We start from the raw sequence: 54040 nt of genomic DNA on the forward strand, positions 1-54040 counted from the left end.
TCCTGCGGAACCCATGCCGCTCCTCGGCCAGCCCCAGCGCGCCCAAGGCCACCGCGGCCTGGGCGAAGCGGGTGGGCGGCAGGGCCAGGTAGAAGACGGCATCGCCCTCGAGGCCCCGCAGGCCTTTAAGTCCCTCCGGGCTGAGGTCGGCCGCCTGGTAGCGCGTGCGCCTGCGGAGTTCGGCCCAGGCCTGGAAGTCGGCGCCGGGGAGGGTACGCAAGAAGGCCTCCAGCCGGTCCAGGGCCTCCTCGCCGCCCCAGGGCTCCCTGCCCAGGCCGATGACCTCGAGGTCCCTCACCTCTCCCCGGGCCAGGAGGCGGAGGAGGGCAGGCACGAGGAGCCTCCGGGTAAGGTCTCCGGTAAACCCCAGGACCACCAGTTTCATGGCTTCACCGGCTCCACCTTCTTGACCTCCTCCAGCACCCGGGAGGTGTACACCCCCAGGTCCTGGGGCGGGGGAAGGTGCTCTTTAAGGATGAAGTCGGGGCGGGGCTGGCTGTCCACGAAGGCGGCGATGTCCCGGGCCTCTTCCGGGGACAGGTTGGGGTTGCCCAGGGGCATGGCCCCGTGGATGAACGCCGCCAGCTTCTTCCAGTTGGCCATGCCCGCCCCGGCGTTGTAGGAGCGGGGGCCCCAGAGGGGAGGCCCCGCCTGGCCCTCCCCGTTGGCCCCGTGGCAGACGGCGCACCTCTGGACGTAAAGGGCCTTGCCCCGGCCGGGGTCCGCCTGGGCCCAGTCCACGGCCAGGGGTTTTCGGACACCCCCATGGGCCCGGCGTGGGGCGGCCCCCACCAGGAGGGAATCTGGCCGGGCAGGATACCGGCCAGAGGCCGGCTCAGACACGGCGGGAAGCGGTATTCCCCGGGCGGGACGCGGGGGTTCCTGCTGGGGTGCCGGGGTTCCGGGAGCGCGGAAGTCAACGCCTGGTCGCATGGGTCCACCTCCTCCTACGTTTATCCTTTCCAAGGAGCCTTAAGCCATCCTGAAACGATGCCTCAGACCCTAGGGCGTTCCGCCACCGCCTTCGCTGGCGGTATCCTGCCCGGAGGCGGCCTCCGCGAGAAACCCGGCCAGGGTTTCCCGCACCCGCTCCAACGGGGGCGGGTAGGCGCGCAGGCCGTCCGCCGGGTGCTCGGCCCTCCAGACCCCTTCGTCCACCAGGCGCTCCAAGGCTGCCAGGAGGCCCGCCAGGCGTAAGGCGAGGAAGCGCTCGGGGTGGAAGGACCAGGAACCCAGATGCGAGCGGGCGGCTTCTTCCGCCTCCTCCAGGGCCTGGACCTCCACCCCTAGCCTGCGCCCCACCTCCAGGAGCTCCAATAGGGCGGTGAGGAGGGGCACCTCCTTGGGCGGCTCCCCGGGGGCCCAACGCCGGAGGAGGTTCAGGGTGGCCCGTAGCTCCGACCGTAGCCCCGAAAGGTGGAACTCCAACACCTGCCGGTCCTGCTGGCACTTGAAAAGCTCGTAGCGGAGGACGGCGTTCTCCTTTAGGGCAGGGCCGGCCTCCCGGGCGAGCTGGGCGTTCTTCTCCCGGAGCAGGGCCACCTCCCCCTCGAGGCGGGCCACCGCCTCCCGCAAGGAGGCCAGCTCGGCCTCGCGCACCTCCTGGCTTGGGGCGGGCCTTCTTCGGAAGAGCGGCACGCTAAGCCACCCCCTTCCGAAGGAGGAAGGCCAGGGAGGCCAGGGCCAGGGCCTCGGCGGCGAGCGTCCCCCAGGCGGCGTGGGCGGGGGAGAGGGTGTAGAGGTAGCCCATGAGAAGGCTCCCCAGGAGCCAAGCGGTGCCGAAGACCCCGTCGAATAGCCCGTAGGCCCAGGCGGAACCTTGGGAGAGGTGGCCTACTCCGGCCCGCACCACGCTCTCCTGGAGGCCTAAGGCCCCGCCCCAGAGGGCGGCCCCCAGGGCCCAGGGTAGGGGAGAGGTTCCCAGGAGGACCAGGGAGCTCCCCCACCCCGCCAGGAAGGGCACCAGGAGGAGGACCCGGAAGCGCAGCCGGTCGAAGGCCAGGCCCCCCAGGAAGGCCAAGAGGGCATCGGCCCCCATGGCCAGGGCAAAGAGAAGGGCGATGCCCGCCGGAGGGGCGCCCGCCCGCTCCAGGTGGAAGGCCAGGATCTGGAAGTGGACAAAGCCCAAGGCGAAGAGGCCGGCGAAGAGCAGGTAGAGGGGGAAAGCGCGCGGTAGCGGCGTTTTCCCCGCCCCCCTGGCGGCCTCGGGCTCGAGGCCTCGGGCCCGGGTAAGGAGCCCCAGGGCAAGGAGGGCGGGGACCGCCAACACGGCGAAGCCCAAGCGGTAGCCCCCCTGGGCCACGGCCAGGGCCACCACCAGGGGGCCGAGAACGGCCCCGACCTGGTCCATGAGCTCGTGAAGGCCAAAGGCCCTGCCCATGCCCACTTCAGCCCCGGCCCGGGCCAGAAGGGCATCGCGCACCGGGGTCCTCAGGCCCTTGCCGAGCCTTTCCAGGAAGAGGAGGAGGCTTGCCCCGTAGGGACTCCCCGCCAGGGCCAGGGCGGGGAGGGCCAGGAGGTTCAGGGCGTAGCCCAGGTAGAGGAGGGGCCAGGCCAGGTGCCTCTCTCCCAGGCGGCCCGAGAGGAGGCGGACGGCGTACCCGAAAAACTCGCCCAGGCCCGAGACCGCCCCCACCCAGAGGCTCGAGGCCCCCAAAGCCCCAAGGAAGGCTCCCGAGACGCTCCGCCCCCCCTCGTAGGTGAGGTCGGCGAGGAGGCTCACCAGCCCCATGGCCACCACGAAGCGCCAGGCGAGGCTCACGTCTTCTCTCATGGAACCTCCTCCCCAATGATCCACCCGAGGAGGTCCCGGGCGTAGGCCGTGGGTTCGGGGAGCCCCGGGAGAAGGCGGTAGGTGCGCCTCCCGTCGGGCAGCCGTTCCGCCCGGAGAAAGAGGACGTGGGGATCGTCCGCAAAGGCCGCGGCCAGGGAGTAGAAGTGGGTGACGAGGACCACCCGTACCCCCCGCTCGGCCAGGGCCCGCACCACCTGGGCCCCGAGCTCCGACCCCTCCGGCTCGCTGGTAGCGGCGAAGCTCTCGTTGAAGAGGAAAAGGGGCCGCGCCGTGAGGTGGTCCACCAGGCCGCTGAGCCTCCTGAGTTCCTCCTCCAACTTCCCCGCCGCAAGCTCCCGGTCCTCCTCGCGCTTGAAATGGGTGAATATCCCGTCTACGAGGCCGCTCTCAAAGGCCTCGGCCCCCACGAAAAGCCCGGCCTGCATCAGGATCTGGGCGAGGCCGAGGCTACGCAGGAACGTGGTCTTGCCCCCCCGGTTGGCCCCGGTGATGACGAGGGGGTTCTTGCCGTGGGCCTCGAGGTCGTTGCCCACCGCCCCCCCTTGCCGGAGGGCCAACCCCACGTCGTAGAGGCCCTTAAAGGCCAGGCGCAGGCCTTCCCCGGGGGTGGGGAAGGAAAGGGGCAAGCCCAAGGCCTTCAGCCTCGAGGCCAGGCGGGAAGCGCCCAGGAGGAAGCCCGCCTCCGCCCTAAGGGCCTCGAAGAAGCGGGCCACCTCCTCCACCGCGGTGGCCAGGGCCTTGGCGGCCTCCCAAGCCCCTCGCTCCCGGAGTTCCCTCAGGATCCTGGCCCCGGACTCGTCCCGGGGGTGGAGGGTGAGGACGTAGGCCTTGGGCGGGCGCCCCAGGGACCAGGGGCGCCAAGGGGCCTCCGGGGGAAGCAGGGCATATCCCTGGCCGCGCCCCTCCGGGCCGAGGCTTGCCGCCATGGTGACCCCCCGGGGAAAGCGCAGGGCGGCAAGGTGCTCCTCGGCGCGGCGGAAAAAGCCGGGGGTCAGGACGGAGGCCAGGCGGGCCCGGAGGTCCAGAAAGGGGGAACGGGCGAGGGGGGTCCGCTCCAGGACCTCCAGGAGCTCCTTGAGGCCCCGGAGGAGGACCTCCATCCCCTTGACGGCCCCGTAGAGGTCGATGCGGTCCCGCCGGTAAAGGCTGTAGGCCTCGCGCCGCTTGGTGCGCAGGGTTTCCTCGCTCAGGCGGTAGAGGGTTTCCGCTAGGCCCGGTTGCTGCAACACCTCCCGCACCGCCTCTTGGCGGTAAAGGATGGTGGCGGGGTTCGAGGAGAGGCCCTGGGCCAGGACCTTGCGGGCCACCTCCATAAGGTAGGCGTCCCCCCCGGCCATGGCCTCGAGGACCGTCCCCAGGCCCAGGTCGTGCTCCACCTCCTCCCAGGCAAAGGGAAGGGGACGGCTCAGGTCCAGGTCTTGCTCCGGGTGGAGGAGACCCACCCTCATCCCCCACCCCCCAGGCGCGCCTTCAGGAGGGCATAGGTGAGGCCGTGCTTCTCCGCCAGGGCCAGGGCGTAGGCCTTGCCGTCCGGGGGCCTTTCCCGGATGCGGAAGGTGCGGCGGGCGGGGTCCAAGGGGTCCACCTCCGCCACCAGGCTCCGCGTGCCCGGGAGGCGGGCGAGCTCGTCCAGAAAGGTGACCACCACCGCCAGGCTCCCCCGGGCCAGGATCCGCTTCAGGATGAAGTGACCCAGGAGCCGGGCATCCTCCAGGGGGGCGGAGGCGAAAGGCTCGTTCAGAAGAAGGAGAGAGCGCTCCGTGGCCTGATCCATGGCGTTCTTGAGCCTCAGAAGGTCCTCCTCCAGCTTGCTCTTGAGCTCCTCGGGGTTCTCCCGGACCTCGAAGTGGGTCAGGATCCGGTCCGGTAAGGGGAGACGGGCCCGTTTTCCCGGAACGGGAAGGCCCAAGGCGGCCAGGTGGTGGGCCTGTCCCACCATCCGGGCGAAGGTGGTCTTCCCCCCTTGGTTGGGTCCCGTGACCACCAGGACGCGCGTCCCATCAAAGCGGAAGCCGTTGGGTACGGGAAGCGTACCCTGGGCCACCGCCTTGGCGGCCAGGGCCAGGTCCGCCCCCTCCTCCAGGAAGAAGGGAGGGGTTTCCGCCACCTCGGGGTAGGTGAAGGGGAGGCCCGCCTCCCACAAAGGAGCGATGAAGTCCAGGTAGGCCAGGAAGAAGCGGGCTTCCCACTCCAGCCGGGCGAGGACCGGGTCCACAAAGCCCTGGTGCTGGCGGGAGAAGGCCTCGAGGCGGCCGAAGGCCCCGGGGAAAAGGAGGGCGAGGTGGTCCAGGATCCATTCCTCCACATGGTTCAACCACGGCCCCGGGGGCGGGGAGGAGGGCTCCCAGGTGGGCGTCCCCTCCCCAAAGAAGGGGCGGAAGGTCTCCTGGACCCGCTCGCCGTAGTCGGCCTCTCCCCGGTAGGCCCTCAAGAGGAGGCGCCCCTCGCGTATCTGGAGGGTGTATCGCAGGGCGAGGAGGACCGAGCGGGTGGCCTCGAGGTCCTCCTGGAACCGGCGGAAGGCCGGACCCTGCCGGTAGGCCTCCAGATAGGCCCGGTAGCTCCCAAGCCCCAGGGAACGCGGGAAGTGCCGGCGAAGTTCCTTGTCCAGCGCCGTTACCGCCTCCAGGTAAACCCCGGCCGCCTGCAGGAAGTGCAGGCGCGCCTGCCAGGGATGGCGGGCCTTCTCCCCCAGGCCGAGCCAGGCCCGCACCGCCTCCATGGCCCGGAAGTAGCCCCGGAAGGCGCGGCCCAGCCCCTCTTTCTCCAACTCCCGGGCCACCTGCTGCCGGTGGACCACTCCCCCCTTGGCCGGAAGAGGGGTGCGGAAAAGGGCCTCCAGACCCATGCCCGGGTGCGCCGCGAAGATGTCCCGTTCTAACTGGGAGAGGAGGAGATCCCGGAAGTAACCCGGAACATCCCCAGGGGACGGGATTTCATGGCCGAGCAAGGTCGGGGAAAGCGCCTCGCGCTGCTCCACGCCACCTCCAAACAAAGGACTCCTACCGGGGATCCGGTAGGAGTCATCAGCCCCATGGGCGGTTCAGGCGGACTCCATCGCCTCTAAGGCAAAGCTAGCACGGGCTCTCACCCTTCGTCAAGGTCGGGAGGCTCCCTCCGGTTCACCGCTCCCTCCCTCGGCCGTAGGGCATGGGGATGTACTGAACGCTCGGGCGGCGCATCTGGGCCTGGGGGTAGAGCTCCATGAGCTGGTACACCTCCTTGGGCATCGCTGTGGCTATGGGGAGGCCCAGACCCCTGGCCGCCTCCACGGTGATCGGGTAGTCGTGGGTCCATGTGCCTTGGGAGAGGAGCCTGGCGGTGGTGCGGGCTCGGTCAGGGTCCAGGTGCTTGGAAAGCAGTTTCTCCGCCACCTCTTCCACCTGCTTCATGGCCTTCGCGGCCATGTCCGCCCGGATAAGGGTGGCGTCCTCGATCTTGTCCACGGGCTTGGTCTGGAGCAGGGCCAGGAGGCTTGCCGCCGGGTACTCGCCGATCTGGGGATCAATGGGGCCCAAGACCGCGTTCTCGTCCATGACGATCTCGTCGGCGGCTAAGGCGATGAGGGTGCCCCCCGACATGGCGTAGTGGGGGACGAAGACGGTCACCTTGGCGGGGTGCTTGAGGAGGGCCAGGGCGATCTGCTCCGCCGCCAGGACCAGGCCCCCCGGGGTGTGCAGGATGAGGTCAATGGGCACCTGGGGGTCGGTGAGGCGGATGGCCCTCAAGACCTCCTCCGAGTCGTCCACGTCGATGTAGCGCACCACGGGGATCCCCAGGAGGTTGATGGCCTCCTGCCGGTGGATGAGGGTGATGACCCGGCTTCCCCGCTTGCGCTCCAGGCTTAGGAGGACGCGGGTGCGGGCGGCCTCCAAGGCCTGGCGCTGCAGGTAAGGGCTTAGGAAGGTGAAGATGAGGAAGAGCCAGAAGAGGCCGCTCAGGATCTCGCCCGGGGTCACGGCTGTCCCCTCGCAGGCACCACCCGCACCTCAAAGGTTCTCCCCGCCCGCCACACCTTGAGGACCACCGCTTCCCCGGGCTTGAGGTTGGCGATAAGGTTGGCGAGGTCCGGAGGGGTCGCCAGGGGGTTGCCGTTGGCCTCGAGGAGGACGTCCCCGTCCACCCCGACCTCCACGGCCTGCCCCGTGGGACCGGTCAGGGTGACAAAATGGGTGGCCCCCCGGAGCCCGGCCTTGGCGGCGGGGGAACCCGGGTCTACCTTGACCACCATCAGGCCCTCCGGGGGCAGGTTGTACTGCTGCAGTAGCTCAGGAGGCAACGCCCCCAGGGGAAGGACCTGGACCCCGATGCGGGGCCTTCTGGCCAGGACCTCGGCCTGGCTCACCTCCTTGCCCGCCCGCATGGCGGGGAGCCACTCCTTTACCAGGTTGCTGGGGATGGCAAACCCGATGCCCGAGTACTGCGGAGCCCCCACCTGGCCTGAGGGGGAGAGGATGGCGGTATTCACCCCGATGACCTCGCCGCGAGAGTCCAAAAGGGGGCCCCCGGAGTTGCCGGGGTTGATGGGGGCGTCCGCCTGGATGAGCTTGGGCACCAAGGGGTCCACCGCCCCCGGGTTCTGGCGCAAGGCGGAGACCACCCCCGTGGTCACGGTAAACTCCAGGCCGAAGGGGTTGCCGATGGCGATGGCCTTCTGCCCCACCAGCACCCGGTCCGAGTCCCCAAGGGTGAGCACGGCGGGGGGCTTGGCCCTAACTTGGAGCAGGGCCAGGTCCAGGCCCGGTACCGCACCCACCACCTTGGCTGGGTAGCGTTTGGGGTCCCCGTAGAGGCGCACGCGCACCTCCCTGGCCCCCTGGACCACGTGGTAGTTGGTGAGGATGTGCCCTTCCTGATCGATGAAGAACCCCGAGCCCGTCCCCACCCGAGGGGGCTGGAGGAAGGGCTCGAGGAAGGGGGCGAACTGCGGGGGCACATCAGGGGGAAGGGCCTGCCCGGGAATGAGGCTTTCCACCAGGACCACGCCGGGACCGTACTTGGCCGCGATGGCCACGGTGTTGGCCTCGTCGGGCAGGAGGCCCTGGGGTGGGGGAGGGGTTGGCCCGGCCCCCTGCCCCTGGCCATCCGCCCGGTCCAGGCCCCACCACACCAGGACCCCCGCCATCAGGGCCACGGTGAGCATCCCTAGGAAACCGCTCTTCCAACGCACCGCTTACCTCCTTTGCCCCCCAGGAGCAGGCTCCACGGGCCGGTAAACCCCTAGGGAGCGGGCACGGTGATGAGCCACCCTACCCCGGCTCCCGCCAGGGGGTGGGCCAGGCGGCCGGTCTGGTGCCTGGTGCCCAGGTGGAAAATCTGAATCGTGGGCTTGACGGGGTTGGGGGTTACCTGGGGCGGGTTGGTGAAGCTAACGTCCCAGTAGCCCGCCTTTTCGGTGATCTCCGAGCCGTAGTAGCTGAAGTGCAGGGGCTTGGCAAAGCTGAGGATCCGCTGGCCCGTCACCAGGTCGGTCACCCGCAGGGCGAAGGCGTAGATCACCTTCTGCCCCTTGGGCGCATAGCCCTGCCAAGTGGCCGGGTTCCCCACCAGGAGCTCCAACCGCACGGGATCCTTGCCGAAGGCCTGGTTGGGGACCGTGAGGACCACGCTCCCCAAACCCAGGCGAAGGTAGTCCCAGGGGTTGAGGATAACAGACGCCGCCACCTCGGGGAACCCGTACTGGGCCGGGTCGGGGACGGAAACCGGTTGCGCCAAGGCCAGGCTTGCCCCTAACGCCGCGAGCAGCATGTGCTTTCGCATAGTCCTTCTCACCTCCACCTGCATCCTTGCTCCCATACCTGAACGCTTACTGAAGCCCGTTATCACCCAGCTCAGAAACCTTCCCTGTGGGTTCCGCCACCGGGATTCCCCCTCATCCCCAAAGCGCAGGGGCTTCAGGTGGGCCTCAGGCACCGGGGCTAGGGTGGAGGCCATGAGGGGGCTGGGTTTCGTTGGTTTTTTTTCGCTGGTGGGCCTGCTGGCCTGGGCAAAGGGGCCCTTGGACAAGGGCCTGGTCATCGCCGACGCGGGCAATCACCGCCTGGTGGAACTCTCTGGGGAGGGACGCCTGGTCCGGGTGGTCTCCCTTCCCGCTCCTTTCCGTTACACCGACGACGTGTTCCTGGGCTCCGGGGGTAAGGTGGCCTACATCACGGACCCCGAGGTGGATGCCGTGGCCGCGGTCACCTACCCTGAGGGCCGCCTCCTCTGGCGCTACGGCCGGCCCGGAAGCCCGGGCCGGAGCGTGGGCCAGCTGGACAACCCGGATGACCTGGTGCCCTTGCCCTTCGGGCTTTTGGCCTTGGCGGACATTCGCAACTGCCGCGTCCTCCTTCTCACCCAGGCGGGCAGGCTCGCCCGCGTTCTGGGCAAGACCGGGGTCTGCCGCAACGCCCAGGGTTTCTTCAACAAGCCGAACGGGGCCTTCCCCCTGGGGCAGGACCGGCTGCTGGTGACGGAGATCGTGGGCCGCGATGTGGCCATCGTGGACCTAAAGGGACGGCGTTTGCGAACCCTTCCCTTACCCGCGCGGTATCCCTCCGATGCCAACCTCACCCCGTGGGGTACCCTCCTGGTGGCCGACTGGTCCTTCCCGGGAGCCGTCTACGAGCTAGACCTTCAGGGTCGCACCCTATGGCGCTACGCCCCCACGGATCCCGAAGGCCGCCTAGACCATCCCTCGGTGGCCGTGGGCCTCGCCAACGGCCTGGTGGTGCTGACCGATGACCGTCGCCACCGGGTCTTGGTGGTGGACCGCAGGGGCAGTCGGGTGGTGTTCCAGTACGGTAGGACCGACACCCCGGGAACGGGCCCCGGGCTCCTGCGTTTCCCGGATGGGCTCGATCCCCTCCGTTAGAATGGGCTCATGCTTTGGCTGGCCCTCGCCCTCGCCCCCCTTCCCTACGTGGAGGGGCCTGGACCCTCCCGGCCCCTGCCCCACGAGGCCTTGCCTGCCCTCCACCTTCCCCTCCCCGAGGTGGTGCGGGCCGAATACCTTTCCAACGGGCATCTGGAGGTGGCCCACGTGATCCTCCAGGTCCCCAAGGGGACCCCGCCCTCCGGTCTCCTTCACCTGGCCCAGCAGGCCTTGGGCCTGGCCTTTAAGGCGCGCCCCGGCCTGGACGAGGTGGATCTCTCCCTCTACCCAAGCCCCTATCAGGGGCCCTCCGGTTTTCCCTTGTTTACCGCTAGCGTGCCTCGGGAAAGGGCGCAGGCCTTCTTGGGGTTAAAGGTCCCCACCGGGTACGATCGGCTCTGGCTGAACCCCGGCCTCCTGCCCCAGCGCCCCCTGGACCTGATCCTCGAGGATCGGCCGCGCCTCGAGGGGCCCGAGCCCTTCCGGGCCAAGGAAAAGGCGGAACAGGTTCTTTCGAGCCGGGTGGGGCGCCGGGGTGGGGTCATCTACCACGGCAGCCCTAACCGGCCCTACGCCGCCCTCACCTTTGACGATGCCCCCCATCCCTTGTTCACCCCCCTCCTCCTGGACACCCTGCGGCGCCAAGGCCTGCGGGCCACTTTCTTTGTCATCGGGAGGAATGCGGAAGCGTATCCCTACTTCGTGGCGGATTTGGTGGCGGCAGGCCACGAGCTGGGTAACCACACCTACCACCACGTGCGCCTCCCCGGCCTCCCCGAGGAGGCCATCCGCGCGGAGCTGGAGAGGTGCAACCAGGTGCTGGAAGGCCTTACCGGCAAGCCCCCCCGCTATTTCCGCCCGCCTGGGGGCCGGTATGACCCCACCGTCTTGCGGGTGACCAGGGAGCTGGGGCTCACCACGGTATTCTGGACGGATGACCCCGGGGACTACGCGGGCTTAGCCCCCCGGGTGTTGGAAGCCCGCCTCCAGGCCCACCTCCGCCCCGGGGGGATCGTCCTTTTGCACGACAACGTACGGACCACCCTCGAGGTCCTTCCCGCCTTCGCCCGCCTGGCCCAAGGCCAGGGCCTGGTCCTGGGCCCCCTCTCCTCCCTCCCCCTGGCCTGGCGATGAGAAACCCGGCCCTGGACGGCTTTCGGGGGCTGACCGTCTTCCTCATGCTCCTGGTCAACAACCTCCCCCCAGGCGCTCCGGCGTGGATGGGCCACGGGCCCTTCGGCCACAGCTATTACCTGGCGGACTGGGTCTTCCCCTGGTTCCTCCTGGCCATGGGGGCCGCGATCCCTTTCAGCCGGAAGGCCTTTCTCAAGCGGGGCTTGCCCCCCTGGCGGTACGAGGTGCGGGTGCTCCGGCGCGCCCTCCTCCTCTTCCTGCTGGGCCTGGGCCTCACCAGCCTGCAGGCGGGACACCCCGTGTTCGCGCTGGACGTGCTCCAGCTCCTGGCCCTAGCCTACCTGGTAGGGGCCTGGTTCTACGACCTCCCACCCCTGCGCCGCCTACTCCTCGGCTTCCTGCTCCTCCTGGGCTACGGGGCGGCGCTTCTTTTGGTCCCGGTCCCCGGGGTGGGGGCCGGGGTATTTCGGGAAGAGGCCAACCTCCCCTTGCACCTCAACCGCACCTACCTGGCGCCCCTGGGCCTCCGGGGCCTGCTCTCCGCTGTGCCCACCGGGGGGTTCGTCCTGCTCAGCACCTTCCTGGGGGAGGCCCTGGGGGAGGGAAGGCGGGTCGCGACCCTGGTCCTCGGGCTTTCGGCCCTTCTTCTCGGCCTTGGGGGGAGCCCGCTTCTGCCCCCCGACAAGACGTACTGGACCCCCACCTACCTCCTCCTGGCCCTGGGCCTGGGGGCCTTGCTCCTCCTCGCCCTGGAGAAGCTACCCCCCTGGAGCTTCTGGCCCCTCCGCCCCTTTGGGGTTAACCCCCTTCTCGCTTACGTCCTGCCCATCGCCTTTAAGCTCACCCTTTTCCGGGACCTCCTACCGGAGGCGTCCTCCGCCCTTAGCCTAAGGTTTGGACCCCTGTGGGGGGAGTGGACGTGTACGGCGCTGTATATTCTCGGATGGTGGTTCGTCCTTTACTGGTTCTACCGCTTTGGCTGGGTCTTGCGGCTTTAGCCTTTCCCCTCAGAAGCGAGGCCTTCCGCGTCCTGGTGGCCGATTCCTATAGGGAGGTTTCCGGAGCGCCCGCCTTCCTTCCTTGGCTGGAGGAGGCCTATGCGCGGGTGTTCGGGGAGCCCCTGGACCGGGCGCTCCAGCGGCAGAAGGCCCGAGGCAATCCCCTGGAAGCTGCCCGGTGGGCCTTTGTCTTGGTGAAGCGCCTCCTGCCCCGCTTCAGCCTCGAGGAAGGCTACGAGTTCGCCTACGCCGCCCTCAAGGGGGAGCGCCAGTGCCTGCTCCAGGCGGTCCTGGTCCAGGGCCTTCTCCAGGAAGCAGGCTTTTCCGCAGGGGTCTTCATGGTCTGGAGGAACCCGGAGGGCAAGGAGAGCAACCTGGGGCACGCGGTGGCGGTCCTGCGCCTAAGGGGGCGGGACTACCTGGTGGACCCCTCGGAGCCCATCCCCTTCCCCCGCCACCAGGGGCTCTTCGTGGAAACGGCCGAGGGGTACCGTTTCGTGGTTCCGGTCTACGCCAGGGACGGCAGCATCGTGGGCTACCGCTTCCAGGGTCGGTCTCTTAGGCCAGAGGAGGTCCGGCCCCTTTCCTTTGCCTTCCTGCGCTCCCAGTTCTACTACTACCGGGGGGAGCAGGCGAGGGGAGGGGTTTTCGCCAAGCCCCCGACGCCCACGGGCCTTAAGCGCTCCCTGACCATGCTGGAAAGGGCTACGGCTTTAGACCCCAAGAACCCCCTTGCCCGCTACGTCCTTGGCCTTACCAAGCGCAAGCTCCGCCAGGGGGGCAGGGCGGACCTGGAGGCCGCATACCATCTCTACCAAGCCTACGGCCACGTTCCCGAGGGACCGGCGCGGGCCCTCCGAACCCCTTAGGCAGGGCGGGCGGGGACAAGGGGGGTTGGCTGGGCCGATCAGCCCGCACAGGGTGATGCTTGTCACGTCGCTCCCATGAAGGTCGGCCCTACCCGTCAGGCCTTGGGGGGGCTAAAAAGAGGCCATGGACGCGTTGGCGGAGCTTAGGGAGGTGAGGAAGCGCTTTGGCCGCACCGAGGCCTTGCGGGGCCTCAGCCTGGACCTGCTCCCTGGGGAAACCCCGGCGCTTTTGGGTCCCAACGGGGCGGGCAAGAGCACGGCCATCGGACTGCTGGTGGGCCTTTTCCCCCCGGACGCAGGTGAGGTCCGCCTTTTCGGTCACAACCCGAGGGACTGGCGGACACGGAACGCCTTGGGGGTCACACCCCAGGAAAGCGGGCCAGCATGGATTTCTTCGTTTTTCTCTTTGTTGGAGGACGCCTAAGCCGTATTTAGGTGCCCTACCGCGGCGGAAGCTCCGGTATCCTAAGGGCGCGTTCAGAAAACGCGTCGCAGATCATGCCATCCGGCCCCTGGCCACTCCCCCCGTCACCGCCGCCTCGCCTCCAGGAAGGCGGGCAGGAGGGAGATGAGGACCACCAGAACCACCACCAGGAAGAGGTAGCGGTCCAGGCCCGGCAGGGCCCGCCCAAGGAAATAGCCCAGGAGGGTCACCCCCTGGGTCCAAAGAAGCGTGCCCAGGAGGGACAGGGGGAGGAAGCGGGCGTAGGGGTAGGCGAAGGCCCCCGCCACGAAGGGCATGCCCGTGCGCACCACAGGGACCAGGGGCGCAAGGAGCAGGGCGAGGGCGCCCCGGCGCCTGAGGAAGGCCTCTGCCTTCTCCCAGTGCTCCGGGCGCATCCGAGCCTTGAGCCCCCTTCCCAGCCTCCGCCCCCAGAGGTAGCCCACCTGGTGCCCCAGGAAGGAGCCCAGGAAGAGGAGGGCGAGGCTTGGCCCCAGGGCGAGCTTACCGGCGGCCACGAAGAGGCCCACCGTGACGAGGAAGCTGTCCCCGGGCAGGAAGAAGCCGAAGAGGAGGCCCGTTTCCGCAAAGGGAAGGGCGAGGAGGCTGGGATAGGAGAGGGCTTCCAAGAGGGACTTGGCATCCAGCAACGTGGCCACGGTGTCCAGCCTACCGCAAGGGCCCGGCTCCCCCAAGCCTTCCCGCCGGGGAGGCGGGCCGCGGAGAGGCCCAGGGCCACAGCCTGCGGGCGCCCTTCCTGCCGGACGCAAGGTCTTCGGGCGGAACGAGGAGGAGGGTTTGGGGGAGGCGGCCCGTGGCCTCCTGCGCCAGGGGACCCAGGGGAAGGACCACAAGGCCAGGCGCCAGGCGGCGGACGTAGGCCTCGAGGGCGGCGAGGCGCTCCGCGGGTCCCAAGGGCCCCAGGACCTTGACCTTGGCCCGGTGGGCGTGGGCGAGCTGCAAGAGGTTCTCCGGGGCTCCCTCCGTCAGGAGGTAAAGGGCCTCCCCCAGGTGGTCGGCTACCCGGGCCGCGCGCAGGAAAACCTGCTCCGAGTCGCCATAGACCAGAACGGGCCCAAGGGGGGCGGGCGGCTCGGCGGCGAGCCCGCTTACCTCCGCGAGGGCGAGCTCCCTCAGGGCCCTCAGGTTCTCCTGCGTGAAAAACCCCTTCAGGGCCTCCTCCGCCTTTTCCGGCGGGTAGACCTTGCCCTCCGCCAGCCGCGCCCTGAGGGCCTCGGGGGGCAGGTCCACCAGCACCACCTCGTCGGCCTCCGCCACCACCCAGTCGGGAACCGTTTCCCGTACCCGGATTCCCGTGACCCGCTCCACCAGGTGGGCCAGGGTTTCCAGGTGTTGCACGTTCAGCGTGGTGTGGACCGCGATCCCCGCGCGGGTTAGGGTCAGGACATCCTGGTAGCGCTTTGCGTGGAGGAGGCCAGGGGGGTTGGTGTGGGCGAGCTCGTCCACCAGGGCCACCTGGGGGTGCCTTTGGAGCAGGGCCATTAAGTCCAGCTCCAGGAGGGTTACCCCTTTGTAGACCACGGGCTTGCGGGGCAGGACCTCGAGGCCCTCCAGGAGGGCTTCGGTTTCCTTCCGGCCGTGGGTTTCCACCAGGCCCACCACCACGTCCACCCCCTTGGCTTTGAGTTCGTGGGCCTCCTGAAGCATGGCGTAGGTCTTTCCCACCCCCGGGGCCATGCCCAAAAACACCTTGAGGCGGCCCGGTCCCTTGCCCTCCCGGGGGGCGCTTTGCGGGGAGCGCCGGCGCCTAGGGGAGGTTTCGGGCACCAGGTGGACCTCCACCCCTTGCCGCTCCAGGCGGCGGAGCAGGGCCTTGAGCTGGGTGGGAGGCGGCCAGGGGCGGCTCCCCCCATGGCCGGTCAACAGGGCCTGGGCCCGCACGGCCCGTAGGGCCTCCAGGGTTACGGGGATGAGGGGTCCTGAGCGCACGAGGAAGGTCCCTCCCCGTTCGGCCACGTAGGCTTCCATGCGGGCCCTCCGCTCCTCCTCCAGGGGCGGCGCGGCGCCGAGGAGGGGCTGGGGCCTTGGGTGGAGGACGTAGAACATCCCCCCAAGGCGCCGGGCCCGGAGGGCGGCGTAGTCCACCAGGCGGCGGAACCAGTAGTAGTCCTCCGGCACCAGGACCAGGAGGCGCTCGAGGCCGGGCTCGAGGGAACGGGCCACCCGCCTCAGGGCCATCTCCCTGAGGGCCTTCAGCGTGGGCAGGGAGAGGAGGGGGCTGTGGAGGCCGCGGTAGGCGGGTAGCCCCCTGAGCCTCTCCAGGAGGTCTTCCGGGGGTAGGTCCACCACCACCACCTCGTCCGCCTGCTCCAGGAGGCTGTCGGGGACCCGCTCCTCCACGGGGTGGCGGAGGTAGGCCTCCGCAGCCCCCGCCAGGGACTCCAGGTGGTAGGCGTTTAAGGTGGTGATCACGCTGATCCCGGCCTCCAGAAGTTTGGTTACCTCCTCATGGCGCTTGGGGTGGCCCGGAGGGTTGCGGCGGGCCAGCTCGTCCACCAAGACGGTGCTGGGACGGCGGGCCAGGAGGGCCTCCAGGTCCATGAGCTCGTAGACCCCCTGGCGCTTCGGGGGGATGAGGGGAAGGCCCCCGGCCAGCCGCTCCAGGAGGGGGCGGTCCTTGGGCTCGAGCCAGCCTATGGCCACGTCCACCCCGCGGCGCTTGAGCTCCTGGAGCTCGAGGAGCGCCCGGTGGGTCTTGCCCACCCCGATGGCGTAGCCCAGGTAGACCTTGAGCCGCCCCGGACCGAGGAGGAGCCGGAGGGCTTCAAGGCTCAAGGCCCCTCCCCCTGGAGCCGGTCCAACTCCAGGTTCAGCAACACCACGTGGACCCGGGGCTCCCCGAGAAGGCCAAACTGCCTGCCCTCCAGGTGGCGCCGGACCAAGTCCAGGACCGCCTCCTCGGAAAGCCCCCGGGCCTGGGCCACCCGGCGGGCCTGGAGGCGGGCGTTCTCCGGCGAGATGTAGGGCTCGAGGCCCGAGGCCGAGGCCGTGACCGCATCCATGGGGACGGGGAAACCCTCCGGCAGGCCGTTTTCCGCCCGGTAGGCGCGGGCCCGGGCCGCCACCGCCTGGGCGAACTCCGGGTTTCCCGGGGCCAGGTTGGAGGCCCCGGAGGCCATGGGGTTGTAGGGGAAGCCCCCCGTGGCGGAGGGCCTGGGGTGGAAGTAGCGGGGCGAGCTAAAGGCCTGGCCGAGGAGGGCGCTTCCCACCACCTCCCCTCCCCGGCGGAGGAGGCTTCCCTCCGCCTTCCAGGAGAAGAGGAGGTGGGCGAGGCCCGTGGCCAGGAGGGGGTAGAGGAGGCCTGTGACCAAGGTGAGGGCCAGGAAGAGCCTGAGGGCAACCATGCTTACCTCCCGAGAAGGCCCAAGGCCAAGTCTATGAGCTTGATCCCCAGAAAGGGGACGAGAAGCCCGCCGAGCCCGTACACCAGGAGGTTGTAGCGGAAAAGCTCCCCGGCGGGCCGGGGGCGGTAGGCCACGCCCTTGAGGGCCAGGGGGACCAGGGCGGGAATCACGAGGGCGTTGAAGATGACGGCGGAAAGGATGGCGCTTTCCGGGGTCCTTAGCCCCATGAGGTTGAGGCGGCCGAGCTCGGGGTAGAGGGGGCTTAGGGCGGCGGGCAGGATGGCAAAGTACTTGGCGAGGTCGTTGGCGATGGAAAAGGTGGTGAGGGCCCCCCGGGTGATCAGGAGCTGCTTGCCCACCTCCACCACCTCCAGGAGTTTGGTGGGGTTGGAGTCCAGGTCGATCATGTTGGCGGCCTCCCGCGCTACCTGGGTGCCCGCGTTCATGGCCAGGCCCACGTCTGCCTGGGCCAGGGCGGGGGCATCGTTGGTCCCGTCTCCGGCCATGGCCACCCGGTGGCCCTCGGCCTGGAGCCTCTGGATGAGCCTGAGCTTGGCCTCGGGGGTGGCCTGGGCCAGGAAGTCGTCCACCCCCGCCTCCTCGGCGATGGCCTTGGCGGTGAGGGGATTGTCCCCGGTGACCATGACGGTGCGGATTCCCATCCGCCTCAGGGCGGCGAAGCGCTCCCGGATTCCCCCCTTGAGTACGTCCTTGAGGTGGATGGCCCCTAGGATCCTCCCATTTTCCGCCACCAGGAGGGGGGTGCCCCCGGCGCGGGCGATGGCCTCCACCGCCTTGGCCAGGGGTTCGGGGACGGGTCCCGCCAGCCTGGCGATGGCCTCCACCGCCCCCTTCCGCAGGCTCAGGTTCCCGAGGTCCACCCCCGAGACCCGGGTCTCGGCGGAAAAGGGCACTACCCGGGCCCCCTCGGGCAAGGGCTCCCGCAGGCCGTAGCGGGTCTTGGCGTACACCACCACGCTCCGCCCCTCCGGGGTTTCGTCCGCCAGGGAGGCCATGTAGGCGGCCCAGGCCAGGCGGCTTTCCTCCACCCCTGGGGCGGGGATGAAGGCCACCGCCTGGCGGTTCCCCAGGGTGATGGTCCCCGTCTTGTCCAAGAGGAGGACGTCCACGTCCCCCGCCGCCTCCACCGCCCGGCCGGAGAGGGCCACCACGTTGCGCCGAAGGAGGCGGTCCATGCCGGCGATCCCGATGGCGGGCAGGAGGCCGCCGATGGTGGTGGGGGCCAAGCACACGAAGAGGGCCACCAGCACGGCCAGGTCCGGCCGCCCGCCTGCATAGTTGGTGAAGAAGGGCAGGCTGAGGACCACGGCCAGGAAGATCAGGGTCAAGGCGGCGAGGAGGAGGCTTAGGGCGATCTCGTTGGGGGTCTTCCGCCGCCTGGCCCCCTCCACCAGGGCGATCATCCGGTCCAGGAAGCTCTCCCCGGGCCTGGCCGTGACCCGGATCACCAGCCAGTCGGAGAGGATCCGGGTCCCGGCGGTGACCCCGCTCCGGTCCCCCCCTGCCTCCCGGATCACCGGGGCGCTTTCCCCGGTGACGGCGCTCTCGTCCACGGAGGCGATGCCAAGGACAGCCTCCCCGTCCGCAGGGATATAGTCCCCCGCCTGCACCAAGACCAGGTCCCCAGGGCGTAGGGCGCTGGCGGGCACCGCCTCAAAGGGGGCCTGGGGGTCTGGGGCCTTCAGCCGCTTGGCCACCAGCTCCTGCCGCATCCGCCGCAAGGCCAGGGCCTGGGCCTTACCCCGGCCCTCGGCCAGGGCCTCCGCCAGGGCGGCGAAGAGAAGGGTGAGCCAAAGCCAGAGGTCCACGGCCCAGGTGAAGGCCTGGGGCCGGAGGAGGGCCTCGAGGAGAAGGAGGGCCGCCCCCGCCTCCACCGTGAGCATCACCGGGTTGCGGAGGAGGTAGCGGGGGGAGAGCTTGGCGAGGGCGGAGAGGAGGAGGTCCTTCGGGGTGAGGTAGGCGGCCCGCCGCACCCTCACCACCCCCCGTAGAGCCTGAGGTGGTCCGCCAGGGGGCCGAGGGCCAGGGCGGGGAAGAAGTTCAGGGCCCCGAAGAACAGGACCACGAGGAAGAGCCAGAGGCCGAAGAGGAGGCCGTGGGTGGGGAGGGTTCCCGCGCTCTTAGCCACCCTTCTCCCCTCCGCCAGGGCCTCCGCCAAGAAGAGGACCGGGACGATCACCCAAAAGCGGCCCAGGAGCATGACAAGCCCCCCCAGGTAGGCGTAGGCGGGGTTTGGGGCGAGGCCCGCGAAGGCGCTCCCGTTGTTGTTGGCCATGGAGGCGAAGGCGTAGAGGATCTCGCTGAAGCCGTGGGGCCCGGGGTTGCCCACCTGGGAGGCCCCGTAGGCCGCCCCCCAGGCGGTGGAGCCCAGGACGAGGAGGGGCGTCACCAAGAGCCCGAAGGCCGCAAGTTTGGTCTCCCGCGGGCCCACCTTCTTGCCCAGGTACTCCGGCGTCCGCCCCACCATGAGCCCGGCGAGGAAGACGGCCAAGAGGGCGTAGAGGAGAAGGCCGTAAAGCCCGGAGCCCACGCCCCCGGGGCTCACCTCCCCCAGCATCATGAGGAAGAGGGCGAGGCCTCCGCCCAAGGGGCTCAGGCTGTCGTGGGCCGCATCCACCGCCCCAGTGGAGGTGCCGGTGGTGGCGGCGGCGAAGATGGCGGTGCGGGCGAGGCCAAAACGGAGCTCCTTCCCCTCCAGCTGGCCCGGGCTCTGGTCCACGCCCACCAGGTGGGGGTTGGGCCGGGCCTCGAGGGCGTAGATCCCCAGGGTGGCTGGCACCCAGAAGGCCAAGGCCACCCCGAGGAGGACCAGGCCCTGGCGCATGTCCCCCACCGTCCGGCCGAAGGCGAAGAAGAGGGCGGTGGGGATCAGGGTCTCGGCCAGGATCTCCAGGAGGTCGGCGAGGGGAGTGGGCCCCTCAAAGGGGTGGGCGGTGTTGGCCCCATAGAACCCTCCCCCGTTGGTGCCCAGGTGCTTGATGGCCACCTGGGAGGCCACGGGGCCTAAGGGGATCGTGACCTCCTGTCGGGGGAGGGAGGGGTCCAGGAGGTTCGCCCGCACGGGTGGGCTCAGCGTCTGGGGCACCCCCTGGCTCACCAGGAGGAGGCTTAGGACCAGGGCCAGGGGCAGGAGGAGGTAGAGGGTGGTCCGGATGAGGTCGGCGTAGGCGTTTCCTAAGCTTCGGGTGCCGCTCCGCACCAGGCCCCGCATCAGGGCGAAGGCCACCGCAATCCCCGTGGCGGCGGAGAGGAAGTTCTGCACGGCGAGCCCCAGCATCTGGGCCAGGTAGCCCAAGGTGTTCTCCCCGCCGTAGAACTGCCAGTTGGTGTTGGTCACGTAACTCGCCGCGGTGTTGAAGGCGAGATCGGGGGGCATCCCCGGGAAGCCCAGGGGGTTCAGGGGCAGGGCCTTCTGCCCCCGGAGGAGGAGGTAGAGGAAGAGGAGGCCGATGCCGTTGAAGAGGAGGAGGGCCTTGCCGTAGCCCCGGGCGTCCATCTCCTCCTGGGGGTCCACCCCGCCCAGGCGGTAGAGGAGCCTTTCCAAGGGCCCAAGGAGGGGGGTGAGAAAGCTCCTTTCCCCCGCCCAGAGCCGGTGAACGTGGAGGCCCAGGGGGTAGGCCAGGGCGAGGAGCAGGCCGAAGAAGAGGGCGATCTGCAGGAAGCCTTCAGGGTTCATGAGAGTTCCTCCGGAAAGAAGAGGACCGCGAGCAAATAGGCCACCAGGGCCAGGCCGAGGACGAAGGCCAGCGCTTCCATGGCCATCACCGCACCCTTCCCAGAAGCTCCAGAAGCCCTAAGCTCAAAAGCAGGGCCAAGGCCATGAGGAGGAGGGCCAGAAGGTCGCCCACGGCGCTTCACCTCCGCGGGCATTGTGATGCCGGGGCCTCGAGAGCCGCAACCCCCCGGATGGCGGGGGCCCCCGCCATCTGGCGGGTTGCGGGGAGGGAAGCTATACTCTAGGGGGTGCCGCGGAAGGAACCGGGCTGGGTGCGTCCCCTAACCCTCGTCCTCCTCCTTCTCGCCTTCCTTCTGGACGTGGCCACGCCGCAGGCCCTGGTGGCGGCCATCCTCTTCGGGGTTCCCATCGCCCTTTCCGGGATGGCCTTCTCCCCCGGGTTCACCTGGGCTACCGTGGCCTTGGCCCTCTTGGGCAACCTGGTGGCAGGCCTCCTCAACGCCCGGGCCGAGGGCGACCTGAGCCTTCTTTCGGTGGCCAATCGCGCCCTCGCGGGCCTTTCCATGGCCCTGGTGGGCTACCTGACCCTGGCCCTCCTCCAACGGGCCGAGGCCCAGGGCCGGGCGGAGCATGCCTTAAGGCGGGCCGAGGCCCTGGCCCGGGTCTACCGGGCCCTGGACCTGGACCCCCAGGAGCCCGAGGAGGCCCTCTTGAAGGCCGCGGAAGGGCTTGCCCACCTCTTCGGCGCCAAGGAGGCGAGCCTTTGGAAGAAGGCCCCCGGGGGGCCCGGCTTGGTGGGGGCCTGGGGGCCGGTTCCCCTGGGGGTTCCCGGGCGGGTGGTGCGGGCCTGGGAACGGGAGACCCCGGGGCCTGTAGGGGAGGGGGCTTTCGCCCTACCCCTGGGCCGCTACCTCCTGCTCCTGGAGGGGATGGGTCCAGAAGGGGAGGCCCGGCTCGAGGAGCTCGCCCTGGAGGTTCAGGAGCGGCTAAAGGCCCTCTTGGAGAAGGCCCGGCACGTGGCCGCCCTGAAGGAGCTGGCCTACTCCCTTTCCCACGACCTCAGGACCCCCCTCACGGCCAACCTCCTCAACCTGCGCCTGGCCCTCCAGGGAGCCTACGGGCCCCTGAACGAGGCCTTCCGGCAGGCCCTGGCCAACGGCGTGGCCGCCAACGAGGCGCTTTTGCGCCTGGCGGACAACCTCCTAGAACTCGCCCGCTTTGCCCTCTCGGGGAAGGAGCCCGCGCCCGTGCCCTTAAAGGCCCTGGCCGAGGAGGTGGCCGAGGCCCTGGGCCCCCTGTTCGCCGCCCGGGGCCTGGAGTGCAGGGTAGAGGGGGAGGAGGCCTGGGTTCTGGGCCAAAGGGATGCCTTAGCCCGCGCGGTGCAGCACCTTTTGGAAAACGCCCTGGAACATGCTCCCCCCGGCTCCCGGGTGCGCGTGCGCCTCGAGGCCTGGAGCGGGGTGGTGCGCCTTGGCGTGGAGGACGAGGGGCCGGGGGTTGCCGAGGCCCTTCTTCCCCACCTGTTCCACCGCCCCGTGCGGGAGGGGCGTGGGGGCCTCGGCCTCTACCTCACCCGGAGGATCCTCGAGGCCCACGGCGGCCGGGTGGGCTACGAGCGCCGGGAGGGCCGCACGGTTTTTTACGTGGAGCTGGAGGAGGTACGCCATGCCCGTCCGCGTGTACCTGGTTGAGGACCACCCCTTCACCCGGGACGGCCTGCGCGCCGCCTTAAGGGCCGAGCCGGACATCGAAGTGGTGGGGGAAGCGGGAAGCGCCGAGGCCGCGCTGGAGGAAGTGGGGCGCCTCCGGCCCGACGTGGTGGTCATGGACCTGGGGCTTCCGGGCCTGGACGGGGTGGAGGCCACCCGCCGCCTCAAGGCCCTCCTCCCCGGGGTCCGCGTGGTGGTCCTGACCGTCCACCGCCAAGAAGGGGTGGTGCGGGCGGCCCTGGCCTCGGGGGCGGAGGCCTACTGCCTGAAAACCGGGGATCCCAAGGGGTTCCTCCTCGCCGTGCGGGCCGCCGCCTTGGGCTCCGCCTACCTGGATCCCCCGGTAGCCCGGCTCATCCTCGGGGAGATCACCCCTCCGGAGGCCACCCTCCTCACCGAGCGGGAGCGGGAGGTCCTACGGCTCATCGCCCGCGGGCTTTCCAACAAGGAGATCGCTAAGGCCTTGGGGATCAGCCCTAGCACGGTCAAGGGTCATGTGGAAAGCCTCCTGGCCAAGCTCGGGGCCAGCGACCGCACCGAGGCCGCGGTCAAGGCTTTGAGGGGTCGGCTCATCTAGGGGTTCCGGCAGTCCGGGCGGACGTTCAGGCGGAGCGCGGAGGGGGTAGGCCCTACACCAAGGGGATGGGGGCCGGGCCCGGCCCCAGGATGGAGGCGGGCTCAAGCCCCAGGAAGCGGAGGGCGGCAGCGTAGACGGCGCGGAGGTCCAGCTGGAAGCGGAGGTCGCCCTCGTCTAGGTCCTCGAGGTCCGGCTCAGAACCCAAAACCCCGCCCTTCACCGGCCCCAGGGCGAACATCAGCCCCCCTTTGCCGTGGTCGGTGCCGTAGGAGGCGTTCTCCTGGACCCGCCGCCCGAACTCGGAGAAGCCCAGGACCAGAACCTCCCGCTCCCTTCCCAGGTAGCGCATTTCCTGGTAGAAGGCGGCAAGCCCCTGAGCGAGGAGGCCGAGGAGCTCCTCATGCCGCCTAGGTTGGTCGGCATGGGTGTCAAAGCTTCCCAGGGAGACGTAAAAGACCCGGGTGGGTAGCTCGGCGGCGATCATGCGGGCCACGTCGGCCAGGGCCCTCCCGAAGGGGTGGTTTGGGTAGCCCACCCGGTTTTTCACCCCCCGGGCCCGCCCCACCTGGGCCAGGGTGGCCTTGAGCCGGAGGAAGGCCTGGCGCACCTCCTCCGCCTCCCCCTGCCTGGGGCGGAGGAGGGCCTCCTCCCAACGGGTTCGCAAGGGTCTGGGGAGCCGGAGTTCGAAGCCCTCCAGGCCCTCCACGCTGGGGGCCAGGGCCTGGCTGCCGGTGAGGGCCAAGGGGGTGCTGGCCCCAAGGTAGGTTTCGCACAGGGGGTCTGCTCCCTGGTCCAGAAGCCGCCCAAGCCAGCCCGAGGAGGCCTTCCGCTCGGGGTCCGCGGTGTGCCAGACCGCCATGGAGACGAAGTGGCTCCGGCTGGGGTTCGGGTAACCCACCTGGGGGATGAGGGCCAAGGCCCCCGCCTCGTAGAGAGGCATGAGGGGCCTGAGGGCGGGGTGGAGGCCCAGGCGCCCGTTCAGGTCCAGGACCTCCTGCGCGGACACCGCAAGCCTTGGCCTCAGGCGGTAATAGAGCGCCTGCCGGTAGGGCACCAGGGTGTTGAGCTGGTCGTTTCCCCCGGAAAGCTGGACTACCACCAGGATCTTCTCCCCGGCCCCTGCCGCCAGGGCAGTGCGCCAGAAGAGGGTTGGGGCCTGGCTCAGGGCAAGACCTAAGAGGCCGCCTTTGACGAACTCGCGCCGATCCACGCTTACCTCCTAAAGAAGCTGGGCCTCGGGACGGACGAGGGCCTCGAGGCCTTCCCCTTCCGCAAAGACGAAGAGGTCCACGGGCCCCTTCAGGCCCGCCGCCAGATTTAGCCGGACGAGGAGGGCGGTGTCCCCGAGCCAGGCCCTGCCGCCCTCCCAGCCCTTGACGCTTGGCGGGTTGAAAGGGGCCTGCCCCATGGCGGGAAGGGCCCGGATCCAGGCCCGAGGCACCTCCCGAAGGGAGGCGGCGTAGGCCAGACCCACCACGTACTCCACGGGGGCCTTCACCAAACGGCCCCGCGCCCGGTAGAAGGCTTCCTGCTGGAAGAGGTAGGCGAGGGCCTCTCGGAAGCCCATCCCCTTGAGGATCCGCGCCACTTCGGCTTCGAGGTCGGGCTCGGGGTCGGGGGACAGGTAGAAGGCGAGGAGCTTGCGGGCGAGGCGCCTATAGGTGGCGGGGTGGTCGGCCAGGATCTCGAGGACATCCTCCCCGCTCTCCACCTCCCTCCCCAGGAAGCGCTTCTTGCCCGGGTCGTGCCAGGCCGGGCGGAAGAGGAAGCGGGGCTTCCCTTCCTTGAGGGCCTTCTCGTCCACGGAGTAGCCGGTAAAGGCACGGGCGGCGGCCATCACGTCCTCCTCCCCGTACTGCCCCACCCCCAGGGTGAAGAGCTCCAAAAGTTCCCGGGCCCAGTTCTCGTTGGGGTGCTCCTTGCGGCTTTGGGCGTTGTCCAGGTAGAGGAGCATGGCGGGGTTGCGGGCCACGGCGAAGAGGAGGTCCCGGAAGGAGCCATAGGCCAGGGCGCGGAAGGTCTGGTTCTGCAGCGCCATGGCCTGGGGGGAGCGCACCTTCATCAGCTCGCTGGTGAAGTGGCCGTGGAGGAAAAGGACGAGCCTTTCCACAGCCGGGGTGGGGGTGGCGAGCCAGTGGTTGAGCCACCAGGCGGTGAGGGGTTCCCAGGCCTCCCCGGGTTTCTCCGGCAGGGCGGGGTCGGGAGGGAGGACGGGCGGTGCGAGAAGCCGCTCCACCGCCCCCTTGAGCCCGAGGTCGGCCAAGGCCTCTGCCTCCTCTTTCCGGCCCCGGGCGGCGGCCCGGCGCAGGAGGTGGGCGGCCTCGAGGGGGGTGAACTCCATGCACGCCTCCTTGCCCGAGGAACCTAACACCTCGGGCTAAAGGGAGCCAGGGGCGTTTTCTTAAGCGAAGCTTAAGGACCCCTGGGCTCATTTGTTCGGTGGGTACGGGCGCACGGGGCGACAGGACAACTCACCCCGGCGTCCCTCGGTTCCTGAACCTGGACTGGAGCACCACCCCGGCGAACAGCACCGCGGCCAGGAGACCGCCGTACAGGAAGGACCGGTCGGCGTAGCGGCTCCCCAGCCAGCCGGCCAGGGGGTAAGTCAACGCCCACCACAGGTGGCTCCAGGCGAAGTGCGCCCCGTAGACCCGTCCCTGAAACGCTTCAGGGGTGCGGTCGGCGATGAGCGTTTGGGTCGGCAGGTTAACCCAGTTCTGGCCGGCTCCGGCCAGGGCCCACAGGAGCGCCAAGGGGATAAACGGGACGAAGTTAGCGGGCAGGACCGCCAAGGTGGAAACAAGCGCCCCCAGCTGCACGAAGGTGGTACGCGGCAGGCGGCCTTCCAGGGCACCTACCGCCAAGGCCGCCAGCGTGGCCCCGACGCCGAAGGCCGCCATTACCCAGCCGTACTCGAGGTCGCCCAACCCAAGCTGCCCCCGCACCAGCCCCACCGTGCCCACCAGAATCAGCGCCCCCGATGCCGCCGCCACCAGCTCCAGCAGCAGCGCATAGCGCATGGGGGCGTCCTGCCACAACCGGAGCGTCCCGTCCAGAACATCGCGTAGCGTGGGGCCTTGTGCACTTGAGGATCCATCTACCCGCAGCCTCACCGGCAGGGTCAGGATGAGGAGGGCTGAAAGCAAAAAGGTGGCCGCGTCCAAGAAGAAGAGGCTCCGTGCCCCGATCCACCCGGCGATGGCACCCGCCAGCCCGGGGCCCAGCACCCCCAACACCTCGTAGGTGGCTCCGGAAAGCGCGATGGCCTGAGCGTACTCCTTCTGCCGTGTCACCTGAGGCAAGGCTGCCTGGTACGCGGGGGTGAAAAAGGCGGTGAGCGCGTTAAGGACGAACATCAGCACGTAGATCTGCCAGACCTCGCTTACCAGGGGCATCAACCCGATGACCACCATTCGCCCCAGGTCGGCAGCCACCATCAGGGCCTTGCGGTCCATCCGGTCGGCCAAGGCGCCCGCCAAGGGCGAGAGGGCCACAAAGGCCGTAACCCGCAGCGTGAGCGCCCCAGCCAGAATCGCCGCCGACCGTGCCCCGGCCACCTCAAAGGCCAGGAGGGCCAAACCCACCCAGGTAAAGGCATCGCCCAACAGGCTGGTGGTCTGCGCGGCGTAGAGCCGGGCGAAGAGGGGGTTGCGCAGGCTCCGGAAGGGGAGGAGGACCGTCACCGCAAACCCCCGTGTTCAGGAAGCCCCAGCCGCTGGTGCTCGGCGTGGGCGAAGGCCTGGATCAGCAGGTCGGCGATGTGGCTTTTAAGGCGGTAGAACACCTTGGTCCCTTCGCGGCGGGCCGTCACCACCTCGGCTGCCCGCAGCGCTGCGAGGTGCCGGGAAACGGTGCTCTGGGGCAGGCCGAGACGCTCCACCAGGCGACCCACGCTCTGTTCCCCTTCGATCATGCCCAGGGCAATGCGCAAGCGGGTGGTCTCGGCCAAGGCCCGGAAGGTCTTCAGGACCTGCTCAAAGTCTCGCTGGGGAGGTGGGTAGGAGACGTGGTGGCGCTCCATGCCGTGATTATATCCTTTTATGCGGATAAACGGTTGAGTGATTGCGAGGCCTTGCGCCCATATAAACCTTCGTTCGCGAAAGGTACATTTCGCGCATGTATAATGGGCCCGTGCGCCCCGGCCACCCCCTGCCCGTTGTCTGGAAAACCATCGGCATTAAACGGCCCGATAAGGCCCTGGAAGCCCTGGGCCCTTACGCGGAGTACCTGCTCCTGGAGCGGGGCTACTCCCCCCGGGGGGTCCGCCGCTACCTTCAGGACCTGGCCTTCTGGTTCCGCTTCCTCGAGGCCCGCGCCCTCCCCGCAGGCCCCGAGGCGGTGCGGGCCCTCCTCTTGGAGGAGCGCTGGGCCCCGCGGCGGGTCCAGGGCTTCTTGGCCGCCCTGAGGAGCTACTACCGCTACCTGAGGGAGGTGAAGGGCCTGGAGGCGGAAGACCCCACCGAGGGCATCGGCCGCCCCAAGGCGGGAAGGAGGCTTCCCCTGCACCCGAGCCCGGAGGAGCTCAGGCGGTTCCTCGAGGCCTTCCAAGGGGAAAAGGAGGCGAGGCTCCTCACCGCCTTAGCCCGCTTCCTCTACGGCACGGGCCTAAGGATCTCCGAGGCCCTCTCCCTTAAGGGCCGCAACCTGGTCCTGGAAGGCGGCCTCCCCGTGGCGGTGCGGGTGGTGGGCAAGGGCAACAAGGAGCGCCTGGTGCCCCTTTCCCAGACCGCCCGGGAGGTGCTCCGGGAACTGGGGCCTGGGCAGGGGAATGTGCCTATTTTCACTTTCGCGGGAAGCAGGCGCAAGGGGCACGTGCCCTCCGCCCGCTGGGTGGAGGCCAAGTTCCGCGAGGCCGCCTTTAGGGCGGGCTTGGACCCCAGGCGCTTCACCCCCCACAAGCTCCGCCACGCCTACGCCACTCTCCTCGTGGAGCGGGGCGTGGAGCTGGACGCGGTGAAGGACCTCCTGGGGCACGAGTCCATCGCCACCACCCAGATCTACCTCCACGCCTCGAGGGAGCGCCTCAAGGAGGCGGCCCTGAAGCTTCCCGAGCTCTAAAGGGCCGTGGCCCCCCCGTCCACGGGGAGAACGGCCCCGGTGACGTAGTCGGAGGCGGGGCTCGCCAGGAAGAGCACCGCCCCGCCAAGCTCCCCGGGCCTCCCCGGGCGGCCCAGGGGCAGGGTGGCCTTGAGGAGGGGCTCAGCCTGGGGCAGAACCTTCTCCGTCATCCGCGTGGGGAAAAACCCTGGGGCGAGGGCGTTCACCCGGATCCCCCACCTGCCCCACTTCACCGCCAGATCCCGGGTGAGGGCGACAAGCCCCCCCTTGGAGGCGGAGTAGCCCACGGCGTCCAGGACCTCAGGGTATTCCCCTTTAAGCCCGGCCACGGAGGCGATGTGGACGATCTTGCCGTAGCCCCGTTCCTTCATCCTCCGGGCCGCTATCCGGCTCGCCAGGAAGGCCCCCACCAGGTTCACCTCCAGGACCTCCCGCACCTTCTCCACGGGCATCTCCAGGCTGGGAGCCCCCCAGCTGATCCCGGCGGCGTTCACCAGGATCGTGAGGGGGCCAAGCTTTCCCTCCACTTCCTCGGCCACCTCCTCCAGCCGGGCCTCGTCCCGCACGTCCCTCTCCAGGTAGAGGGCGTCTTCCCCTAAGGCCTTGCGGGCCTCCTCAAAGAAACTCGCCCGCCGGGCCAACACCGCCACCTTCGCCCCCGCCTCCTTGAGGGCTAAAGCGGCCTCGAGGCCAAGCCCCCGGGACCCTCCCGTCACCAGGGCCGCCTTGCCGTCCAAGCGAAACCTTTCCAGGAACATCAGGCACCCCCGTAGAAGTCCTTGTACCTTTCCCGCAAGGCCCGCTTGAGGAACTTGCCCGCGCTCGTCCTCGGGATCTCCTCCACGAAGAGGTAGGCGTCGGGAAGCTGCCACTTGGCGAAGCCCGCCTGGAGGAGGTGGGTGCTCAACTCCTCCGGGGTGGGCCTCTCCTCCCTGGGCACCACCACCGCCAGGGGCCTCTCCTGCCACCTGGGGTGGGGGATGGCCACCACCGCCGCCTCCCTCACCTTGGGGTGGCCCATGAGGGCGTTTTCCAGGTCCACGCTGGAGATCCACTCCCCGCCCGACTTGATGAGGTCCTTGAGCCGGTCCTTGATCTCTATGTACCCCTCCTGGTCCCAGACGGCGATGTCCCCGGTGCGGAAGAAGCCGTCCGGGGTGAGGGCGGCCTGGCTCGCCTCCTCGTTCTTGTAATAGCCCCCGGTGATCCAGGGGCCTTTGAGCTGCACCTCCCCCAGGGTCCTCCCGTCCTTGGGCACGGGGCGGCCCGCCTCGTCCGCCACCCTTAGGCGCACCAGGGGAATGGGAAGGCCCGTCTTGGCCTTGAGGGCAAGCCTCTCTCCCTCGGGGAGGGACTCGAGGTGGCTTTTGACGAAGTTCTGCACCACCACGGGGGAGGTCTCGGTGAGCCCATAGCCCTGGCGCACCTCTATGCCCATGCGCTCAAACCGGGCGATGAGGCTCCTCGGGGCCGCCGCGCCCCCCACCACCAGGCGCCTCAGGGTCTTCAGGCGGTGGCCCGTGCCCTCCAGGTGGTCCGCCAGGGCGAGCCACACCGTGGGCACCCCGGCGGTGAAGGTGACCCCTTCACCGTCAAAAAGCTCCACTAAGGAGGCCGGGTCCAGCCTGGGCCCGGGCAGGACCTGCTTGGCCCCCACCAGGGTGGCGGCGTAGGGCAGGCACCAGGCGTTCACGTGGAACATGGGCACCACGGGGAGGACCACGTCCTTCTCGGAAAGGGCGGTGCCGTCAAAGAGGCTCGCCGCCAGGGTGTGGAGGACCAGGGCCCGGTGGCTGTAGACCACCCCCTTGGGAAGCCCCGTGGTCCCGGTGGTGTAGGCCATGCCGCAGGCGGCCCTTTCCGGCACCCGCACGGGGTCCATCTCCTCCCCCAGGACCTCCTCGTAGGCCAGGTAGCCCTCGGGGGCCTTCTCGTCCATGACCACGAAGTGGCGCACCGTCTTGAGCTCGCCCCGGATGGCCTCCACCAGGGGGAGGAGGTTCGGGTCAAAGAGGAGCACCTTGTCCTCGGCGTGGTTCAGGATATAGGCGATCTCCTTGGGGGCAAGGCGGGGGTTAGCCGTGTGCAAGACCGCCCCCATGCCGGGCACGGCGAAGTAGGCCTCCAGGTGGCGGAAGTGGTTGAAGCCCAGGGTGGCGACCCTATCCCCCTCCCCTACCCCGAGGGCCCTAAGCCCCCCCATGAGCCTCCTAGCCCTTTGGTGCACCTCGGCGTAGGTGGTGCGGTGGATCTCTCCGGTGTGGAGGCGGGAGACCACCTCCTTCTTCCCAAAAAGCTCCGCGGCCCTTTCCAAAAGGTCCCAAAGGTTAAGCTCCTCGTCCATCATGGTGCTCGGGAACATGGGCACCCCCTAGGGATTAGACCGAGTATAACGCTCTTAGCCCACCCGGTAGAAGACCCCCTTGGCGAAGGCCACCCGCTTCCCCTCCAGGAAGACCTCCCCGGCGGCGTGGAGGAGGCGGCGCCCGGGGTTGACCACCCCTTCCCGCACGGGCCTCGGGTAGCTCACGGAAAGCTCAACGGGGTGGCCTTAAGCGGGCCTCCGCCGGACCATGGTCACGAACTCCCCTTCCTGCACCACCTCGCCCCGCTGGTTGTAGACCCTCACCCGTTGCACCAGGACCCCCCGGTCGGGTTTGGAGGTCTCCCGCTTCTCCAGGATCTCGCTCTCCCCCCGGACCGTGTCCCCGATGAGGACGGGCTTCAGGAACTTGTAGCTCCGGATCTCCATCCAGGCGATCACCGTGCCCTCGAAGTGGCCCGAGCGCTGCCGGAGCCCGGTGAGCATGGAAAGGACCAGAAGCCCGTGGGCGATGCGCTGGCCGAAGGGGGTGGACTTGGCGAACTCCGCGTCGGTGTGGATGGGGTTGTAGTCCCCGGAGACCCCGGCGAAGTTCACCACGTCCGCCTCGGTCACCGTGCGGGCCGGGGTGGTGAAGCGCTGGCCCACCTCAAAGTCCTCAAAGTACATGGGCATGGCCTACCTCCTGCTTCCGGGGGCGCCCCCTACTTAACCAACCGGTCGGTAGGCTCACCATACCCCTTCCCCGCCCCGCCGTCAAGGGAAGGGAGCCGGGGCACTTGTCCCTTCCCTCGAGGTATGCTATGCTAACGAACGACCGTTAGCCATGGAACGCCGGGACGAGATCCTCCACGTGGCAGGCCAGCTCTTCAGCCAGCGGGGCTACCACGCCACCAGCATGCGGGAGCTCGCCAAGCACCTGAACCTCCAGGGGGGGAGCCTCTACGCCCACATCCAGTCCAAGGAGGAACTCCTCCTGGAGGTGGTGCGCCAGGCGGCAAGGCGTTTCCAGGAGGTGCTGGAAGCCCTTCCCCCCGGGGACCCGGTGGAGCGGGTCAGGGCCTGGGTCAAGGGCCACCTCCGGGTCATCGCGGAAGAGCTTCCCCGGGCCACGGTCTTCTTCCACGAGTGGAAGCACCTCTCCCCCCCCTACCTGGAGGAGGCCAAGGCCCTGAGGCGCCGCTACGAGGAGGGGGTGGGGCGGCTCATCGGGGAGGGGGTGGAAAAGGGGGTCTTCCAGGTGGAAAGCGTGCGGCTCAGCACCCTCTTTATCCTTTCCGCCCTCAACTGGACCTACCAGTGGTACCGGCCGGACGGCCCCCTTTCCCTGGAAGAACTTTCGGAACAGTACGCGGGCCTGGTCCTCAAGGCCCTCGGCGTACGGGAAGGAGGCAGGGATGGTAAAGCTTAGGATCGGCTACCCCGAGGACCCCGATTACGGGGAGAGGCTTGCGGAGTTTGAGGCGAGGATCGCCCGGGGGGAAAAGATCGAGCCCGGGGACTGGATGCCCGCCGAGTACCGGCGCCAGCTCATCCGCATGATCTCCCAGCACGCCCACAGCGAGTGGGTGGGCATGCTCCCCGAAGGCGCCTGGATCCCCCGGGCCCCCTCCCTTAGGCGCAAGCTCATCCTCCTGGCCAAGGTCCAGGACGAGGCGGGCCACGGCCAGTACCTCTACCACGCCGCCGAGACCCTGGGGGTCACCCGGGAGGAGATGGTGGAGGCCCTGCTTTCGGGGAGGGCCAAGTACTCCAACATCTTCAACTACCCCACCCTCACCTGGGCCGACGTGGGCATCATCGGCTGGCTGGTGGACGGCATGGCCATCAAGAACCAGACCATGCTGGCCCAGTGCTCCTACGGGCCTTACTCCCGGGCCATGGTGCGCATCTGCGCCGAGGAGACCTTCCACCACAAGCAGGGGAAGGAGGCGGTGCTCCTCTACGCCAAGGGCTCCCCGAGGCAAAGGCAGATGGTCCAGGACGCCCTGAACCGCTGGTGGTGGCCCACCCTGATGATGGCGGGGCCCCACGACACCGACTCCCCCCACACCCCCCTCCTCCTCCGCTGGGGCATCAAGACCAAGACCAACGACCAGATCCGCCAGGAGTTCCTGAACGAACACGTGCCCGAGCTCCTGGAGGCGGGGCTCTCCATCCCCGACCCCCACCTCCGTTACGACGAGAAGACGGGGAACTGGATCCACGGCCCCATCCCCTGGGACGAGTTCTGGAAGGTGATCCAGGGGGAGGGCCCCATGAACCGGCACCGCCTCGAGGCCAGGAGGCGGGCCCACGAGGAGGGGCGCTGGGTGCGGGAGGCCATGGAGGCCTACGCCCGGAGGCAAACCGCCCAGGCGGCGGACTAGGGAGGCCCTATGTGGGGAACGGAGTGGCCCCGGTTTGAGGTGATCAAGCAGGACACGGAAAGGAGCGTGCCCCAGATGGTGGGCTCGGTCCACGCCACGGACCCCGAGCACGCCCTGCTCCTCGCCCGGCACGTCTTCGTGCGGAGGCCCTCGGCTTACGCCCTCTTCGTGGCCCCGGCGGAGGCCTTCTTCCACGTGACCCAGGAGGGCCTGAGGGATCCCAGGGCCCTGGATGCTTTCCCGTCAGGGAAAGAGCTTGAGGGCCCCCTAGGGGAGGAGGAGGCCTACTGGGTCTTCGCCAAGCGGAGCCACCGCCGGAGCATGGTCTACGGGGACCTGGTGGGGCGCTTCCCGGGGAAGAGCCCCCAGGAGGCGGTGAAGGAGGCCCTTCTCCAGGCCCAAGGGGTGGCCTTCTGGGCCGTGCCGGAGAGGCTTCTCGTGGGCACCGAGCCCAAGGAGGAGGTGGTGGAGAGCTGGTTTGCCCCCGCCCGGGAGAAGACCTACCGCCTGCAGAGCTACTACGGCCTGATCAGCGCCAAGGAGGTGGGCGATGAGGCTTGACCCGTACCTCAAGGAGGCCCTGGTGGCCAAGCTCACGGCCCTGGCGGACGACGAGGTGGTGCTGGCCCAGCGCCTAGGCGAGTGGGTGGCCCACGCCCCCATCCTCGAGGAGGACATCGCCATCGCCAACCTGGCCCAGGACGAGCTGGGCCACGCCAAGCTCTACCTGGAGCTTAGGGGGGAGCTGGACGGGTCCGACCCCGACCAGGTGGTCTACTTCCGGGACCCCTTGGCGTACCAAAACGCCATCCTGGTGGAACTCCCCAAGGGGGACTGGGCCTTCACCCTGGTGCGGCAGTACCTCTTTGACCTCTACGAGAACCTCTGGCTGGAGGAGGCGCGGAAGAGCGCCTACGCGCCCCTGGCCGAGGTGGCGGCGCGGATCCTGAAGGAGGAGCGCTTCCACCTGAAGCACGCCGCCCTCTGGGTGGAACGCCTCGGCCTGGGCACGGAGGAGAGCCACGCCCGGGCCCAGAAGGCCCTGGAGGCCCTCTTCCCCTACGCCAAGCAGCTTTTCCTGCCCTTGCCCGAGGAGGAGGCCCTGGTGGAGGCGGGGATCGTGCCGGATCTCAGGGCCCTGGAGGGCCGCTATCTGGAGGAGGCCACGCGCCATTTGGGGCGCTCGGGGCTCAAGGCGCCGGAGGGGGGCTACGTGCCCCAAAGCCGCAGGGAGCACACGGAGTACCTATGGTCCCTCCTCGCGGAGATGCAGTCCGTGGCCCGGTGGGATCCGGAGGCGAAGGCGTGGTAGCGCGCTACTGGGAGGCCCTAAAGGGGGTCAAGGACCCCGAGATCCCCGTCCTCAACATCGTGGAGATGGGGATGGTCCTGGGGGTGGAGGCGGAGGGGAATAGGGTCAGGGTGCGCTTCCGCCCCACCTTCTCCGGCTGCCCCGCCTTGCGGCTCATCCGGGAGGAAATCGTGAGGGCCCTCGAGGAGGCCGGGGCCGAGGAGGTGGAGGTGGAGGAGGCCCGCACCCCCTGGAGCACCGAGGCCATGACGGAGGAGGCCAGGGAGAAGCTTCTGGCCTACGGCATCGCCCCGCCCCTCCCCCTGCCCCTGGCGGGAGGGAACCCGGCCTGCCCCCGGTGCGGGAGCCCCAAGGTCCAGCTCAAGAACGCCTTCGGGGCCACCCTCTGCAAGATGCTCTACCAGTGCGCCGCCTGCGGCGAGGTCTTCGAGGCCTTCAAGGCCGTTTAGGGAGAGGACGCGCCATGAAGCTCCAGAGCTACCTCATGGGGGAGTGGCGGGAGGGCCAGGGGGAGGGCGTCCCCGTGCGGGACGCGAGCACGGGGGAGGTCCTCGCCCGGGTGACGGCGGAGGGCCTGCCCGTGAAGGAGGCCGTGGCCTGGGGGCGGGAGGTGGGGGGGAAGGCCCTGGCCGCCTTGGGCTTTCAGGAAAGGGGAAGGCGGCTTCGGGCCCTGGCCCAGTACCTCTCCGAGCGCAAGGAGACCCTCTACCGCCTCTACGCCACCACGGGGGGCACGCGGCGGGACGCCTGGTACGACGTGGACGGGGGGATCGGGGTGCTCTTCGCCTACAGCTCCCTGGCCCGAAGCCTCCCCGAGGGCAACCTCCTCCCCGAGGACGACTTCCTCCCCCTGGCCAAGGACCGCTCCTTCCAAGGGAGGCACGTCCTCGGCCCCAAGGGGGGGGTCACCCTCCAGATCAACGCCTTCAACTTCCCGGTCTGGGGGCTACTAGAGAAGTTCGCCCCCGCCTTCCTGGCCGGGGTCCCCACCCTGGCGAAGCCCGCCACCCCCACGGCCCACGTGGCGGAGGCCCTGGTGCGGATGATGCTGGAGTCGGGCCTCCTCCCGGAGGGGAGCCTCCAGCTCCTCGTGGGGAGCGTGGGGGACCTCTTTGACGCCCTGGACCACCGGGACAGCGTCTTCTTCACCGGCTCCAAGGCCACCGCCGACCGGCTCCGCCGCCACCCGGCCTTCCTGGAGAGAGGTACCCTCTTTAACGCGGAAACCGACTCCTTAAACCCCGCCATCCTGGGGGAAGAGGCGGGGGAGGAGGAGCTTTTGCGCCTCGCCCAGGAGATCGCCCAGGAGCTCACCATCAAGACGGGGCAGCGGTGCACCGCCATCCGCCGGATCCTCGCGCCTAGGGACCGCCTCCAGGCCCTCCTCGAGGCTACCCGGGAGCGCCTGGAGGCCTTAAGGCCCGGGGACCCCCGGGAAGAGGGCGTGGACCTCGGGCCCCTGGCCTCCCCGGAGCAGAAGCAGGAGGTGGAGCGGGCGGTGGAGGCCCTCCTGGCGGCGGGGGCCCGGGTCTACTGGAAGCACCCCGGGCGGGAGGACGGGGCCTTCTTCCCCCCCACCCTCCTCCTGGCCGAGGACCCCTGGGCCGAGCCCCTCCACCAGGTGGAGCCCTTCGGCCCCGTGGCCACCTTCTTCCCCTACCGCAGCCGGGAGGAGGCCCTCAGGCTCGCCCGCCTGGGCGGGGGGATGCTGGTGGCCACGGTGGCCACCCTGGACCCTGGGGAGGCCCGCTTCTGGCTTCTCGGGCTTTCCGGGGAGGTGGGGAGGCTCCACTTCCTGAACCGGCGGGACGCCGCGGCCTCCACGGGCCACGGCTCCCCCCTTCCCCGCCTCCTCCACGGGGGGCCGGGGCGGGCCGGGGGGGGCGAGGAGCTGGGCGGGCTCCTTGCCGCGAAGCGCCACCTGGCCCGCCTGGCCCTCCAGGGGGACCCCGAGACCCTCCAGGCCCTCCTGGGGGAGCACGCCAAGGGGGCGGAGAAGCCCGCCGCCATCCACCCCTTCCGCAAGTTCTACGAGGACCTGGAGGTGGGCGAGACCCTCACCACCCACCGCCGCACCGTGACCGAGGCGGACATCGCCCTCTTCGCCCACGTCTCCTGGGACCACTTCTACGCCCACACGGACGAGCTCGCGGCCAAGGAGAGCCTCTTCGGCAAACGGGTAGCCCACGGCTACTTCGTCCTCTCCGCCGCCGCCGGCCTCTTCGTGGACCCGGCCCCGGGACCCGTGCTGGCCAACTACGGCCTCGAGGGCCTGCGCTTTTTGGAGCCCGTGGGCATCGGGGACACCCTGCAGGCCCGCCTCACCGTCAAGGCCAAGCGGCCCCGGGACGAGGGGACCGGGGTGGTGGAGTGGGCGGTGGAGGTGGTCAACCAGGAGGGCAAGACCGTGGCCACCTACACCCTCCTCACCCTGGTGGCCCGGAGGGAAGGGGGCGGGGCGCGCCCTAACCGCTAAAGCCCTGTGGTACCATGGGGCTATGGCCGAAGGCGAGGCCTTCTGCCCGGTCTACGAGGCCCTCAACCTCCTCCAGGAGAAGTGGACCCTGCACATCATCCGGGCCCTCCTGGAGGGCCCCAAGGGCTTTAACGAGCTCTCCCGGGCCATCGGGGGCGTGAACCCCGCCACCCTCTCCCAGCGCCTGGAGCACCTGGTGGGCCTGGGGGTGGTGGAGAAGCGGGTGGAGTCCTACATGCCCCCCCGCACCCGCTACAGCCTCACGGAGGCGGGGCGGGAGCTGGAGGCGGTGATCGCCGCCATTGACCGCTGGGCGCGGAAGAACCTCAAGGCCCCGGTGGGCTAGGGGCACCCGGAAATCCCTAGGGATCCTTTTGAGGCCCCCATGCTGGCGTAAGCCAGCCTGGAGTGATGGCAAGCGGCCGCACCTTGGTTTCGCGACAGGGAAGGCCCCGGTCAGGTGTACGGGAAAGCCCTTCTGGGGTACTCAGTCCGCCTCCCCGGCCAAATACTGCAGGTAGTTCTGCAGGCCCATCTGCTCCTTAAGCTCCCGCTGGGCCTCCAGCCAGTCCACGTGGGCCTCCTCGTCCTTGAGGATCTCCGCCACCATGTCCCGGGTGCCGTTGTCCCCCAGGCTCTGGGCCAGGTTCATGGTCTCGTTGTAACCCTTCACCGCCAGAAGCTCCCCCTCGTAGTCCCTGAAGAGGATCTCCTCCACGGTCTTGCCGATTCGGATCTCCCCGATGCGGCTCACCTCGGGGAAGCCCTCCAGGAAGAGGATGCGCTCAATGTGCTTCTCCGCATGCCGCATCTCGGTGATGGCGTGGGCCTTCAGGTGCTTGGCCAGGGCCTTGAAGCCCCAGTTCTCCGCCATCTCCGCGTGCACCATGTACTGCAAGATGGCGGCGAGCTCCTCGGAAAGCCTCTCCTGAAGGCTCTGGATCACGTCCGGGTGGCCTTTCATAAAGCACCTCCAGGGGGCATTATACCAGGGCGGGAACCCGCTCAAAGGTGAGGCCGCGCACCTCCAGGTGGTAAGCCGTTTCTTCCTCCCCGGGGAAGTCCTCCCGAAAGTGGCTTCCCCGGCTTTCCCGCCGCCGGAGGGCCATGCCCAGGAGGAGGCGGGCCAAAAGCCCCAGGCTTCCCGCCTCCACCTGGGCCCTCGTGGCCCCGTCCGGGAGCCCTTCCGCAAGCTGTTTCCCTGGCGGGAAAGCATCCAGGGGAAGGGCCTGGGCGAAGGCCAGGGCTTCCGCCAGGCCCTCCTCCCGGCGCACCACCCCCGCCCCTTGGCCCATCCGGCGCCGCAGCTCGGGCAGGAAGCCTGGGTCCAGGAGGAGGGCGGGGAGGGCTTCCGGGGCCCCGGGGAAGGCGAGGCTCTCCAGGGCGGCCCTGGCCGCCCGCGCCCCCATGACCAGGCCCTCCAGGAGGCTGTTGGAGGCCAGGCGGTTCGCCCCGTGGAAGCCGGTGGAGGCCACCTCGCCCGCGGCGAAAAGCCCGGGCACGCCCGTGAAGCCCTCGAGGTCCGTCTTCACCCCCCCCATGGCGTAGTGGGCGGCGGGGGCCACGGGGAGGGGGGCCTGGAGGGGGTCCAGGCCCAGGGCGCGGGCCTGGGCCACCACCGTGGGGAAGCGCTCCTCCAGGCGGGGGATGGGCCTGAGGTCCAGAAAGACCCCGCCCGTGCGCGCCCTTTCCCAGAAGACCGCCCGGGCCACCACGTCCCGGGGGGCGAGCTCCGCCAGGGGGTCGTAGCGCTCCATGAAGCGCTCCCCCAGGGCGTTCAGGAGAATGGCCCCCTCCCCCCGGCAGGCCTCGGAGACCAGGGACCCGTCGGGGAGGGCCGTGGGGTGGAACTGGACGAACTCCAGGTCCCTGAGGACCGCCCCCGCCCGCCAGGCCAGGGCCATCCCGTCCCCCGTGGCCCCTTCGGGGTTGGTGGTCACGGGGAAGAGGCGGCCCAGGCCCCCGGTGGCGAGGAGCACCGCCCCGGCCCGCACCTCCAGGAGCCCTCCTGGGGAGAGGACCAGGGCCCCGGCCACCCGCTCCCCTTCCACCAGGAGGCTCACCGCCAGGTACCCCTCCCACACGGGGCTTTGCATCCGGGAAAGGAGCCCCTGGAGGAGCAGGAGGCCGCTTCTGTCCCCCCCCAGGTGGCGCACCCGGGGGCGGGAGTGCCCCCCTTCCCGGGTGGGCTCGGGGTGGAAGGGGAGGCCCAAGGCGCGAAGCCTCTCCAGGTGCCGGGGGGCCTCCTCCAGGATGGAGCGGGCCACCCGGGGGTCCACCAGGCCCCGCCCCGCCCTTAGGGTGTCCTGGAGGTGGGCCTCCAGGTCCGCCTCGTCCAGGGGAAAGGCCACGCCCCCCTGGGCCCAGGGGGTGGAGCCCGAGGGCAGGGGATCCTTGCTGAGGAGGAGGACCCGGGCCCCCGCTGCCTCCGCGGCCAAGGCGGCGTAGACCCCCGCCACCCCGGCGCCCAGGATGAGGAGGTCGGTTTGAAGGCGCTCCATCACCCCACGGCCACCATGGCCTCGAGGGCCCGGCGGGCCCTCTTGGCCGTCTCCTCGGGCACCCGCACCACGTGGCGCAGCTCCTTCAGGGAAAGGTACACCTTCTCCAGGGTGATCCGCTTCATGTACTCGCAGACCGCCTCGGGCTTCACGGGGACGAAGGCCTTGCCCGGGGCCTCCTTCCTCAGGCGGTGCAGGATCCCCACCTCCGTGGCCACCACGAACTCCCGGGCCTCCACCCCCCTGGCGTAGCGCACCATGCCCTCGGTGGAAAGCACCTTGGCATCGGGCTTGAGGTAAAGGCACCCGGTGCCGCAGCCGCACTCCGGGTGGATGAGGAACTCCGCCCCCGGGTGGGTCTCCAGGAGGGCCTGAATGTGCTCCTCCCGGATCCCCGCGTGCACGTGGCACTCCCCGGGGAAGAGGTCCATCTTCCTCCCTGTGACCCGGGCCACGTGGGCCCCCAGGAACATGTCGGGCACGAAGAAGATGGGCCGGCCCTGGGGAAGGCGGGCCACCACCTCCACGGCGTTGGCGCTCGTCACGCACACGTCCGCCAGGGCCTTCACCTCGGCCTTGGTGTTCACGTAGGCCACCACGATCCCGTCCGGGTGCTCCGCCTTCCAGGCCAGGACGTCCTCGGGCCGGATGCTGTCCGCCAGGGAACAGCCCGCCTCCAGGTCGGGGAGGAGGACGGTCTTCTCCGGGTTGAGGATGGCCGCGGTCTCGGCCATGAAGTGCACTCCGCAGAAGACGATGACCTCGGCCCGCGTCCTTTGGGCCTCCCGGGCAAGGCCCAAAGAGTCCCCCACGAAGTCCGCCACCTCCTGGACCTCGGGGAGCTGGTAGGAGTGGGCCAGGATGACGGCGTTCCGCTCTCGCTTGAGGTCCAGGACCGCTTGCGCCAGGGCTTCCCTATCCATCCTATCCATTATGCAGGGCCTCCCCCGCGGGGACGAAGCCTTGCTCCCAGAAGTGCTCGTCGTAAGCGAAGGCCTTTTCCAGCCACCTTTCCCGCATGAAGAGGAAGCTCGTCCAGTCCACCAGGCTTATCTCCCGCCTCCCCGAAGCCAGGAAGGCCGTGAGGGCGGCGCGGTGCAGGGCCTCGCTCACGGGCACCACCTCCACCACCCCCATAAGGTCGTGGACCAGGGTCCGGACCGCCTCCACGCCGAGCCGCCTTTGGACGAGGGCCACGCTCTCCACCAGTAAGCGTGGGTCGTCAGGGGCCATCGGGCATCGAGGAGTTCCCGGAAGGTTCGGGCAGCCTCCCGGTGATGGACGTCGTCCCGGTCCAGAAGGGCGTAGAGGGCTGAGGTGTCAAGGAAGACGGCCAAAGGCCTCCTCCAGGTACCGGTCGTGGGCCTCGCTTACGTCCCCTTGGCCGGAGGCGAAGCGACCCACGGCGAGGAGAGCCCGCTGGGCCTGCTCCTCATAGCCCTCCCTCTCCAGAAACTGCTCCACCGCCCGGCGCACCAGCTCCGCTAGGGAAACCCCTTCCGCGTGGGCCTTCGCCTTGAGCCGGGCCCACTGCGCCTCGGTAAGCTGTACTTGGGTGCGCACCATGCCATTATGGTAGCCCATACTACCATCATGGGCGCACCACCAGGAGGGAGAGGTCCAGGGCCTGGGCGGAGTGGGTGAGGGCCCCCACGGAGACGTAGTCCACCCCCGCCTCCGCCGCGGCTTTTGCCCGCTCCAGGGTCATGTTTCCGCTCGCCTCCAGGGGCACCCGCCCCCCCACGCGGCGCACCGCCTCCTGGAGGGCCTCGAGGGGGAAGTTGTCTAAGAGGATTAGGTCGGCCCCGGCCTTCAGGGCCTCCTCCAGCTCGTCGAGGTCCCGGACCTCCACCTCCACCTTGAGGTAGTGGGGGGCGCGGGCCTTGGCCCGCCGCACCGCCTCGCCCACGCCCCCCGCCGCCCGGATGTGGTTTTCCTTGAGGAGGATCCCGTCAAAGAGGCCGAAGCGGTGGTTTTGCCCTCCGCCTACCCGCACGGCGTACTTCTCTAGGGCGCGAAGCCCGGGGGTGGTCTTGCGGGTGTCCAGGACCTTGGCCTTCGTCCCCTCCAGGGCCTCCACGTAGGCCCGGGTCAGGGTGGCGATGCCGGAGAGGCGTTGCAGGAGGTTGAGGGCGAGCCTTTCCCCGGCCAGGATGCCCCGCAAGGGCCCCTGAACCCGGGCCACCTCCGTACCCTTGGCCACCCTGGCCCCCTCCCCCACCAGGGGGGTAAAGCGGGTGCGGGGGTCGGCCAGGCGGAAGACCCGGGCCGCCAGGGGAAGCCCTGCGAGGACGCCTGCCTCCTTGGCCAGGATCACCGCCTCGCCCTCCAGGTCCTCCGGCACCACCAGGAGGCTCGTGAGGTCCCCGTGGCCCAGGTCCTCCCGGAGCCAAGCCCCCAGGGTCTCGTCCGGCACCATGCCCCCCATTGTAAGCAGGGAAGGCTCGGCCGGGCGGGAGTTTGGGTAGGCTTGGGGGGATGGCCAACCGCCTCCAGGGAGCCCGAAGCCCTTACCTCCTGGCCCACGCCCAGGACCCGGTGGACTGGTACCCCTTTGGGGAAGAGGCCTTCGCCAAGGCCCGGGAGGAGGGGAAGCCCGTCTTCCTCTCCGTGGGCTACGCCGCCTGCCACTGGTGCCACGTGATGCACCGGGAGAGCTTCCAGGACCCAGAAGTGGCGGCCCTCCTCAACGTCCACTTCGTGCCGGTGAAGGTGGACCGGGAGGAGCGCCCCGACGTGGACACCGCCTACATGCGGGCCCTCCTGAGCCTCACGGGCCAGGGGGGGTGGCCCATGAGCCTCTTCCTCACCCCCGAGGGCAGGCCCTTCTTCGGGGGCACCTACTTCCCCAAGGAGGACCGCATGGGCCTCCCCGGCTTCAAGCGGGTCCTCCTGGCGGTGGCCAAGGCCTGGCGGGAGGAGCGGCAAGCCCTCCAAGAGGAGGCGGAACGCCTGGCCCAGGCCCTTTGGCGCAGCCTCACCCCGCCCCCGGGGCCGGTCCCCAAGGAGGCGGAGGAGGAGGCCCTCGAGGCCCTCGGGCGCTCCTTTGACCCCGAGTGGGGAGGCTTCCTGCCCGCCCCCAAGTTCCCCCAGGGGCCCCTCCTCCTCTACCTCCTGGCCCGGGCCTGGGAGGGGGAGGAAAGGGCGGGGGCCATGCTCCGGAAGACCCTCCAGGCCATGGCCCTGGGAGGCCTCTACGACCAGGTGGGCGGGGGGTTCCACCGCTACAGCGTGGACCGCTTCTTCCGGCTACCCCACTTTGAGAAGATGCTCTACGACAACGCCCTCCTGGCCCGGGTCTACCTCGGGGCCTACAAGCTTTGGGGTGAGGACCTCTTCCTGCGGGTGGCCCGGGAGACCTTGGACTGGCTCCTCGCCATGCAGCACCGGGAGGGGGGCTTCTTCACCGCCTTGGACGCGGAAAGCGAGGGGGAGGAGGGACGGTACTACACCTGGGACGAAGCGGAGCTTAAGGGGGCCTTAGGGGAAGACCTCTCCCTGGCCCGGCGCTACTTCGCCCTGGGGGAGGACCTAGGGGGGCGGTCCGTCCTCACCGCCTGGGGGGAGGAGGCGGTGCGGGCCGAGCTAGGCGAGGCGTTTCCCGCCTGGCGGGAGGAGGTGCGGCGGAGGCTCCTTGCCGCCCGGAGAAGGCGCGTACCCCCAGCCCTGGACGACAAGGTCCTGGCGGACTGGTCGGCCCTGGCGGTGCGGGCCCTGGCCGAGGCGGGGAGGCTTTTGGGGGAGGACCGCTACCTGGAGGCCGCCCGCAGGGGAGCCCACTTCCTCCGGGGAATGGAGCGGGACGGATGCCTGCGCCACGCCTGGCGGGAGGGGCGCCTGGGGGAGGAGGCCTTCCTGGCCGACCAGGCCTTCGCTGCCCTGGCCTTTTTGGAGCTCTACGGCGCCACGGGGGAGTGGCCCTACCTGGACTGGGCGCGGCGGCTGGCCGAGGCGGGGTGGCGGCTTCGCGGGGAGGTTCCTTCCCTTCCCCTGCCCGCCCGGGAGGTGGAGGAAGGGGCCCTGCCTTCGGGGGAAAGCGCTCTGGCGGAGGCCTTGGCTCGGCTCGGGGCCATCTTCGGCGGGGATTACTGGGAACGGGCGGAGGAGGTCCTCGCCGGGAAGGCGCTTTGGCTTGCCCGCTACCCCCACGCCCTCCCGGGGGCGCTTATGGTCAAGCGCCTCCTCGAGGCGGGAACCGAACTGGCCCTGCCCTTGCCCTCTCCCCTCCGGGAGCCCGCCCTCCGCGCCTTTCTCCCCTTGACGCAACTCGTGCTAGGGCCCCCTGGGGCCCTTCCCGCCCTGGAGGGGCGGGAGCCCGGGAAGGCCTATGTGTGCCGCAGGGGGGTGTGCGCCTTGCCCGCAGGGGGATGGGAGGAGGTGGAGGCCTGGGTGCGGGGTGGGTAAGCTTGTGTTTTCTTTCACGATTTAACTCGCTCGTGAACTCACTCCCCTCCAACACCTTGACCCACGTCCTCCCCTGGCCTAGGCTATTACCGACCGGTCGGTAAGGAGGCAGTATGCCCGAAGCCTGGATCGTGGAAGCGGTAAGGACCCCCATCGGCAAGCACGGGGGGGCGCTGGCCTCCGTGCGCCCCGACGACCTCCTGGCCCACGTTCTCTCCGCCCTCATGGACCGCGCAGGCGTGCCCAAGGAGGAGGTGGAGGACGTCTACGCGGGCTGCGCCAACCAGGCAGGCGAGGACAACCGCAACGTGGCCCGCATGGCCCTCCTCCTCGCCGGCTTCCCCGTGGAAGTGGCAGGCTGCACCGTGAACCGCCTCTGCGGCTCGGGGCTTGAGGCCATCGCCCAGGCGGCGAGGGCCATCTGGGCGGGAGAGGGCAAGGTCTACATCGGAAGCGGGGTGGAGTCCATGTCCCGTGCCCCCTACGCCGTCCCCAAGCCCGAGCGGGGCTTCCCCACGGGCAACCTGGTCATGTACGACACCACCCTGGGCTGGCGCTTCGTGAACCCCAGGATGCAGGCCCTCTACGGCACGGAGAGCATGGGCGAGACCGCGGAGAACCTGGCGGAGATGTACGGGATCGGGCGGGAGGAGCAGGACCGCTTCGCCCTCCTCTCCCACCGGAAGGCGGTGCGGGCCTGGGACGAGGGGCGCTTCCGGGAGGAGGTGGTCCCCGTGCCCGTGAAGCGGGGGAAGGAGGAGGTCCTGGTGGAACAGGACGAGGGGCCGAGGCGGGACACCTCCCTGGAGAAGCTTGCCGCCCTCAAGCCCGTCTTCCGGGAGGGGGGCACGGTGACCGCGGGGAACAGTAGCCCCCTAAACGACGGGGCGGCAGCGGTGCTTTTGGTGGCCGACGACTACGCCAAGGCCCACGGCCTGAGGCCCCTCGCCCGCATCCGCGCCATCGCCGTGGCCGGGGTGCCGCCAAGGATCATGGGCATCGGCCCCGTGCCCGCCACGAGGAAGGCCTTGGAGCGGGCGGGGCTTACCCTGAGGGAGATCGGGCTTATTGAGCTCAACGAGGCCTTCGCCGCGCAAAGCCTCGCCGTCCTCAGGGAGTGGGGCCTGGACATGGAGGACGAAAGGCTCAACCCCAAGGGCGGGGCCATCGCCCTGGGCCACCCCCTGGGGGCCTCGGGGGCCCGGATCCTCACCACCCTGGTCCACGAGATGCGCCAGAAGCAGGTCCCCTTCGGCCTCGCCACCATGTGCATCGGCGTGGGCCAGGGGATCGCGGTGGTGGTGGAGCGCCTTTAACGGGGGCCCTTCCCCACCGCCTCGCAGGGGAAGCGGAGGGCCTTCTTGTGCTTCTCTTCACGATTTACGCCGCTCGTGAATATAAGCTCTGCCCCGGGCCACACCTGCCCCAGGAGCCAGAGATCCCCCGGGTGCACCCGGACGGGCTTGGCGTACCCCCCCAGGCTCCCCTTATCCGCCAGAAGAACCAAGGGCCGCCCGGAGGGAGGCACCTGCACCCCGCCCAGGGGAGTAGCCTCGGAAAGCCCCTCCCCCCCGGGGACGGGAGGGCCCAGGAGCTCCACCCCCATCCGGTCCGCCCGGGCCACGCGGAAGGGTCCGGAGAGAAAGGCCCTCCAGGCCTCCTCCGTGAACTGGGGCCCAGGGAGGAGGCGGAGCCGAAGGGGACCCTCGAGGCCCCCCCCGGGATAGGCCAGGCCCGGGCGGGCGGGGCGCTCCGCCCCAAGCCCCAAGACATCCCCCGCCCGCAGGGGCCTGCCGATCCGGCCCCTCAGGTCGGGGGAGACGGAGCCCAGGAAGGGGCGGGTCTCGAGGGCCCCCGCCAGGGCCAGGTAAGCCCTCACCCCCTTTCCCCGGGGCAGGAAGCGCAGGGTGCGCCCCTTGCGCCAGAGGAAGCTCTGGCCCAAGGCCACCTCCTCCCCCTCCAGCAGGAGGACGAACCCGTGCCCGGCCACCGCCGCCACCAGGTCCCTTAGGGCCGTGAGGACCGGCCCCCGGTAGGCCACCTCCAGGAGGGGGGCGCCGGGCGGGTTTCCCAAAAGCCGGTTGGCCAGGGCCGCGGCCTTTGGGTCCAGGGGGCCCGAGCGGGCCAGGCCCAAATGCCCGGCCAGAAACCGCCCCCCATCCACCACCAGGTCCATAAGGCCCGGCTCCTCCACCCGGAGGGCGGGAAACCGGGGCTCCTCCGGCAGGAGCTCCAGGGGTTCAGGTTCCCTGGGGGTGGGGCCCTCCGCCTCCCGGAAGCGCACCCGGTCCCCGGGACGGAGGAGGAAGGGCGCTTCCCGGTGCGGGTCGTACACCGCCACCAGGGCCGTGCCCAAGAGGTGCCAACCCCCGGGGGAAGGCAGGGGGTAGATGCCCGTCTGCGGCCCGGCCATGGCCACCGCATGGGCGGGCACCCTGGGCCTCGGGTGGGCCCGGCGGGGCAGGCGGAGGGCCTCGTCCACGGGGGCCATGAAGGGGAAGCCCGGGGTGAAGCCCAGGGCGTAGACCCGGTAGAGGGGGGCTTGGTGGCGGCGCTTCACCTCCTCCAAGGAGAGGCCGGTGCGGGCCGCCACCTCGGGGAGGTCCTCGCCGTCGTAGCGCAGGGGGATTTCCACCACCCGCTCCTCTTCCCCAACCCCAAGGGACGCCTCCCGGAGGAGCCTAAGGAGCCGCCCCCGGGAGAGAAACCGCGGGTCGTACTCCAGGTACAGGGTGCCATAGGCGGGCACCGCGTCCAGAAGGCCCCTGGGCGGGTTTTCCAGGAGAAAGCGGCCAAGACCCTGGGCCGAGCGGTTCGCCTCCTGGGAAAGCCCCTCGCCGCAGACCAGGTAGAAGCCCTCCACCCCTTCACTCTAGCGAAGGCTTCGACCAGCCTACCGCCGCCGGAAAAGCGTTAGCCCCACCAGGGCCAGCAAGGTGGCGTACAGGAGGAGGCTAGCCACCGCGCTGGCCGCACGAAAATCCTCCCGAAGGCTTTGGAAGAGCAGAAGTGGAAGGGTTACCGTGCCAAAACCCGCCACCATGCTGGTCACCTCAAACTCCCCCATGGAGATGGCGAAGGCCACAAGGCTTCCGGAAAGCACTGCCGGCAGAAGGTTGGGCAAGAGAACGTACCGCATGCGGGCCCAAAGACCCGCCCCCGAAGCCTGCGCCGCCTCCATGAGCAGGCGGACCTCGAGGCCCGAAAGCCCGGCGTACACCGTCCGGAAGAAGAAGGGAAATCCCAAGGCCGCATGGCCGAGGACCACGATCCACAAGGTCCCCGAAAGGGCCAAGGGGGGCCGGTTGAAGGCGAGGAGAAACCCCAGACCCACGACCAGGGGGGGCACCAGCAGGGGCAGCACCTGGAGAAGCCGCCTAAGCCCCTCCCCTACTCCCCCCGACCAGGTGTAGGCCACGTAGGCGGTGGGCACGCCCACCAACACGTTCAGGAAAACCGCCAGCGCCGCCACGCGCAGGGAGAGGAGCGCGGCCTCCAGGTACTTGGGGTCGGTGAAGATCTTCCGGTACCAGTCCAGGGTGAACCCCTCGGGTAAGAGGCCCAGCCACATGCGGCTGAAGGAGTAGACCACCGGGGCCACCATGGGCAGGAGCAGGTAAAGGAGAAAGAAGATGAAAAGCGACCAACCCAGCCACCTCATCGCCGCACCCGCCTTTCCCACAGGGCCAGCAGGTAAAGGCCCACACCGGTCGTGGCCATGAGGAGGGCCGCCAGGGCCGCGGCCTGGGGCAGGTCAAAGGTGCTCTCCGCCACCAGGCTATAGATCTGCAAGGAGAGGAGGTTCTTGGCGAAGCCCGTGAGGGCCAAGGCGGTGCCAAAGGCCCCCATCATGCCCGCGAAGACAATGGCGCTTCCCGCCAGTATGCCGGGCATAAGGTTGGGCAGGAGCACCCGCACCCAGGCCTGGAAGGGCGTGGCCCCGGAGGCCCGCGCCGCTTCCAAAAGTTCCCTCCCCAGGCTCTCCAGAAGGGGTATCAGGGCCAGGGCAAAGAGGGGGACGTTGTAAAAGGGAAAGACCAAGAGGAGGCCCGTCCAGGTGTACAGGTCAAAGCGAGGCACCCCCAACAGGGCCAAAAGCTGGTTCACCACCCCGTTGCGGCCCAGGAGGACGATGAACCCGAAGGCCACCACCAGGCCCGAGAGGGAAACCGGGATGGCGTAAAGGGAAAGCAGGAGGCGCTTGGCCCGCAAGGGCAGGCCCGCCGTCCAGTAGGCCACGAAGATGCCGCCCACGGCGGCAAGGAGGGTAGAGGCGGTGGCGAAGAGGAGGGAGTTGCGCCAGGCCTCGAGGTAGGCGGGGGCGGTGAGGGCCTTGGCGTAGCGGAGGAAGGTGGGGCCCTCGGGGGAGGCCAGGCTCCGCTCCAGGATGGCCCACAGGGGGTAGGCGAAGAAAAGGGCCAGGAAGAGAAGCCCGGGGACCAGGAGAAGGCGTTCGCCGCGCATGGGAAGGAAAGGGGCGGGGAAGGGCCCCGCCCCAGAACGCTTACCGGATGGTCTCGGCGTAGTACTTCTGCAGAGCCTCCGAGATGGCCTCCTCCTTCTTGTAATCCACGAACCTCACCTTGGCGTAGGCGCTCTTAGGCGGGAACTTGGCCGCCACCTCCTTGGGGAGGTCCACATCGGGCCGAACCGGGGAGACGAACGCCTTAGCGAAGAGCCCTTGGCCGTACTTGGAAAAGATGAACTCCAGGAAGAGCTTAGCCGTGTTGGGATGCGGCGCGTTCCGGGCGGCGATGATCCCCCCGCCGTTAGCCAGGCTGCCGTCTTGGGGAATGACCACCTCGGTGGGGAAGGGAAAGCGCTCCTTCCAGGCCAGGAGGTTGTAGTCGTAGTTGATGAAGATGCCCACCTCCCCCCGCTCGAACTTGGCGGTGGTCACCTTGGGCTCCACGGCCCCGATGACCCCAAGCTTGTGGAGGCGGGCAAAGAAGTCCACCCCCGCCTTGTAGTTGTAGGGGTCCCCGCTCAAGGCGTAGGCCGCGGCCATGATGGTAGCCACCCCGGTGCCCGTGGCCCGGGGGTCTTGGTACTGGATGAGCCCCTTGTACTCGGGGTTCTCCAGGTCCTTCCAGGTCCTGGGCACCTTCTTAACCAGCCGGGTGTTGACGATCCAGCCCAGGGTTCCCTTGTATCCCGTGTACCAGGTGGAACCCTCCTTTCCCTCCCCCTTCTGCCCCGCCGGGAGGGCCGCCCAGGAGGTCACCCGGTAGGGCAGGGTGAGCCCCTCCTCCGCCAGGGTCATGGCGAAGGCGGGCTTGAGGTCGGCGATGTCGTTCTTGCTGGCGTTCTCCTCCCGCATGCGGGCCAGGACCACGGCGCTCCCCATGTCGATGTCCTGCTGGCGGATGCCGAAGAGCCGCTGGAACTCGGCGAAGATCCCCCCGTAGTTGGCCCAGTCGTTGGGCATCCCGTAGGAGTTGATCACCCCACCCTCCGCCCGGGCCTTGGCCGCCAGGTCGCGGATATAGGGGGTGTCCAGCTCCGGGGGAAGCTGCACCCCGGCCTGGGCCAGGCCACCCAAGCCCTTGAAGCCTACCCCTACCGCCAGGGCCACAAGAAGCCCCAAGCCGTATCCCATCCAGTTCCTTGCCTTCATCGCATCACCTCCCGTTTGCCTCGGGGACGAGCCCCGTCAAGGCCAAGCGCTCATGCACCGCCAGGTATTCCTCCGGGCTCCTCGGCGGCAACTCCACCAAAAGGGTGCAGGGAAGCTCCACAAAGGGGCGGAGGGCCTCGGGCTCCGGGGGCAGGTGCAGGTCGTAGCGGCCGTCGTTGGCGTGGGCGTGGACGTGCACCAGGCGGGAACCCAAGGCCGTGCGAAACGCCTCCGGCGGCTCCCCCGCCATCTGGGCGTGCCCCAGGTCCAGGCAGAAGTAAAGGTCGGGCACCGCCAGGAAGCGGGCCATCTCCCCCGGGGTACGGGGAAACTCCTGGGGAGCGGGGAGGTTTTCCAGGGCCAGGCGGACCCCCAGGTCCAAGGCCAACCGGCTCAGGCGGGCGAAGGCCTCCAGGGCCCGCTCCAACGCCTCCTCCCGCAAGCTCCTTTCCGCCCGGCGCAGGGCCTCGTGGGCCGGGGAGAGGCCCTCTGGGGGATAGTCCGTCCAGGGGATGTTCCCGGCATGCACGTTCACGAGCTCCGCCCCCATGCGGGCCGCCCGCACCAAGTCCTCCTCCAGGAGGCGTAGGGAAGCCTCCCGGATGCGGGGCTCGGGGGAGGCGGGATAGACGTCCAGGTAGCGGGCGTGGTAGGTGAGGCGGTACCCCATGGCGCGGGCCTCGAGGACCACCTCCCCCAGAGCTTCGGCTGCCGAACCGGGAACCTCGATGAAGCCATACCGTCCCTCAAGCTTCCGGGCGTACTCCAGGAAGCCCTCGGGGTCCTTGGGTGGCCGGAAGCCCAGGATCATGCCTCCTCCTTCACGAAGGGGGCGGTTTCGGGCAGGCGCAGGCGGACCCTCTCCCCCATCCCCACGGCCTCCTCGGGGGGTACGTCCGCCTTGAGGAGGAGGCCGTCCACCTCCACCTCCAGGCGCACCAGGCTCCCCAGGTAGGTGGCGAGGCGCACCTCGCCCTCCAGAAACCCCTCCGGAGACGGCTTTAAGGCCTCGGGGCGCAGGAGGAGGTAGCCCCTTCCCTCCCCTTCCACCCGCACGGGCCAGGGCCTTTCCCGATGGAAGGTCCCACCCCGGGCCTCCCCAGGCACCAAGACCCCCTGGCCCACGAAGCGGGCCACGAAGGGGGTCTTGGGGCGGGCGTAGATGCCGAGGGGGGTGTCCACCTGCTCCACCCGCCCCTCCCGCATCACCGCCACCCGGTCGGAGAGGGCCAGGGCTTCCTCTTGATCGTGGGTCACGTAAATGGCGGTCAGGCCCGTTTCCCGCTGCAGGCGTTTGAGTTCGCCCCTCAGCTCCTCCCGGATCTTGGCGTCCAGGGCGGAGAGGGGCTCGTCCAAGAGGAGGAGCTTGGGCTCCCGGGCCAGGGCGCGGGCCAGGGCCACCCGCTGTTGCTGCCCCCCGGAAAGCTCCTTGGGGAAACGGCCCTCCAGACCGCTTAAGTGGACCATCTCCAATAACTCCCCGACCCGGCGGCGCACCCTTTCCTCGGGAATCCGCCTCAGGCGGAGGGGAAAGGCCACGTTGCCGAAGACCGTCATGTTGGGAAAAAGGGCGTAGCTCTGGAACACCATGCCGATGGGCCTCCTTTCCGGAGGAAGGTGTTCCACCCGCTCCCCCGCCAAAACCACCTCCCCCTGGTCGGGGCGCTCAAACCCGGCGATGAGGCGGAGGGTGGTGGTCTTCCCGCAACCCGAGGGCCCGAGAAGGCTGAAAAACTCCCCCTCCCTCACCTCGAGGCTCACCCGGTCCACGGCCACGGTGCGCCCGTAGCGCTTGGTCGCCATGCGAAGCTCCACCACAGGGAATCCTTCACCCCCTCTGTCAGGGCTGCGTCAGCCTCCGGTAGTAAAGGGCCACCAGAAAGAGGGTGAAGAGGAGGAGCAGGTAGCCCATGGCGCTGGCCCCGGAAAGGTCCAAACCCAAAAAGGCCTTGCGGTAGATGTAGTAGCTCACCAGGTCCGTGGCCGTGCCCGGGCCACCCCGGGTGAGCACGTACACCAGGTCGTAGGTGCGGATCTCGGCCACGGTCTGAAGGATGAGAAGCACCCCCAAAACGGGAAGGAGAAGGGGAAAGGTAACCCGCCAGAAGGCCTGCCAAGGGGTAGCCCCGTCCACATAGGCGGCCTCCAAGGGCTCCCTGGGCAGGCTCCTGAGGCCCGCCAGGATCACCAGGGCCGCGAAGGAAAGCTGCTGCCACACGTCCACCAGGGCCAGGGTGAGGAGGGCCAAGCGGGCGTCCCCCAGGAAGTCCCGCCCCCCAAAGAGGTAGGCCAGGATGCCCAACTCCGGGTGCAGGATCATCTTCCAGATGAGCCCCACCCCCACCGGGGCGATGAGCATGGGCAGGCTCACGGCAAAGTAGTGGAGGCCCTTGAAGGGGAGCTTTTGGTTCAGGAGGACGGCCAGCAGGAGGCCGAGGGCCAGGGTGAGGCCCACGGTGAGGGCCACGTAAAGGGCGGTGAGGCCCAGGGCGTGGAGGAAGTAGGGGTCGCGAAAGGCTTCCCCGTAGCGCTGGAAGCCCACGAAGGAGGCCTCCCGCCTGAGGAACGAGTAGTCCGTGAGGGAGAGGCGCAGGGCGTAGAGGAGGGGCAGGCCCACCACCCCGGCCAGGACCAGAAGCCCCGGCAGGGCCAGGAGGAGGCCTGCCCCTTTCCCCTTCACCGCAAAAGCCCCGCCTTCTTGAGGAGGCCCTCGAGGCCCTTCGCCGCGTCCTGAAGCGCCTGCCTAACCCCCTTCTGCCCCGCCGCGGCCAGGCTCACCTCGCGGCCCACCACGTCCTCCATCTCCGCCGTGTAGGCGAAGATGGGCACCTTCTTCGCCTGGGCGATGATCCGCTCCGCCTCCCTGTAGTAGGGGTAGCGCTTTAGGACCTCGGGATCCTGGAAGGCGTCCTTGCGGGTGGGGGCGTGCCCCCGCAAAGCCCGCTCCCGCACGATGGCCTTGGACTCCACCCAGGAGATGAACCGCCAAGCCGCTTCCTTGTTGGCGCTGTTTTTGGGAATGGCCCAGCCCCAGCCCCCGTTCACCCCGCTCCCCCCGGGCATGGGCGCCAGGGCCACCTTGCCCGCCACCTTGGGGCACTGTTTGGGGTCGTCCAGCTGGGGAAGCATCCACCAGTAGGTGATCATGCTGAAAGCCCCTCCCTGGCACATGACCCGGAAGGTGTCGTCCAGATTGGCGTTCAGGGCCCCCTTCTGCGCCCCCTGGCGAAGGTTGCGCACGTAAAGGGTGAGGGCCTTTTCCCCTTGAGGGGTGTTCAGGGTGACCCGCCAGTTTTTGTCCACGTAGTCCCCGCCCGCGGCGAAGAGGTAGTTGGAGAACTCCATAAAGTTGGGGTCGCCCCGTTGCCCCTGCATGGCCGCCCCCGCCACCCCGGCGTGCCTGGCCATGAAGAGGGAAAGGTCCACATACTCCTCCAGGGTCTTGGGCAGGGCCAAGGGCCGCCGGTACTGGGCCCGGAACCGGTCCTGGAGGTCCTTCCTGGCCAGGAGGTCCTTCCGATAAATGAGCCCCATGGCGTAGTTGTACATGGGGATCATGTAGAGGGTGCCCCGGTAATAGCCCACCAGGTCCAGCATGGAAGGGTAGTAGGCGGAGAGGTCAAACCCGCTGGCCTTCACGAAGGGTTCTAAGGGTTCCAGCCACCCCGCAGCCGGGAACTCCCCGGCCCAGAGGAAGTCCACCTGTAGGAAGTCGTAGGCGCTTTGCGGGGCCAAGAGCTGGGCCACCAGCTTGTCGTGCATGGCCGAATACTGGACCTTCTCAAACTCCACCCGGATCCCCGTTTCCTTCTCAAACTGCGGAAGGAGTTCCTCGATGATCCGGGTCTCGGGCACGTCCTCCATGAGGGCCCGGAGGACCACGCCCTGGGCCAGGGCAAGGCCCATCGCCAGTGCCGCAACCGCAAGCATTCGCCTCATCGCCGCCACCTCCTTCACTTCACCGCCCCCAGGGTGAGACCTTCCACCAGATACCGGTCCACCACGCGGGCGAGAAGGGCCACGGGAAGAACGGACAGCACCACCCCCGCCGCCACCTGGGCGAAGAGGACCCCCCGCTGGGTGATGAGGGTGGAAAGGGCCACGGGGATGGTCTGGGTCTCCCGCCCGGAGAGGAGCAGGGCAAACAGGAATTCGTTCCAGGAGATAAGGAAACCCAGCACCCCCGCTGCGAACAGGCCCGGCGCGGAGAGGGGAAGGACCACCCGGAAGAAGGCCAGGAGGGGGGTAGCCCCGTCCACGTAGGCCGCCTCCTCCAGCTCCCGGGGGAACCCCTGGAAGAAGCCCATGAGGAGCCAGGCCATGAAGGGAAGGGCAAAGGCCAGGTAGGCTAGAACCAAGGCGGCGAGCGTTCCGGAAAGGGCCAGCTCCCGGAAGAGGGCGAAGAGGGGGAGGGCTAAGACGATGGGGGGAAGCATCTGGGTGGCCAAGACGGCGAAGCGGAGGCCATGCCCTCCCAGACGGTAGCGGGCCAGGGCGTACCCCAGCCCCGCCGCCAGGGGCAGGCCCACCAACACCACCAGGGAGGCCACCAAAAAACTGTTGCGGAAAGCCTGGCCAAAGGGCCCCTCCAGCACCCTGATGAAGTTCTCCAGGGTCCAAGGACCGAAGGCGGGAGGCAGGGCGTAGGCCAGCCCCTCAGGGAGGAGGGCGCTCCGCAGGGTCCACAGGAGAGGGAGAAGGAAGGCCAGGCTGAAGGCGAAGAGGAGAAGGTTGGCCAACGCCCGGAGGGGCTTAAAAGATCCAGGCCCCACCGTTCACCTCCAAGGCCTCCCCGGTGATGAAGTCCGAATCGGGCCCCGCCAGGAAGCTCACCGCCCCCGCCACGTCCTCGGGCGTTTCCAGGCGGCCCAAGGGGGTTTGGCGCACGTAGTCCTCGAGCACCGCCTCCGGGGGGATACCCCGAAGCCTGGCCTCCCACGCCACCTCCCGGGCCTGCATGGAGGTTCGGACGAAACCCGGGTTCACCGCGTTCACGGCGATCCGGTAGGGGGCCAGTTCCTTGGCCGCCGCCTGCACCAGGCCCAGCACCGCAAACTTGCTGGCGGAGTAGTGGGCGAGGAGGGGGGCCGCCTGGCGGGCGGCCATGGAGGCCGTAACGATGATCTTACCCCTGAGTTCCCGTCCCGGCATGGGCGCCTGGTCCACCATGCCCCGGGCGAAGGTCTGGAGGGTGAGGAAGGTGCCCTTGGCGTTCACGCGGAAGTTGAAGTCCCACTCCTCCTCCGTAAGGTCCAGGAAGCGGTTCATGGTGGAAACCCCGGCGTTGGCCACCAGCACGTCCAGGCGGCCGTCCTCCGCGAACACCCGGGCGCGGGCCGCCTCCAGGTCCGCCCTTTGGGTCACGTCCACCCGGAGGTAGGGCATGCCCAGCTCCTCCCCCACCCGCCGCGCCGCCTCCAGGTCTAGGTCCGTGACATAGACCTTGAAGCCGTCCCGCGCCAACCGCCGCGCGATGGCTTCCCCGATGCCCGTTCCCGCTCCGGTGACCAGGGCGTTAAGCATAGGCACCTCCGAGCTT

The 54040-nt window shown here is 69.4% G+C and carries 57 protein-coding genes and 1 riboswitch (2 of these 58 only partly in view); of the genes, 17 read left to right on the top strand and 40 right to left on the bottom strand.

Features of this window, described 5'->3' with window-relative positions; translation table 11 throughout:
• From ACYQ0J_RS04845 to ACYQ0J_RS04885, 9 genes are all read right to left on the bottom strand, one after another.
• Positions 1 to 385: the 5' portion of a glucose-6-phosphate dehydrogenase (NADP(+)) gene (locus ACYQ0J_RS04845; protein WP_460171053.1), read on the bottom strand. The gene continues 980 nt to the left of window position 1, outside the view; 385 of the gene's 1365 nt are visible here — the first part of the coding sequence; the start codon lies at positions 383 to 385; the stop codon falls past the left edge of the window.
• Positions 382 to 741: a c-type cytochrome gene (locus ACYQ0J_RS04850; protein WP_460171054.1), complete on the bottom strand. Its 360-nt coding sequence runs from the start codon at positions 739 to 741 to the stop codon at positions 382 to 384. Before ACYQ0J_RS04850 ends, ACYQ0J_RS04845 begins: the two co-directional genes overlap by 4 nt.
• 261 nt (positions 742 to 1002) lie before the next feature.
• Positions 1003 to 1638 (bottom strand): hypothetical protein, encoded by a 636-nt coding sequence (locus ACYQ0J_RS04855; RefSeq protein WP_460171055.1) that lies wholly within the window; start codon positions 1636 to 1638, stop codon positions 1003 to 1005.
• Position 1639: 1 nt separating this feature from the next.
• The gene (locus tag ACYQ0J_RS04860) at positions 1640 to 2773 is read right to left on the bottom strand and encodes an MFS transporter (RefSeq protein WP_460171056.1); all 1134 of its coding nucleotides are present in this window, start codon (positions 2771 to 2773) and stop codon (positions 1640 to 1642) included.
• Positions 2770 to 4242, bottom strand: a complete 1473-nt coding sequence (locus ACYQ0J_RS04865) for a MutS-related protein (protein ID WP_460171057.1) — start codon at positions 4240 to 4242, stop codon at positions 2770 to 2772. Before ACYQ0J_RS04865 ends, ACYQ0J_RS04860 begins: the two co-directional genes overlap by 4 nt.
• On the bottom strand, positions 4239 to 5774 hold the full coding sequence (locus ACYQ0J_RS04870; RefSeq protein WP_460171058.1) for a MutS-related protein: 1536 nt from the start codon (positions 5772 to 5774) through the stop codon (positions 4239 to 4241). The genes ACYQ0J_RS04865 and ACYQ0J_RS04870 overlap by 4 nt, the downstream gene beginning before the upstream one ends.
• A 30-nt stretch (positions 5775 to 5804) precedes the next feature.
• Positions 5805 to 5865, bottom strand: a riboswitch (Fluoride riboswitch).
• Positions 5866 to 5916: 51 nt separating this feature from the next.
• Positions 5917 to 6753, bottom strand: coding sequence for an SDH family Clp fold serine proteinase (locus tag ACYQ0J_RS04875; RefSeq protein ID WP_460171059.1), 837 nt, complete (start codon positions 6751 to 6753; stop codon positions 5917 to 5919).
• Positions 6750 to 7937 carry a S1C family serine protease gene (locus ACYQ0J_RS04880; RefSeq protein WP_460171145.1) on the bottom strand — a complete coding sequence of 396 codons (1188 nt, stop codon included), beginning with the start codon at positions 7935 to 7937 and terminating at the stop codon, positions 6750 to 6752. Before ACYQ0J_RS04880 ends, ACYQ0J_RS04875 begins: the two co-directional genes overlap by 4 nt.
• A 77-nt stretch (positions 7938 to 8014) precedes the next feature.
• On the bottom strand, positions 8015 to 8542 hold the full coding sequence (locus ACYQ0J_RS04885) for a hypothetical protein (RefSeq protein ID WP_460171060.1): 528 nt from the start codon (positions 8540 to 8542) through the stop codon (positions 8015 to 8017).
• Between the two features lie 184 nt (positions 8543 to 8726).
• On the opposite strand from ACYQ0J_RS04885, the gene ACYQ0J_RS04890 reads away from it, so the two are divergent.
• The 5 genes from ACYQ0J_RS04890 (at position 8727) to ACYQ0J_RS04910 (ending at position 13075) form a co-directional block, all read left to right on the top strand.
• Positions 8727 to 9650, top strand: coding sequence for an NHL repeat-containing protein (locus ACYQ0J_RS04890; RefSeq protein ID WP_460171061.1), 924 nt, complete (start codon positions 8727 to 8729; stop codon positions 9648 to 9650).
• A gap of 9 nt (positions 9651 to 9659) precedes the next feature.
• Positions 9660 to 10784: a polysaccharide deacetylase family protein gene (locus ACYQ0J_RS04895; protein ID WP_460171062.1), complete on the top strand. Its 1125-nt coding sequence runs from the start codon at positions 9660 to 9662 to the stop codon at positions 10782 to 10784.
• Positions 10781 to 11782, top strand: coding sequence for a heparan-alpha-glucosaminide N-acetyltransferase domain-containing protein (locus ACYQ0J_RS04900; RefSeq protein ID WP_460171063.1), 1002 nt, complete (start codon positions 10781 to 10783; stop codon positions 11780 to 11782). Before ACYQ0J_RS04895 ends, ACYQ0J_RS04900 begins: the two co-directional genes overlap by 4 nt.
• Entirely contained in the window at positions 11728 to 12651 is a 924-nt protein-coding gene (locus tag ACYQ0J_RS04905; RefSeq protein WP_460171064.1) for a tetratricopeptide repeat protein, read from the top strand. Before ACYQ0J_RS04900 ends, ACYQ0J_RS04905 begins: the two co-directional genes overlap by 55 nt.
• 124 nt (positions 12652 to 12775) lie before the next feature.
• Positions 12776 to 13075, top strand: coding sequence for an ATP-binding cassette domain-containing protein (locus ACYQ0J_RS04910; protein WP_460171065.1), 300 nt, complete (start codon positions 12776 to 12778; stop codon positions 13073 to 13075).
• A gap of 104 nt (positions 13076 to 13179) precedes the next feature.
• On the opposite strand, the gene ACYQ0J_RS04915 is transcribed toward ACYQ0J_RS04910, so the two are convergent.
• Genes ACYQ0J_RS04915 through ACYQ0J_RS04940 form a run of 6 tightly spaced genes read right to left on the bottom strand, consistent with a single transcriptional unit; the run spans position 13180 to position 20241 of the window.
• A complete protein-coding gene (locus ACYQ0J_RS04915) occupies positions 13180 to 13752 on the bottom strand; it encodes a DedA family protein (protein ID WP_460171066.1) in 573 nt (190 codons plus the stop codon).
• Positions 13753 to 13762: 10 nt separating this feature from the next.
• On the bottom strand, positions 13763 to 15889 hold the full coding sequence (locus tag ACYQ0J_RS04920; protein WP_460171067.1) for a histidine kinase: 2127 nt from the start codon (positions 15887 to 15889) through the stop codon (positions 13763 to 13765).
• Entirely contained in the window at positions 15886 to 16458 is a 573-nt protein-coding gene (kdpC, locus tag ACYQ0J_RS04925) for a potassium-transporting ATPase subunit KdpC (RefSeq protein ID WP_460171068.1), read from the bottom strand. The genes ACYQ0J_RS04920 and kdpC overlap by 4 nt, the downstream gene beginning before the upstream one ends.
• A 2-nt stretch (positions 16459 to 16460) precedes the next feature.
• Positions 16461 to 18458, bottom strand: a complete 1998-nt coding sequence (gene kdpB / locus ACYQ0J_RS04930) for a potassium-transporting ATPase subunit KdpB (RefSeq protein WP_460171069.1) — start codon at positions 18456 to 18458, stop codon at positions 16461 to 16463.
• Positions 18455 to 20155: a potassium-transporting ATPase subunit KdpA gene (gene kdpA, locus ACYQ0J_RS04935; RefSeq protein WP_460171070.1), complete on the bottom strand. Its 1701-nt coding sequence runs from the start codon at positions 20153 to 20155 to the stop codon at positions 18455 to 18457. Before kdpA ends, kdpB begins: the two co-directional genes overlap by 4 nt.
• Complete coding sequence (locus ACYQ0J_RS04940; RefSeq protein ID WP_460171071.1) at positions 20152 to 20241, bottom strand: potassium-transporting ATPase subunit F; 90 nt, start codon at positions 20239 to 20241, stop codon at positions 20152 to 20154. Before ACYQ0J_RS04940 ends, kdpA begins: the two co-directional genes overlap by 4 nt.
• A gap of 201 nt (positions 20242 to 20442) precedes the next feature.
• Between ACYQ0J_RS04940 and ACYQ0J_RS04945 the strand changes: the two genes are divergently transcribed.
• Both ACYQ0J_RS04945 and ACYQ0J_RS04950 read left to right on the top strand, forming a co-directional pair.
• The gene (locus tag ACYQ0J_RS04945; RefSeq protein ID WP_460171072.1) at positions 20443 to 21846 is read left to right on the top strand and encodes a sensor histidine kinase; all 1404 of its coding nucleotides are present in this window, start codon (positions 20443 to 20445) and stop codon (positions 21844 to 21846) included.
• A complete protein-coding gene (locus ACYQ0J_RS04950) occupies positions 21821 to 22441 on the top strand; it encodes a response regulator (RefSeq protein ID WP_460171073.1) in 621 nt (206 codons plus the stop codon). Before ACYQ0J_RS04945 ends, ACYQ0J_RS04950 begins: the two co-directional genes overlap by 26 nt.
• Positions 22442 to 22493: 52 nt before the next feature.
• Here the strand turns inward: ACYQ0J_RS04950 and ACYQ0J_RS04955 are convergent, their stop codons facing one another.
• From ACYQ0J_RS04955 to ACYQ0J_RS04970, 4 genes are all read right to left on the bottom strand, one after another.
• A complete protein-coding gene (locus ACYQ0J_RS04955; RefSeq protein WP_460171074.1) occupies positions 22494 to 23651 on the bottom strand; it encodes a DUF1501 domain-containing protein in 1158 nt (385 codons plus the stop codon).
• 9 nt (positions 23652 to 23660) lie between these two features.
• Positions 23661 to 24782 (bottom strand): DUF1800 domain-containing protein, encoded by a 1122-nt coding sequence (locus ACYQ0J_RS04960; protein WP_460171075.1) that lies wholly within the window; start codon positions 24780 to 24782, stop codon positions 23661 to 23663.
• A gap of 130 nt (positions 24783 to 24912) precedes the next feature.
• Positions 24913 to 26124: an MFS transporter gene (locus ACYQ0J_RS04965; protein ID WP_460171076.1), complete on the bottom strand. Its 1212-nt coding sequence runs from the start codon at positions 26122 to 26124 to the stop codon at positions 24913 to 24915.
• Entirely contained in the window at positions 26121 to 26462 is a 342-nt protein-coding gene (locus ACYQ0J_RS04970) for an ArsR/SmtB family transcription factor (RefSeq protein ID WP_460171077.1), read from the bottom strand. Before ACYQ0J_RS04970 ends, ACYQ0J_RS04965 begins: the two co-directional genes overlap by 4 nt.
• Positions 26463 to 26557: 95 nt before the next feature.
• Between ACYQ0J_RS04970 and ACYQ0J_RS04975 the strand changes: the two genes are divergently transcribed.
• Positions 26558 to 27499, top strand: coding sequence for a tyrosine-type recombinase/integrase (locus tag ACYQ0J_RS04975; protein WP_460171078.1), 942 nt, complete (start codon positions 26558 to 26560; stop codon positions 27497 to 27499).
• Here ACYQ0J_RS04975 and ACYQ0J_RS04980 read toward each other — a convergent pair.
• Genes ACYQ0J_RS04980 through ACYQ0J_RS04995 form a run of 4 tightly spaced genes read right to left on the bottom strand, consistent with a single transcriptional unit; the run spans position 27496 to position 30497 of the window.
• Positions 27496 to 28257: an SDR family oxidoreductase gene (locus ACYQ0J_RS04980; protein WP_460171079.1), complete on the bottom strand. Its 762-nt coding sequence runs from the start codon at positions 28255 to 28257 to the stop codon at positions 27496 to 27498. The two genes, ACYQ0J_RS04975 and ACYQ0J_RS04980, sit on opposite strands and share 4 nt — an antisense overlap.
• Complete coding sequence (locus tag ACYQ0J_RS04985; RefSeq protein WP_460171080.1) at positions 28257 to 29861, bottom strand: long-chain fatty acid--CoA ligase; 1605 nt, start codon at positions 29859 to 29861, stop codon at positions 28257 to 28259. Before ACYQ0J_RS04985 ends, ACYQ0J_RS04980 begins: the two co-directional genes overlap by 1 nt.
• 36 nt (positions 29862 to 29897) lie before the next feature.
• Entirely contained in the window at positions 29898 to 30029 is a 132-nt protein-coding gene (locus ACYQ0J_RS04990) for a hypothetical protein (protein ID WP_460171081.1), read from the bottom strand.
• Between the two features lie 21 nt (positions 30030 to 30050).
• Positions 30051 to 30497 (bottom strand): MaoC family dehydratase, encoded by a 447-nt coding sequence (locus ACYQ0J_RS04995; RefSeq protein WP_460171082.1) that lies wholly within the window; start codon positions 30495 to 30497, stop codon positions 30051 to 30053.
• 151 nt (positions 30498 to 30648) lie between these two features.
• Between ACYQ0J_RS04995 and ACYQ0J_RS05000 the strand changes: the two genes are divergently transcribed.
• The 7 genes from ACYQ0J_RS05000 to ACYQ0J_RS05030 are packed head-to-tail and all read left to right on the top strand — an operon-like array spanning position 30649 to position 36325.
• A complete protein-coding gene (locus ACYQ0J_RS05000; protein WP_460171083.1) occupies positions 30649 to 31233 on the top strand; it encodes a TetR/AcrR family transcriptional regulator in 585 nt (194 codons plus the stop codon).
• On the top strand, positions 31220 to 32191 hold the full coding sequence (gene paaA, locus ACYQ0J_RS05005; RefSeq protein ID WP_460171084.1) for a 1,2-phenylacetyl-CoA epoxidase subunit PaaA: 972 nt from the start codon (positions 31220 to 31222) through the stop codon (positions 32189 to 32191). Before ACYQ0J_RS05000 ends, paaA begins: the two co-directional genes overlap by 14 nt.
• Before the next feature lie 9 nt (positions 32192 to 32200).
• Positions 32201 to 32752, top strand: coding sequence for a phenylacetic acid degradation protein (locus ACYQ0J_RS05010; RefSeq protein ID WP_460171085.1), 552 nt, complete (start codon positions 32201 to 32203; stop codon positions 32750 to 32752).
• A complete protein-coding gene (gene paaC / locus ACYQ0J_RS05015) occupies positions 32742 to 33503 on the top strand; it encodes a 1,2-phenylacetyl-CoA epoxidase subunit PaaC (RefSeq protein WP_460171086.1) in 762 nt (253 codons plus the stop codon). Before ACYQ0J_RS05010 ends, paaC begins: the two co-directional genes overlap by 11 nt.
• Complete coding sequence (paaD, locus tag ACYQ0J_RS05020; protein WP_460171087.1) at positions 33497 to 33952, top strand: 1,2-phenylacetyl-CoA epoxidase subunit PaaD; 456 nt, start codon at positions 33497 to 33499, stop codon at positions 33950 to 33952. The genes paaC and paaD overlap by 7 nt, the downstream gene beginning before the upstream one ends.
• Positions 33953 to 33966: 14 nt before the next feature.
• Positions 33967 to 35979 (top strand): phenylacetic acid degradation bifunctional protein PaaZ, encoded by a 2013-nt coding sequence (paaZ, locus tag ACYQ0J_RS05025; RefSeq protein WP_460171088.1) that lies wholly within the window; start codon positions 33967 to 33969, stop codon positions 35977 to 35979.
• A gap of 22 nt (positions 35980 to 36001) precedes the next feature.
• Complete coding sequence (locus tag ACYQ0J_RS05030; RefSeq protein ID WP_460171089.1) at positions 36002 to 36325, top strand: winged helix-turn-helix transcriptional regulator; 324 nt, start codon at positions 36002 to 36004, stop codon at positions 36323 to 36325.
• Positions 36326 to 36466: 141 nt separating this feature from the next.
• Here ACYQ0J_RS05030 and bfr read toward each other — a convergent pair whose 3' ends face one another.
• The 6 genes from bfr to nadC all read right to left on the bottom strand — a co-directional run bounded on the left by bfr (position 36467) and on the right by nadC (position 40899).
• A complete protein-coding gene (bfr, locus tag ACYQ0J_RS05035; protein ID WP_460171090.1) occupies positions 36467 to 36943 on the bottom strand; it encodes a bacterioferritin in 477 nt (158 codons plus the stop codon).
• Positions 36944 to 36962: 19 nt separating this feature from the next.
• Entirely contained in the window at positions 36963 to 38480 is a 1518-nt protein-coding gene (locus tag ACYQ0J_RS05040) for an L-aspartate oxidase (protein WP_460171091.1), read from the bottom strand.
• Positions 38480 to 39403 (bottom strand): quinolinate synthase NadA, encoded by a 924-nt coding sequence (nadA, locus tag ACYQ0J_RS05045; protein ID WP_460171092.1) that lies wholly within the window; start codon positions 39401 to 39403, stop codon positions 38480 to 38482. The genes ACYQ0J_RS05040 and nadA overlap by 1 nt, the downstream gene beginning before the upstream one ends.
• A 1-nt stretch (position 39404) precedes the next feature.
• On the bottom strand, positions 39405 to 39686 hold the full coding sequence (locus tag ACYQ0J_RS05050; RefSeq protein WP_460171093.1) for a VapC toxin family PIN domain ribonuclease: 282 nt from the start codon (positions 39684 to 39686) through the stop codon (positions 39405 to 39407).
• Positions 39687 to 39800: 114 nt separating this feature from the next.
• The gene (locus ACYQ0J_RS05055; RefSeq protein ID WP_460171146.1) at positions 39801 to 40046 is read right to left on the bottom strand and encodes a ribbon-helix-helix domain-containing protein; all 246 of its coding nucleotides are present in this window, start codon (positions 40044 to 40046) and stop codon (positions 39801 to 39803) included.
• Positions 40047 to 40071: 25 nt separating this feature from the next.
• Positions 40072 to 40899 (bottom strand): carboxylating nicotinate-nucleotide diphosphorylase, encoded by an 828-nt coding sequence (nadC, locus tag ACYQ0J_RS05060; RefSeq protein ID WP_460171094.1) that lies wholly within the window; start codon positions 40897 to 40899, stop codon positions 40072 to 40074.
• Between the two features lie 59 nt (positions 40900 to 40958).
• Between nadC and ACYQ0J_RS05065 the strand changes: the two genes are divergently transcribed.
• Both ACYQ0J_RS05065 and ACYQ0J_RS05070 read left to right on the top strand, forming a co-directional pair.
• Positions 40959 to 42884: a thioredoxin domain-containing protein gene (locus ACYQ0J_RS05065; RefSeq protein ID WP_460171095.1), complete on the top strand. Its 1926-nt coding sequence runs from the start codon at positions 40959 to 40961 to the stop codon at positions 42882 to 42884.
• A 113-nt stretch (positions 42885 to 42997) separates the two neighbouring features.
• Positions 42998 to 44200, top strand: coding sequence for a thiolase family protein (locus ACYQ0J_RS05070; RefSeq protein WP_460171096.1), 1203 nt, complete (start codon positions 42998 to 43000; stop codon positions 44198 to 44200).
• Here the strand turns inward: ACYQ0J_RS05070 and ACYQ0J_RS05075 are convergent.
• The 11 genes in view from ACYQ0J_RS05075 to ACYQ0J_RS05125 are tightly spaced (at most 40 nt apart) and all read right to left on the bottom strand, a layout consistent with a single transcriptional unit that may run on beyond the window.
• Positions 44197 to 45747 carry a 5-oxoprolinase subunit B/C family protein gene (locus tag ACYQ0J_RS05075; RefSeq protein WP_460171097.1) on the bottom strand — a complete coding sequence of 517 codons (1551 nt, stop codon included), beginning with the start codon at positions 45745 to 45747 and terminating at the stop codon, positions 44197 to 44199. The two genes, ACYQ0J_RS05070 and ACYQ0J_RS05075, sit on opposite strands and share 4 nt — an antisense overlap.
• Before the next feature lie 30 nt (positions 45748 to 45777).
• The gene (locus tag ACYQ0J_RS05080; RefSeq protein ID WP_460171098.1) at positions 45778 to 46545 is read right to left on the bottom strand and encodes an ABC transporter permease; all 768 of its coding nucleotides are present in this window, start codon (positions 46543 to 46545) and stop codon (positions 45778 to 45780) included.
• On the bottom strand, positions 46542 to 47348 hold the full coding sequence (locus ACYQ0J_RS05085) for an ABC transporter permease (RefSeq protein WP_460171099.1): 807 nt from the start codon (positions 47346 to 47348) through the stop codon (positions 46542 to 46544). Before ACYQ0J_RS05085 ends, ACYQ0J_RS05080 begins: the two co-directional genes overlap by 4 nt.
• 40 nt (positions 47349 to 47388) lie before the next feature.
• Complete coding sequence (locus ACYQ0J_RS05090; RefSeq protein WP_460171100.1) at positions 47389 to 48483, bottom strand: extracellular solute-binding protein; 1095 nt, start codon at positions 48481 to 48483, stop codon at positions 47389 to 47391.
• A 22-nt stretch (positions 48484 to 48505) separates the two neighbouring features.
• The gene (locus ACYQ0J_RS05095) at positions 48506 to 49312 is read right to left on the bottom strand and encodes a sugar phosphate isomerase/epimerase family protein (RefSeq protein WP_460171101.1); all 807 of its coding nucleotides are present in this window, start codon (positions 49310 to 49312) and stop codon (positions 48506 to 48508) included.
• Positions 49309 to 50316, bottom strand: a complete 1008-nt coding sequence (locus tag ACYQ0J_RS05100) for an ABC transporter ATP-binding protein (protein ID WP_460171102.1) — start codon at positions 50314 to 50316, stop codon at positions 49309 to 49311. The genes ACYQ0J_RS05095 and ACYQ0J_RS05100 overlap by 4 nt, the downstream gene beginning before the upstream one ends.
• A gap of 25 nt (positions 50317 to 50341) precedes the next feature.
• Positions 50342 to 51181, bottom strand: a complete 840-nt coding sequence (locus ACYQ0J_RS05105; protein WP_460171103.1) for a carbohydrate ABC transporter permease — start codon at positions 51179 to 51181, stop codon at positions 50342 to 50344.
• Entirely contained in the window at positions 51178 to 52440 is a 1263-nt protein-coding gene (locus ACYQ0J_RS05110) for an extracellular solute-binding protein (protein ID WP_460171104.1), read from the bottom strand. Before ACYQ0J_RS05110 ends, ACYQ0J_RS05105 begins: the two co-directional genes overlap by 4 nt.
• A gap of 14 nt (positions 52441 to 52454) precedes the next feature.
• On the bottom strand, positions 52455 to 53240 hold the full coding sequence (locus tag ACYQ0J_RS05115; RefSeq protein WP_460171105.1) for a carbohydrate ABC transporter permease: 786 nt from the start codon (positions 53238 to 53240) through the stop codon (positions 52455 to 52457).
• Between the two features lie 13 nt (positions 53241 to 53253).
• Complete coding sequence (locus ACYQ0J_RS05120; RefSeq protein WP_460171106.1) at positions 53254 to 54024, bottom strand: SDR family NAD(P)-dependent oxidoreductase; 771 nt, start codon at positions 54022 to 54024, stop codon at positions 53254 to 53256.
• Positions 54017 to 54040 carry the end of an FGGY-family carbohydrate kinase gene (locus tag ACYQ0J_RS05125; protein WP_460171107.1) on the bottom strand. It continues 1449 nt past the right edge of the window, so the window shows 24 of its 1473 coding nt (coding positions 1450–1473); its start codon lies beyond the right edge, outside the window; its stop codon occupies positions 54017 to 54019. The genes ACYQ0J_RS05120 and ACYQ0J_RS05125 overlap by 8 nt, the downstream gene beginning before the upstream one ends.

It is taken from the genome of Thermus sp. FJN-A (assembly GCF_054655095.1).

What these genes read in the sequence shown, in the direction of transcription:
- ACYQ0J_RS04985 (WP_460171080.1), bottom strand. Translation starts at nt 29,861, where the DNA reads ATGTTCCCGAGCACCATGATGGACGAGGAGCTTAACCTTTGGGACCTT.
- nadC (WP_460171094.1), bottom strand. Translation starts at nt 40,899, where the DNA reads ATGGTGCCGGACGAGACCCTGGGGGCTTGGCTCCGGGAGGACCTGGGC.
- ACYQ0J_RS04860 (WP_460171056.1), bottom strand. Translation starts at nt 2,773, where the DNA reads ATGAGAGAAGACGTGAGCCTCGCCTGGCGCTTCGTGGTGGCCATGGGG.
- ACYQ0J_RS05055 (WP_460171146.1), bottom strand. Translation starts at nt 40,046, where the DNA reads ATGGTGCGCACCCAAGTACAGCTTACCGAGGCGCAGTGGGCCCGGCTC.
- ACYQ0J_RS05010 (WP_460171085.1), top strand. Translation starts at nt 32,201, where the DNA reads ATGTGGGGAACGGAGTGGCCCCGGTTTGAGGTGATCAAGCAGGACACG.
- ACYQ0J_RS05085 (WP_460171099.1), bottom strand. Translation starts at nt 47,348, where the DNA reads ATGCGCGGCGAACGCCTTCTCCTGGTCCCCGGGCTTCTCTTCCTGGCC.
- paaA (WP_460171084.1), top strand. Translation starts at nt 31,220, where the DNA reads ATGGTAAAGCTTAGGATCGGCTACCCCGAGGACCCCGATTACGGGGAG.
- ACYQ0J_RS05110 (WP_460171104.1), bottom strand. Translation starts at nt 52,440, where the DNA reads ATGAGGCGAATGCTTGCGGTTGCGGCACTGGCGATGGGCCTTGCCCTG.
- ACYQ0J_RS05030 (WP_460171089.1), top strand. Translation starts at nt 36,002, where the DNA reads ATGGCCGAAGGCGAGGCCTTCTGCCCGGTCTACGAGGCCCTCAACCTC.
- ACYQ0J_RS04970 (WP_460171077.1), bottom strand. Translation starts at nt 26,462, where the DNA reads ATGGAGCGCCACCACGTCTCCTACCCACCTCCCCAGCGAGACTTTGAG.
- kdpC (WP_460171068.1), bottom strand. Translation starts at nt 16,458, where the DNA reads ATGGTTGCCCTCAGGCTCTTCCTGGCCCTCACCTTGGTCACAGGCCTC.
- bfr (WP_460171090.1), bottom strand. Translation starts at nt 36,943, where the DNA reads ATGAAAGGCCACCCGGACGTGATCCAGAGCCTTCAGGAGAGGCTTTCC.
- ACYQ0J_RS05065 (WP_460171095.1), top strand. Translation starts at nt 40,959, where the DNA reads ATGGCCAACCGCCTCCAGGGAGCCCGAAGCCCTTACCTCCTGGCCCAC.
- ACYQ0J_RS05080 (WP_460171098.1), bottom strand. Translation starts at nt 46,545, where the DNA reads ATGAGGTGGCTGGGTTGGTCGCTTTTCATCTTCTTTCTCCTTTACCTG.
- ACYQ0J_RS04905 (WP_460171064.1), top strand. Translation starts at nt 11,728, where the DNA reads ATGGTGGTTCGTCCTTTACTGGTTCTACCGCTTTGGCTGGGTCTTGCG.
- ACYQ0J_RS04940 (WP_460171071.1), bottom strand. Translation starts at nt 20,241, where the DNA reads ATGGCCATGGAAGCGCTGGCCTTCGTCCTCGGCCTGGCCCTGGTGGCC.
- ACYQ0J_RS04895 (WP_460171062.1), top strand. Translation starts at nt 9,660, where the DNA reads ATGCTTTGGCTGGCCCTCGCCCTCGCCCCCCTTCCCTACGTGGAGGGG.
- ACYQ0J_RS04910 (WP_460171065.1), top strand. Translation starts at nt 12,776, where the DNA reads ATGGACGCGTTGGCGGAGCTTAGGGAGGTGAGGAAGCGCTTTGGCCGC.
- ACYQ0J_RS04900 (WP_460171063.1), top strand. Translation starts at nt 10,781, where the DNA reads ATGAGAAACCCGGCCCTGGACGGCTTTCGGGGGCTGACCGTCTTCCTC.
- ACYQ0J_RS05070 (WP_460171096.1), top strand. Translation starts at nt 42,998, where the DNA reads ATGCCCGAAGCCTGGATCGTGGAAGCGGTAAGGACCCCCATCGGCAAG.
- paaC (WP_460171086.1), top strand. Translation starts at nt 32,742, where the DNA reads ATGAGGCTTGACCCGTACCTCAAGGAGGCCCTGGTGGCCAAGCTCACG.
- ACYQ0J_RS04960 (WP_460171075.1), bottom strand. Translation starts at nt 24,782, where the DNA reads ATGGAGTTCACCCCCCTCGAGGCCGCCCACCTCCTGCGCCGGGCCGCC.
- kdpA (WP_460171070.1), bottom strand. Translation starts at nt 20,155, where the DNA reads ATGAACCCTGAAGGCTTCCTGCAGATCGCCCTCTTCTTCGGCCTGCTC.
- ACYQ0J_RS04995 (WP_460171082.1), bottom strand. Translation starts at nt 30,497, where the DNA reads ATGCCCATGTACTTTGAGGACTTTGAGGTGGGCCAGCGCTTCACCACC.
- ACYQ0J_RS04885 (WP_460171060.1), bottom strand. Translation starts at nt 8,542, where the DNA reads ATGCTGCTCGCGGCGTTAGGGGCAAGCCTGGCCTTGGCGCAACCGGTT.
- paaZ (WP_460171088.1), top strand. Translation starts at nt 33,967, where the DNA reads ATGAAGCTCCAGAGCTACCTCATGGGGGAGTGGCGGGAGGGCCAGGGG.
- ACYQ0J_RS04865 (WP_460171057.1), bottom strand. Translation starts at nt 4,242, where the DNA reads ATGAGGGTGGGTCTCCTCCACCCGGAGCAAGACCTGGACCTGAGCCGT.
- ACYQ0J_RS04950 (WP_460171073.1), top strand. Translation starts at nt 21,821, where the DNA reads ATGCCCGTCCGCGTGTACCTGGTTGAGGACCACCCCTTCACCCGGGAC.
- nadA (WP_460171092.1), bottom strand. Translation starts at nt 39,403, where the DNA reads ATGGATAGGGAAGCCCTGGCGCAAGCGGTCCTGGACCTCAAGCGAGAG.
- ACYQ0J_RS05000 (WP_460171083.1), top strand. Translation starts at nt 30,649, where the DNA reads ATGGAACGCCGGGACGAGATCCTCCACGTGGCAGGCCAGCTCTTCAGC.
- ACYQ0J_RS04980 (WP_460171079.1), bottom strand. Translation starts at nt 28,257, where the DNA reads ATGTTCCTGGAAAGGTTTCGCTTGGACGGCAAGGCGGCCCTGGTGACG.
- ACYQ0J_RS04880 (WP_460171145.1), bottom strand. Translation starts at nt 7,937, where the DNA reads ATGCTCACCGTGGCCCTGATGGCGGGGGTCCTGGTGTGGTGGGGCCTG.
- ACYQ0J_RS04975 (WP_460171078.1), top strand. Translation starts at nt 26,558, where the DNA reads ATGTATAATGGGCCCGTGCGCCCCGGCCACCCCCTGCCCGTTGTCTGG.
- ACYQ0J_RS05120 (WP_460171106.1), bottom strand. Translation starts at nt 54,024, where the DNA reads ATGCTTAACGCCCTGGTCACCGGAGCGGGAACGGGCATCGGGGAAGCC.
- ACYQ0J_RS05095 (WP_460171101.1), bottom strand. Translation starts at nt 49,312, where the DNA reads ATGATCCTGGGCTTCCGGCCACCCAAGGACCCCGAGGGCTTCCTGGAG.
- ACYQ0J_RS05090 (WP_460171100.1), bottom strand. Translation starts at nt 48,483, where the DNA reads ATGGGATACGGCTTGGGGCTTCTTGTGGCCCTGGCGGTAGGGGTAGGC.
- ACYQ0J_RS05040 (WP_460171091.1), bottom strand. Translation starts at nt 38,480, where the DNA reads ATGGAGCGCCTTCAAACCGACCTCCTCATCCTGGGCGCCGGGGTGGCG.
- ACYQ0J_RS04890 (WP_460171061.1), top strand. Translation starts at nt 8,727, where the DNA reads ATGAGGGGGCTGGGTTTCGTTGGTTTTTTTTCGCTGGTGGGCCTGCTG.